33 protein-coding genes and 1 pseudogene are annotated in these 50,631 nt (G+C 52.6%); 17 read left to right on the top strand and 17 right to left on the bottom strand.

Annotated elements, in window-relative coordinates:
• Nucleotides 1-279: 279 nt before the first annotated feature.
• Both AD928_RS15205 and glgX read right to left on the bottom strand, forming a co-directional pair.
• Nucleotides 280-576: a hypothetical protein gene (locus AD928_RS15205; protein WP_062249314.1), complete on the bottom strand. Its 297-nt coding sequence runs from the start codon at nucleotides 574-576 to the stop codon at nucleotides 280-282.
• A 188-nt stretch (nucleotides 577-764) separates the two neighbouring features.
• Nucleotides 765-2,885: a glycogen debranching protein GlgX gene (gene glgX / locus AD928_RS06760; RefSeq protein ID WP_062249317.1), complete on the bottom strand. Its 2,121-nt coding sequence runs from the start codon at nucleotides 2,883-2,885 to the stop codon at nucleotides 765-767.
• Nucleotides 2,886-3,114: 229 nt separating this feature from the next.
• On the opposite strand from glgX, the gene glgA reads away from it, so the two are divergent.
• The 7 genes from glgA to AD928_RS14445 all read left to right on the top strand — a co-directional run bounded on the left by glgA (nucleotide 3,115) and on the right by AD928_RS14445 (nucleotide 14,115).
• Entirely contained in the window at nucleotides 3,115-4,752 is a 1,638-nt protein-coding gene (gene glgA / locus AD928_RS06755) for a glycogen synthase GlgA (protein ID WP_062249312.1), read from the top strand.
• A gap of 51 nt (nucleotides 4,753-4,803) precedes the next feature.
• Nucleotides 4,804-7,032 carry a 1,4-alpha-glucan branching protein GlgB gene (glgB, locus tag AD928_RS06750; RefSeq protein WP_062249310.1) on the top strand — a complete coding sequence of 743 codons (2,229 nt, stop codon included), beginning with the start codon at nucleotides 4,804-4,806 and terminating at the stop codon, nucleotides 7,030-7,032.
• A 33-nt stretch (nucleotides 7,033-7,065) separates the two neighbouring features.
• Nucleotides 7,066-8,823, top strand: coding sequence for a malto-oligosyltrehalose trehalohydrolase (treZ, locus tag AD928_RS06745; RefSeq protein WP_062249308.1), 1,758 nt, complete (start codon nucleotides 7,066-7,068; stop codon nucleotides 8,821-8,823).
• Nucleotides 8,820-11,396 (top strand): malto-oligosyltrehalose synthase, encoded by a 2,577-nt coding sequence (treY, locus tag AD928_RS06740; protein WP_062249306.1) that lies wholly within the window; start codon nucleotides 8,820-8,822, stop codon nucleotides 11,394-11,396. The genes treZ and treY overlap by 4 nt, the downstream gene beginning before the upstream one ends.
• 228 nt (nucleotides 11,397-11,624) lie before the next feature.
• Complete coding sequence (locus tag AD928_RS06735; RefSeq protein ID WP_062249304.1) at nucleotides 11,625-12,758, top strand: acyl-CoA dehydrogenase family protein; 1,134 nt, start codon at nucleotides 11,625-11,627, stop codon at nucleotides 12,756-12,758.
• Nucleotides 12,755-13,486 (top strand): PIG-L deacetylase family protein, encoded by a 732-nt coding sequence (locus tag AD928_RS14450; RefSeq protein ID WP_082779786.1) that lies wholly within the window; start codon nucleotides 12,755-12,757, stop codon nucleotides 13,484-13,486. Before AD928_RS06735 ends, AD928_RS14450 begins: the two co-directional genes overlap by 4 nt.
• A complete protein-coding gene (locus AD928_RS14445) occupies nucleotides 13,483-14,115 on the top strand; it encodes a class I SAM-dependent DNA methyltransferase (protein ID WP_082779785.1) in 633 nt (210 codons plus the stop codon). Before AD928_RS14450 ends, AD928_RS14445 begins: the two co-directional genes overlap by 4 nt.
• On the opposite strand, the gene AD928_RS06720 is transcribed toward AD928_RS14445, so the two are convergent.
• The gene (locus AD928_RS06720) at nucleotides 14,024-15,112 is read right to left on the bottom strand and encodes a glycosyltransferase family 2 protein (RefSeq protein WP_062249298.1); all 1,089 of its coding nucleotides are present in this window, start codon (nucleotides 15,110-15,112) and stop codon (nucleotides 14,024-14,026) included. The two genes, AD928_RS14445 and AD928_RS06720, sit on opposite strands and share 92 nt — an antisense overlap.
• A gap of 315 nt (nucleotides 15,113-15,427) precedes the next feature.
• On the opposite strand from AD928_RS06720, the gene AD928_RS06715 reads away from it, so the two are divergent.
• Nucleotides 15,428-16,288 carry a glucose 1-dehydrogenase gene (locus tag AD928_RS06715; protein ID WP_062249296.1) on the top strand — a complete coding sequence of 287 codons (861 nt, stop codon included), beginning with the start codon at nucleotides 15,428-15,430 and terminating at the stop codon, nucleotides 16,286-16,288.
• A complete protein-coding gene (locus AD928_RS06710) occupies nucleotides 16,281-17,546 on the top strand; it encodes an AGE family epimerase/isomerase (protein WP_062249294.1) in 1,266 nt (421 codons plus the stop codon). Before AD928_RS06715 ends, AD928_RS06710 begins: the two co-directional genes overlap by 8 nt.
• A 17-nt stretch (nucleotides 17,547-17,563) precedes the next feature.
• On the opposite strand, the gene AD928_RS06705 is transcribed toward AD928_RS06710, so the two are convergent.
• From AD928_RS06705 to bdcA, 4 genes are all read right to left on the bottom strand, one after another.
• A complete protein-coding gene (locus AD928_RS06705; protein ID WP_062249292.1) occupies nucleotides 17,564-18,004 on the bottom strand; it encodes an SRPBCC family protein in 441 nt (146 codons plus the stop codon).
• Between the two features lie 30 nt (nucleotides 18,005-18,034).
• Nucleotides 18,035-18,796: an SDR family NAD(P)-dependent oxidoreductase gene (locus AD928_RS06700; protein WP_062249290.1), complete on the bottom strand. Its 762-nt coding sequence runs from the start codon at nucleotides 18,794-18,796 to the stop codon at nucleotides 18,035-18,037.
• A gap of 172 nt (nucleotides 18,797-18,968) precedes the next feature.
• A complete protein-coding gene (locus AD928_RS06695; RefSeq protein WP_062249288.1) occupies nucleotides 18,969-19,580 on the bottom strand; it encodes a TetR/AcrR family transcriptional regulator in 612 nt (203 codons plus the stop codon).
• 63 nt (nucleotides 19,581-19,643) lie between these two features.
• Entirely contained in the window at nucleotides 19,644-20,357 is a 714-nt protein-coding gene (gene bdcA, locus AD928_RS06690) for an SDR family oxidoreductase (RefSeq protein WP_062249286.1), read from the bottom strand.
• A gap of 200 nt (nucleotides 20,358-20,557) precedes the next feature.
• Here bdcA and AD928_RS06685 point away from each other — a divergent pair, with 200 nt between their 5' ends.
• Complete coding sequence (locus tag AD928_RS06685; protein WP_062249283.1) at nucleotides 20,558-21,769, top strand: MFS transporter; 1,212 nt, start codon at nucleotides 20,558-20,560, stop codon at nucleotides 21,767-21,769.
• Nucleotides 21,770-21,783: 14 nt separating this feature from the next.
• Here the strand turns inward: AD928_RS06685 and AD928_RS06680 are convergent, their stop codons facing one another.
• The 7 genes from AD928_RS06680 to AD928_RS06650 form a co-directional block, all read right to left on the bottom strand.
• Complete coding sequence (locus AD928_RS06680) at nucleotides 21,784-22,635, bottom strand: alpha/beta hydrolase (RefSeq protein ID WP_233419990.1); 852 nt, start codon at nucleotides 22,633-22,635, stop codon at nucleotides 21,784-21,786.
• 259 nt (nucleotides 22,636-22,894) lie between these two features.
• Nucleotides 22,895-24,163 carry a c-type cytochrome gene (locus tag AD928_RS06675; protein WP_233419989.1) on the bottom strand — a complete coding sequence of 423 codons (1,269 nt, stop codon included), beginning with the start codon at nucleotides 24,161-24,163 and terminating at the stop codon, nucleotides 22,895-22,897.
• A gap of 2 nt (nucleotides 24,164-24,165) precedes the next feature.
• Complete coding sequence (locus tag AD928_RS06670; protein ID WP_062249279.1) at nucleotides 24,166-25,941, bottom strand: GMC family oxidoreductase; 1,776 nt, start codon at nucleotides 25,939-25,941, stop codon at nucleotides 24,166-24,168.
• A gap of 77 nt (nucleotides 25,942-26,018) precedes the next feature.
• Complete coding sequence (locus tag AD928_RS06665) at nucleotides 26,019-26,744, bottom strand: gluconate 2-dehydrogenase subunit 3 family protein (RefSeq protein ID WP_062249277.1); 726 nt, start codon at nucleotides 26,742-26,744, stop codon at nucleotides 26,019-26,021.
• A 75-nt stretch (nucleotides 26,745-26,819) separates the two neighbouring features.
• Complete coding sequence (locus AD928_RS06660; protein ID WP_062249275.1) at nucleotides 26,820-28,019, bottom strand: SMP-30/gluconolactonase/LRE family protein; 1,200 nt, start codon at nucleotides 28,017-28,019, stop codon at nucleotides 26,820-26,822.
• Nucleotides 28,020-28,069: 50 nt separating this feature from the next.
• Nucleotides 28,070-29,443 (bottom strand): MFS transporter, encoded by a 1,374-nt coding sequence (locus tag AD928_RS06655; protein WP_082779784.1) that lies wholly within the window; start codon nucleotides 29,441-29,443, stop codon nucleotides 28,070-28,072.
• A 158-nt stretch (nucleotides 29,444-29,601) separates the two neighbouring features.
• Nucleotides 29,602-30,519, bottom strand: a complete 918-nt coding sequence (locus AD928_RS06650; RefSeq protein WP_062249271.1) for a LysR family transcriptional regulator — start codon at nucleotides 30,517-30,519, stop codon at nucleotides 29,602-29,604.
• A 126-nt stretch (nucleotides 30,520-30,645) separates the two neighbouring features.
• Between AD928_RS06650 and araD the strand changes: the two genes are divergently transcribed.
• The 7 genes from araD (at nucleotide 30,646) to AD928_RS06615 (ending at nucleotide 38,651) form a co-directional block, all read left to right on the top strand.
• A complete protein-coding gene (gene araD / locus AD928_RS06645) occupies nucleotides 30,646-32,424 on the top strand; it encodes an L-arabinonate dehydratase (RefSeq protein WP_062249269.1) in 1,779 nt (592 codons plus the stop codon).
• 32 nt (nucleotides 32,425-32,456) lie between these two features.
• Nucleotides 32,457-33,299 (top strand): HpcH/HpaI aldolase family protein, encoded by an 843-nt coding sequence (locus AD928_RS06640; RefSeq protein ID WP_156470131.1) that lies wholly within the window; start codon nucleotides 32,457-32,459, stop codon nucleotides 33,297-33,299.
• Nucleotides 33,300-33,342: 43 nt separating this feature from the next.
• Nucleotides 33,343-34,836 carry a CoA-acylating methylmalonate-semialdehyde dehydrogenase gene (locus AD928_RS06635; protein ID WP_062249267.1) on the top strand — a complete coding sequence of 498 codons (1,494 nt, stop codon included), beginning with the start codon at nucleotides 33,343-33,345 and terminating at the stop codon, nucleotides 34,834-34,836.
• 174 nt (nucleotides 34,837-35,010) lie between these two features.
• Nucleotides 35,011-36,360, top strand: coding sequence for a carbohydrate porin (locus tag AD928_RS06630; RefSeq protein WP_167347352.1), 1,350 nt, complete (start codon nucleotides 35,011-35,013; stop codon nucleotides 36,358-36,360).
• 86 nt (nucleotides 36,361-36,446) lie between these two features.
• On the top strand, nucleotides 36,447-37,316 hold the full coding sequence (locus AD928_RS06625) for a DoxX family protein (protein ID WP_233419988.1): 870 nt from the start codon (nucleotides 36,447-36,449) through the stop codon (nucleotides 37,314-37,316).
• Nucleotides 37,317-37,440: 124 nt separating this feature from the next.
• A complete protein-coding gene (locus tag AD928_RS06620; protein WP_233419987.1) occupies nucleotides 37,441-38,094 on the top strand; it encodes a GlcG/HbpS family heme-binding protein in 654 nt (217 codons plus the stop codon).
• A 71-nt stretch (nucleotides 38,095-38,165) separates the two neighbouring features.
• The gene (locus AD928_RS06615) at nucleotides 38,166-38,651 is read left to right on the top strand and encodes a GlcG/HbpS family heme-binding protein (protein WP_062249261.1); all 486 of its coding nucleotides are present in this window, start codon (nucleotides 38,166-38,168) and stop codon (nucleotides 38,649-38,651) included.
• A gap of 106 nt (nucleotides 38,652-38,757) precedes the next feature.
• Here AD928_RS06615 and AD928_RS06610 read toward each other — a convergent pair whose 3' ends face one another.
• The 3 genes and pseudogenes from AD928_RS06610 to AD928_RS06600 form a co-directional block, all read right to left on the bottom strand.
• Nucleotides 38,758-47,316, bottom strand: a complete 8,559-nt coding sequence (locus AD928_RS06610; RefSeq protein WP_062249258.1) for a GH36-type glycosyl hydrolase domain-containing protein — start codon at nucleotides 47,314-47,316, stop codon at nucleotides 38,758-38,760.
• Nucleotides 47,317-47,837: 521 nt separating this feature from the next.
• Nucleotides 47,838-48,587: pseudogene (locus AD928_RS06605) on the bottom strand (TonB-dependent receptor domain-containing protein); the annotation flags it as partial.
• Between the two features lie 24 nt (nucleotides 48,588-48,611).
• Complete coding sequence (locus tag AD928_RS06600) at nucleotides 48,612-50,582, bottom strand: TonB-dependent receptor plug domain-containing protein (protein ID WP_062249254.1); 1,971 nt, start codon at nucleotides 50,580-50,582, stop codon at nucleotides 48,612-48,614.
• Between the last annotated feature and the right edge of the window lie 49 nt (nucleotides 50,583-50,631).

The following is a 50,631-nucleotide window of genomic DNA, read 5'->3' as shown; positions in this document are numbered from 1 at the left end:
TCATTCAGCGCAGAAAACGCTCTAAAGCCGTTTTTTCTGCTGGTTTAAGATGGGCACTGTAGCGACAGTCTGGTGAGACAAAGCCTGTGAGATAAGTAGTGGCGATATTGTTCTCTGCGGTATTCACTTCCTAAGCACAGAAATGGCTACGGTGGTTCTTTGAAAAGCATCTGAGAGCCCTTCACCAATCATCCGCGAAGACTATATCGCTACCCAAGCTACAAAAACAAAAAACCTTATGAGGTAAATTCTTTTAATAGTAATATAAGCGCGGAACCGTCACTTTCTTTTTCTGGTTTCAGCGCCTTTTTGTGCTGTGGCAGAACGTGCGTCTGCGGGCCGGTGAGCCGATGCCTCGCCACCTTTCTTTCCGCCTTTGCGGGACGGTTCATGCGTCACGTCATGGCCTCTCCCTGAACCGCTTTTCTTACCACCCCCTGTTTCTTTATTAACGGTGGCCCATGCCCGACGCTCAGCTTCTTTTTCGCTGACGCCACGCTGTTCATAACTTTCTTCGATATGCTCTGCCTGTCTTTTCTGCTTATCCGTGTAGGCTGATTTGTCACCGCGAGGCATGGCCGATACTCCTGCTTGCTGGCTATTACCTTATAAAAGATCAATCCCCAGAAAAGTTTCCTGACTTTGATGGACGCAGGGCGTTGTCATCCTGCAAGAGGGTAAATCTGGTAGCAGGGTATGCCCCGGAATGCGTCCAACTAAGAATCCGGAATAAAGATTGTATATTTCCAAGAAAAACTCGCTCTCTAAGTTCCGAGCAGCTCAAAAACTAAAAGAGAATGTCCCGTTACGGTAAACAGTGTTTTCTGCTGGAAAATATTTTTCTCTATCTCGGCTCCGTCATCCGGGCGATTAGTGTCGAGAAGCATTTTCCATGCGCCGCCTTCTGCTTCTGGAAGGGTGAATTCCACAACGTCATTCCAGCTATTGAGAATGAGGAGGAGTGTGGCATCTGCACCGCGTTGCATGATACCGCTCGGCTGGGCGCGACCATCCAGCATCAGGCCAAAACATTGCGCATGATCCCACTCTTCTTGCCTCATTTCCTGACCACTGGCGCTGACCCATGTCAGTTCTTTAACATCGAGATCCTTGTTGTAGGCTTCTGTGAGAAAGCGGCTGCGTCTTAAAATGGGGAAGCGTTTTCTGAGACTGATGATGCGCTGCGTAAAAGACTGGAGATTCTTTCCTTCTTTTTCAATAGTCCAGTTCAGCCATGAAATCGCATTGTCCTGGCAGTAGGCATTGTTATTGCCATTTTGCGTGCGACCAAATTCGTCGCCCGCCAGAAGCATGGGGGTGCCTTGGGAGAGCAGAAGGGTGGCCAGCATGTTGCGGCACTGTCGCCAGCGCAATGCATTAATGGCGTCATCATTAGTGGGACCTTCGGCTCCGTAGTTACAAGAGCGGTTGTCATTGGAGCCGTCTTCGCCATTTTCGCCGTTTGCCTGATTATGTTTGGTCTCATAGGAGACGCAATCTTTAAGTGTAAACCCGTCATGCGCAGCAATGAAATTGACACTGGACCACGCCTGACGACCGCTATGGTTAAACAGGTCCGGGCTGCCAAGAAGACGCGTAGCTAAAGCAGACGCGCGCGCCTCGTTGCGCCAGAAATCTCTGACTGTGTCACGAAATTTGTCATTCCATTCTGCCCAGCTTGGCGGGAATTTACCGACCTGATAACCCCCGGGCCCGATATCCCACGGTTCTGCGATCAACTTGAGATGCGCCAAAGTTGGGTCCTGTCGGCAGACGCGCAAAAAGCCCGCTTCGGAATCAAATCCTTCTTTTTCGCGTGCCAAAATGGTGCCCAGGTCAAAGCGGAAACCATCCACGCCCATATCCTCTGCCCAGTAACGCAGGCTGTCTGCTACAAACTGTATAGCCCGCAAATTACTCAGGTTGAATGTGTTCCCCGTCCCGGTATCATTAATATAATAGCGTAAATTATCAGGAACCAGACGGTAGTAAGACGCATTGTCTAACCCTTTAAAGGACAAGGTCGGGCCAAGCTCATTCCCTTCGGCTGTGTGATTATAGACAACATCCATAATGACTTCGAGGCCAGCAGCATGGCAACCGGCCACCATATGTCGGAACTCAGTCGCCGGGTCCGCATGGTTAGCAGCGTAGCGTGTATCAGGGGAGAAAAAACCGATCGTATTGTAGCCCCAGTAATTTGTGAGGCCTTTTTCTATAAGATACTGGTCATTGACAAAGCTTTGGATGGGGAGAAGTTCAATGGAGGTTATTCCCAGAGACTTAAGGTAATCGAGCACGGAGCGATGGCAGAGACCGGCATACGTGCCGCGCAGACGTTTAGGGACCAGAGGGTTAGTTTGTGTAAAGCCTTTGACATGGGTCTCATAAATAATGCTATCAGACCAACGTGTTTTTAGAGGTTTATTTCTGCGTCGCGATGGAGCGGAAATAATACATTTTGGGATAAATGCCGCGCTGTCCCGGTCATCGAAACTCAGATCAAGATCGGGGTGACCCAGTTGATAACCAAACAGGGCAGGGTTCCATTGCAGGCTGCCAAAATGCCCTCTGGCATAAGGGTCCAGCAGGAGTTTGTTCGGATTGAAGCGATGTCCGGCATCAGGCTCATAGGGGCCATGAACACGCAAGCCATAAAGCTGACTCGGATGCAGATCGGGGATCCAGCCATGAAAAACCTGATCCGTGTATTCAGGAAGGCGAATGCGGTCTGTTTCGGTTTTACCATCCGTGTCAAAGAGGCAGATGTCGACTGCTGTTGCGTTCGCGGAAAAAACTGCAAAATTGACACCTGATCCATCATACGTGGCGCCTCTCTCGACGGGGTTGCCTTCACGTAATCCTTGGCGAAGCGGAAAGCTCATCGGCAGCGGTCCATCCTGACTCAGAATGCTCTTCTGGTTTTTCGCCATATGGCGAAACCGTGGCATCCATGGGGTGGTAACGCATGTCCTGTGGAGAAAATTGATAACATAATCGTGTGTCGGGGACATTCCGGCATAGGCCGCGTTTTTTGTTTAACCGTCTTATACAGCCAGCATCATGTCCGTCGGTGTGCAGCGATACCACCAAAACTCTAAAGAGGCATGAGCCATGACGCAGATACCTGTTGCAATGCCCCCAGCCACTCTGAACGTCCTTTCCGTCGCTTCAGAGATGTATCCACTGATAAAAACCGGTGGGCTAGGGGATGTCGTTGGGTCTCTGCCGGGTGCTCTGATATCTTATGGAATAAGAACACATACCGTGTTGCCGGGCTATCCATCCGTCATGAAAGGTCTGAACGAGCGCCGGATTGTAAAGAATTTTGAAAACGTGCTCGGTCATGAAGTGACTTTGTGGGAAGGGGTTGCCAGAGGACGGTCACTTTTCGTGGTTGATGTCGCTGCTCTGTATGATCGTCCTGGGAGCCCTTACGGAAGCCCGACGGGGCAGGACTGGCAAGATAATGGCATACGGTATGCGGTTCTGGCGCGTGTTGGTGCATTTATCGCTCAGGGTTGCCTTGAGCATTGGCGTCCCGATGTTGTGCAGACCCATGACTGGCAGGGAGCACTGGTGGCGGCTTACCTGCATTATGATGGCGTGGAGGCTCCGCCTGTTTCTCACGTGATTCATAATCTCGCTTTTCAGGGAATTTTTCCACGGGAGAATCTTGAAGCATATGGTTTGCCGTCAACGGCTTTTGCACTTGAAGGCCTGGAGTTCCACGGACAGATTAGCTTTTTGAAAGCGGGGCTCTTGTTTGCCAATAGCCTGACCGCTGTCTCACCGACCTACGCGGAAGAAATTCAGACGCCCGAGTATGGGATGGGGCTTGATGGTTTGTTACGGACCCGCTCTGCGGCGCTGAAAGGTATTCTGAATGGCCTGGATCTCAAAGAATGGGACCCTCTGACAGATCCTGCGGTGACTTTTCCTTATGCTGTTGGTGATATTGTTGGGCGGCGTGCAAATAAAAGAGTTTTTCAGGCAGAATTTGGTTTACCACAAAAGGCAGATACCTTTCTCCTGGGGCTTGTCAGCCGCCTGACAACTCAAAAAGGCGTTGATATTCTGGCTGAAATTGTGCCTCGCTTGTTTGAGTGGGACGTGCAGCTTGCCATTGTCGGTGTGGGTGACCGGGAAATCATGCATTCTCTGGCGGAATTGCAAAGCCGATACCCGCATCAACTGGCATGCCATCTGAATTATAGTGAAATTCTCGGGCATAAACTTCATTCTGCTGTTGATGCATCTCTTATTCCCTCCCGGTTTGAGCCATGCGGTCTGACGCAGCTGCACGCGTTGCGCTATGGGTCTGTTCCTATTGCAGCACGTGTTGGGGGATTGTCTGACACGATTGTTGATGCAAACTCTGCTGCCATTTCTGAAGGTGTGGCAAATGGCATTTTGTTCGCTCCCACCAATTCTGAAACGCTGATGGGAGCAGTGCGCCGGGCGTATGTTTTGTTCCAGCAGAAGGCTGTTTGGGCCCGCTTGCAGCGTAACGGTGCTCTTCACGATGTTTCGTGGGAGGGGAAGGCTGCTGACTATGCCAAACTTTTCCGGGAACTGGCAGGGTGCTCGTCTTCTTACAAGACATCGCACGATGATATTGCGCCACGCCGCGGAGATGTTTTGAAACGTCAGGCGCGTACGCTGCGCAGAATTCAGCCAGCCCGTATGCCGCCCGGTGGTTTAAGAAGCACAGACCCGGAAAGCCAGAAGCGTACAGGCACCCACGCCTGATGGCACGATAAGCACTCCTCTTATTTGCAGGATAAAGCGGTATGTATTGCAATGCCTTCTAATTCTATACCGAAAAACCGAAAAGCAGCCGATATTGCGCTTCAGCAGCAGGTTGAAGATCTTGCGCATGGCATGAGTTCCAACCCCTTTGCCGTGCTGGGCCGTCATCCTGATGGACGAGGCGACATTATCCGTGTCTTTTTCCCTGATGCTCTTGAAGTCACAGTGGTCTCCACTCCGGCAAAAGGTCTGCCGCTTGAGCAGAAGATGTATCGTATTCATCCTCATGGGGTGTATAGCGCCACCATTCCCAAGCGGAGTAAGAGTTATTTTGTAAGAGTCAGGTGGGCGGATGGCTGGCAGGATGTTGTTGATCCTTACAGTTTTGGGAAACTACTGGGCGACCTGGATCTGCATTTATTTTCAGAAGGCCGGCACCATTCACCGGATGAAATGATGGGGGCGCATTGTCTGGAAATAAACGGTGTGAAAGGCGTTCGCTTTACAGTCTGGGCCCCTAACGCCCGCAGGGTTTCTGTTATTGGGGATTTCAACATATGGGATGGACGTCGTCACCCGATGCGCGTGCGGCATGGGGCAGGAGTGTGGGAGCTTTTTGTTCCGGGTCTTGCCTTTGGTGAGCGGTATAAATATGAAATTGTTTCTGCAGACGGTCAGGTTTTGCCAGCAAAGGCAGACCCCTATGCCCGTTTTGCGGAAAAGCCGCCAGCGACTGCATCGCGTGTTGCCGGGGCGCTAACTTATGAATGGCATGATGCGGACTGGATGCAGCAAAGAGGCAAACGGCAGGCCGTAAATGCTCCTATATCCATTTACGAAATTCATGCACCTTCCTGGAAGTTTCCTCGCAGTGGGGAGCGGTTTATCTCGTGGAGCAGTCTGGCGGATGCCCTTATTCCGTATATTCAGGAGCTGGGTTTTACGCACATCGAATTGCTTCCGATCACTGAATATCCTTTTGCGGGGTCCTGGGGGTATCAGCCTGTCAGTTTATACGCCCCCACAGCCCGGCATGGTTCTCCGGAGGAATTTGCGGCGTTTGTGGACAGATGCCATCAGGTGGGGATTGGGGTCATTATGGACTGGGTGCCAGCCCATTTTCCCTCTGACCCGCATGGACTGGCATGTTTTGATGGCACGCATCTGTATGAACATGCAGATCCACAGGAAGGGTTTCATCAAGATTGGCACACGCTGATTTTCAATTTTGGCCGAAACGAGGTGCGTGGTTTCCTGCTGGGGAGCGCGTTTTACTGGCTTCGGCGTTTTCATATTGATGGCCTGCGGGTCGATGCGGTTGCGTCCATGCTGTATCGCGATTACAGCCGCAAAGAAGGCGAGTGGAAGGCCAATATTTATGGCGGGCGTGAAAATCTTGAGGCTGTTTCTTTCTTTCATGAACTCTCGACACTGATCCGGGATCTGCGTGATGATGTGATGCTCATTGCTGAGGAATCGACTGCCTGGCCGGGCGTGACCGCGCCACCGGAAACTGGGGGGCTGGGATTTCGCTTCAAGTGGAATATGGGCTGGATGCACGACACGCTCCGCTACATGCAACTGGACCCGCTCTGGCGTGGGTATCATGCGCATGACCTGACTTTTGGCATGATCTACGCCTATTCAGAGCGGTTTATTCTTCCCCTTTCTCATGATGAGGTTGTGCACGGCAAAGGTTCTCTCCTGTCCCGCATGCCCGGAGATGACTGGCAGAAGCACGCTAATCTCAGGTGTCTGTATGCGCTCATGTGGGCCCATCCTGGCAAGCAATTGCTTTTTATGGGCGGAGAACTGGCGCAGAGGGAAGAATGGAATCATGACGGGCAGATTGCCTGGCAGCGGCTGGAAGATGCCACGGGCAAGGGAATGCACGAGACTGTTGCCACCTTAAACCGCCTCTATCGCGCCTATCCTGCCTTGTATGCAGATGATTATAGCGATCATGGCTTCCAGTGGCTTATTGCCGACGATACGCAAAACTGTGTTCTTGCCTGGATGCGGTATGCGCCGGATGCCGCCCCTGTTCTGATTGTGTGCAACATGACGCCCGTGCCACGTCACAATTACCGCATTGGCGTGCCGCATGCAGGATACTGGCACGAAATTCTCAATACTGACGCCTCATGTTTTGGCGGCTCCAATGTTGGAAATTCAGGAGGACTGCATGCCGAGGATGTGCCGGCTCATGGAGTGCCTGCTTCTGTCCTGGCAACGCTGCCCCCTCTTTCGGTTCTTTATTTCAGTCCAGCGTCGTCCTAGGCATTTTTCCCCTGCACAAAAAGGCTTCTGACCATGCAGACATTTCGGTTTAGAAAAACATTTGGTGCGGAACTGGAAGCAGAAGAGCGGACAGCTTTCACGCTCTGGGCCCCGTCCAGTGAGGAGGTGTTTTTAGAGATTGAAGGGAAACCTGCTCAGAGAATGAATTCTGATGGGCAGGGTCTCTTCAGTTTGAAGGCTACTTGCGGTGCAGGAACACGGTATCGTTTTCGTGTTTCCGGCGGCCAGTCTGTTCCTGATCCTGCAAGCTGCAGTCAGCCGGATGGAGTGCTGGGGGTGAGCGTCGTGACTGATCCTGAGGCTTATCAGTGGCAGTGTCCGGAATGGCAGGGTCGGCCATGGAATGAAGCTGTGATTTATGAACTCCACGCCGGTTTGCTGGGGGGATATAATGGCATAGAGCGGCAGCTTGATGAACTGGTAGCGCTTGGCATAACGGCCATTGAACTTATGCCCATCAATAGCTTCGGAGGAACCAGAAACTGGGGATATGACGGGGTGTTGCCTTACGCGCCTGCGGCTCCTTACGGTTCCCCAGATGAATTGAAAAGCCTGATCGATGCAGCTCATGTCCGCGGGCTCATGGTTTTTCTGGATGTGGTCTATAATCACTTTGGGCCAGAAGGAAATTTTCTGCCTGTCTATGCGGACGCATTTTTTGACCATGCAAAGAACTCGACCTGGGGCACAGGTATTGCCTTTGATAAACCGGAAGTTGCCAATTTCTTTATAGAAAATGTGCTGTACTGGTTGATGGAATATCGGTTTGATGGAGTGAGGATTGATGCCGCGTCAGCTATTTCTGATCATGCATGGTTTGGCGCTTTACGCGAGAGGGTAGAGAGGACCGTTGAGTCTGGACGGCATGTCCATTTAATTCTTGAAAACGAGAATAATGATGCAGGATTGCTTCGGGACGGCTTTACAGCCCAATGGAATGATGACGGGCATAATGCTCTACATGTTTTGCTAACCGGAGAACGCGACGGATATTACAAGATGTTTGCCAAAGATCCTACGCAGGATCTCGCACGGGTCCTGGCTGAAGGTTTTGTTTATCAAGGGCAGCTCAACCCGTATTCCGGTAAAAATCGCGGAATGGCAAGTGGAGATCTCTCAGCTACGAAATTTATCCTCTTTTTGCAAAACCATGATCAGACTGGCAATCGTGCCTTAGGAGAGCGGCTTCTGGCTTTGGCAAAACCAGAGGCAGTCAAAGCGGCTTATGCGTTGCTTTTTTTAAGCCCAATGATTCCTATGATTTTTATGGGAGAAGAATGGGGTAGCCTGACCCCCTTTTATTTTTTCTGTGATTTTCATGGTGAACTGGCAGAGCAAATAAGGGAAGGGCGGCGAAAAGAGTTTGCTCAGTTTCCGGCTTTTCAAGATGAGAAAAACCGGGAACGTATTCCTGATCCTAATGCGCTGGCGACTTTTGAAGCCTCCCGGCCAGAGAGAGTTGCGCGTGAGACTGAGAGGGGAAGGGCGTGGCTTGCCCTGACCCGGCAGCTTCTGGCTTTGCGCAGAGAGTGGATTATCCCATATTTGCATGACGTTCAGAGTGCTGGCGTGCAGGTATTAGGCACTGGCGCTTTACATGCTCGCTGGCGTTTAGATAACAAGAAAATCCTTATTCTTTTTATCAATTTTTCTGAAACAAAATATGAGATCTCAGAAACATATCATCTGATTTATGAATCTTCTGAGAATAGACGGGTTGGGCTCTTGCCTGCGTTCTCGCTGGTTGCCTGTGTGGAGGATGTAGCATGACACTATCACTTCGTGCGACCTACCGGATTCAGTTCCATAAAGACTATACTTTGTATGATGCAATCTCATTGGTTCCATACCTTAAAAAACTCGGTATTAGTCATATTTATGCGTCGCCCCTTTTAGCGTCAGCATCAGGCTCTCTTCATGGCTATGATACGATAAGCTGGGATTTTATTGACTCAGAAAGGGGCGGGGAGAAGGGGTTGCTGGCTCTGGTTGAAACGCTGCGTGCGCACGATATGGGCCTCATTCTTGATATTGTGCCTAATCATATGACGACAAACCCTCAGAACGCATGGTGGCAGGATGTTTTGCAATACGGAAGAGAGAGCCAGTATGCGTATTACTTTGATATCAACTGGAGTGTTTTCGCTGAGCAGGAGACGCATAAAATCATTCTTCCTTTTCTCGAAAAATCATTGGAAGAAATTTTAGAAGATCAAAAGATCCGCGTCTCTTATCAGGAAGACACACATTCTTTTGTCATCACTTACGAAGATAAAATTTTTCCTCTCGCACCAGAAAGCCTCTCAGATACTGAAAAAGAGCTTTTTGCGGATTTCTTTAATCCCGAGACTCTAGAGGGAAAATCCAATCTTCTGGCACTTTTGCAAAAGCAGCATTATCAGCTGGTCTGGTGGCAGACTGCTGGTGATCTGCTCAACTGGCGTCGGTTTTTTGACGTTACAGCGCTTATCGCTCTGCGGATGGAACGTCCTGAGGTTTTCGCGCGCACGCATGCCTATATGTTTGATCTCTATCGGCGTGGTCTGATTGATGGCGTGCGTGTTGATCATGTCGATGGATTGCTTCAGCCTGCGCGGTATTGTCAGGCGTTGCTGCAAACCCTGAACGCTCTGACGCCTGAAAGGCCAGAAAACCTACGTGATGCGCCCATCATTTTTGTAGAGAAAATCCTCTCATCCGGAGAACGTTTGCCCGAAAACTGGCCTGTAAGCGGGACCACCGGCTATGATTCTCTCGAACAGGTCTCTTTGCTTCTGCATCATCCGGCGGGAGAAGAAAGGCTGAATACCTTATGGGCGCAGTTGGGCCCGCATCCTTATCCCAAAGTCATGAGGACTGCACGTGATGAAAAACTGAACTCATCATTTTATAAGATGTTTCAGGATCTGGCGCAGTCTCTTAAGGAGTTTTTTCCACCAGAGCAGAATATTACCCAGCACGCTATTGCGTGTGTATTACAAGAAATTTTATTAGCTTTTCCGGTGTACCGTATTTATTTTTCTGAGACGAAGCTGAGTGAACAGAGCCGTTCGTATTTGTCTGAAGCCTGTGAGCATGCGAAGAAAAGGCTGCCAGCACACTCCATTCCTCTACTGATGTCCCTGAAAAAGCTTTTAAGCCAGATTTCTCCCCTGAGTTCTGACAGAAAAAGTTTTCAGGATATGTTTGTGCATCTGACAGCCCCGCTTGTTGCCAAGTCGGGCGAGGATACGGCTTTCTACCGCTATGATCGTCTGCTCTCTCGGAATGAAGTTGGAACAGATCCTGCTATTTTCTGCAAAGGCATTCACGCGTTTCACCAGACAAACCTGACACGTCTTGCGTCACACCCACAGGCTCTGCTCTGTACAGCCACACACGATCATAAGAGGGGAGAGGACGGCAGAGCGCGCCTTATGGTCCTTAGTGAGCCTGAAGCCAACTGGACGCAGATTGTAGCGCTCTGGTTTGAAAAAAATAAAGCCTTACACATGCAGGCGGGCGCAGACTTTTCCGTGAGTAGGGCTGATGAATTCTTTTTCTACCAGACACTTATCTCTGCATGGCCTGTTGATACAGAGGAACTTTCTGACCTTCCAAAAAGATTGGAGACGTATCTGACCAAAGCTCTGCGTGAGAGAGGTTTAAGAACAAGCTGGGCAGACCCTGATGCGAATTATGAAGAAAGCTGCCAGCATTTTGTAAGGCAGCTTTTGCAAACCTCATTTGTTGAAGAACTTTCTGCATTTGTAGATCACATTTCTCCGGCAGCCGCTCTGAATAGCCTTACGCAGGTCATACTGCGTTCTACAGTTCCCGGAGTGCCTGATTTGTATCAGGGAAGGGAAGGATGGGACTTTAGTCTTGTTGATCCGGATAACAGGCGGCCGGTTGATTACTCTCGCCTCGGGAAAGATCTTGAGGTTGACAATCGTCTGGCAACATTGGCGTCCAGTTGGCGAGATGGGCGGATCAAACAGCATCTTCTTTTTAAACTTCTGAAGCTCAGAGAAAATTATCCGCAGCTCTTTATAAATCCCCGCTATGAAGCTGTTTCGGTTCAAGGTGAACTCGCTGATCATGTTGTGGCATTTCAATGTTTTGCAGAAGACATGAAAATGCTGGTCATTGTAACGCGCTTCGGGTCGTCTCTTTCTATGGATGATTCGTTGCAAAGCCATGAGAAGGGCTGGAATACAACACACCTTTCCCTGACCGAAGAGGAAGAGGGTGAAGCGTGGGAAAGTATTTTATGGGGAAATTCTTTTAAAAATTCATCTGCTTTTGGTCTGGATTATTTTTATGGGTCTGTGCCTTTCGATGTGCTTATTGCGTCACGTTAGGTCATGGCGCGCGCAGGAAGAGAAGTAGGTTTTTTAGATAAATGGATGGGTGCTCGTCATGACGAGATGATATGCTCGGATGAGATGTGACGACTTTCACTTTCCTGCTCATCGGGAAAGAAGAGGAGTTTTCAACATAAAGTGACCGAGGATTTTCCTTCAGTGTAGCATCCTCTCTCAAGGCCCATACGTTGCAGGAAGGACGTTAGTGGGGATGGACGCTGAAGGATGTTAATTTCAGATGAGAAGACTTCCATAAAAAATCTTTCTGGTTTTCGAACCGACATAAAAAATCTCTTCGATGGATGGAAAGCTGCCCATTATGTTCAGGAAGAAAATGTTTTCCCTGCCGAATTTCTGAAGGCCTTACGTGAGATTGGTGCCTTAGACGCTCTGTTATCGCGTGAGGAAGGTGGTCTGGATCTATGCCGAACACCGGAAGGGGGACTGGTTCTTATGACCCTTCTGCGGCGAACAGGTTACGTGAGCCTGTCTTTAGGGCGCTGCCTGGAAGGGCACGTCAATGTTGTGCGCCTTGTGGAGCTTTACGGGACATATGAGCAGCGCCGCGCGTTTGCACGCCTTCTGCAAAGCGGAATACTGGCCGGTATATGGGTTACGGACGGCGTGCCGCCTGTGACGATCAGGCAAGAGAAGGGGCAGTACAGGCTGGCCGGAATTAAAGGGTTTGCCAGCGGCGTCAGGCACGTCAGTGTGGCTCTGATAACAGCCGCCACCCAGCACGGGTATTCCATCATGCTTCTGGCGCCCACAACGGAGGCCAATCGCAGGCGGGCAGGGCCGGGGACATTAACCGGGATGCAGGCCAGTGGGACGGGCGCTTATGATTTTGCAGATGTTATTATCTCTTCAGATCATATTCTCGGCTCAGTAGGAGATTATTTGCGGCAGCCCGAATTCTCCGCAGGTGCCTGGCGGGGGTCGGCCGTTGCCTTAGGCGCAATGGATCGGTTGATTGACCTTCTCAGGCAAGAATTGCTGGAGCGAGGCCGGGCAGATAATCCGCATCAACTCAGCCGGATCGGGGAGGCGCTTATTTTGCAGAAAACGGCTGCCATGTGGGTCGAGCAAGCCGCTAAAGCCGCCTATGCGCCCCGGATGACGCCAGAAGACGTGGTGGCAATCGTTAATCTTGCCCGTCTTGCCGTTGAACGGGCGGCGTTGGAGTTGATTACGCTCGTTCAAAGAAGTTTGGGGTTGTCTGCTTTTGTGAAAGGTAAAGCGGTGGAGCAGGTCATGAGAGATTTGATGACTTATCTGCGGCAGCCAGCGCCCGATGAGGCGCTGACAGATGCCGCTGCGTGGTTTGTCGACCATGACTGGCCGGAAGAAAGTCTATGAAGGTCAGGGAAGTCCTTGAGAATTTTTCCAGATTTCCGGTTGCCTCTTTTGATAAAATTGCGCCGGGAACGTCTCTTATACTGTCACCTCATCCTGATGATGAAAGTCTGGGGTGTGCAGGATTTATAGCAACAGCCATCAAACATGGGTGTCCACCCGTTGTGTTGATCGTGTCAGATGGGGCTGCGTCCCATCCCGGTTCTTCGCTCTGGCCACCCGAACGACTTGCTTTGTGTCGGCAGGAAGAAAGTCGAAATGCGGCCAGTGCTCTTGGTCTTTCTTCTGATCGTCTTTTTTTTCTCGACCTTCCGGATACAGCAGTTCCCACTGAAGGGGCTGTTTTTGAGCAGACTGTTCGCCATTTGCAGAATCTGGTGGAACAATATCATTGCCAGAATATTCTCGTAACCTGGCGTCACGATCCCCATTGTGATCATGAAGCGGTCTGGATCATGGGGCAGCGATTAAAAGCTTTGCAACCAGAACTCAGAATACTGGCTTATCCTGTATGGGGGCTGACACTGCCCCCTGAAAAGGACCTTCAAGAGACGCAGACCGCTGGATGGCGTCTCAATGTTGAAGCTTTCCTGCATTCCAAACGACGCGCCATTGAGGCTCATAGGAGTCAGCGGGGGCTCGTCGTAAAGGATGATCCCAGTGGCTTTGTTTTGCCCGAACACTTACTGGAAAAAATGCTTCAACCGTATGAAATTTTTATTGCCTCATGAGTAAGGAAACCTGGAAACCAGACGTTTTTGAAAATCTCTTTCAAAAGAGCGATGATCCGTGGGATTTTGAAAGTAGTCTTTATGAACAAAAGAAACTGGCAAAGGTTCTGGAATGCCTCCCAATTCGTCCTGTGTCTTTCGCTGTAGAGTTGGGGTGTGCAATAGGGGTTAGCACATTGGCGCTTGCACAATATTGCAAACGTATACTGAGCGTGGATGCTTCAGAAACAGCTCTTGAGAGAGCAAAGAAGCGCTGTGAGGGAGTGGGGTACGTTACGTTCATCAAAGCATTTCTGCCGGCAGACTACCCCGTCTTGGCAGCGTCAGGGTGCGATCTCGTTCTCATTTCTGAAATTCTTTATTTTTTGAGTGTCGGTGATATTCAGCGCCTTGCAGGCATGGTGACACAGAGCCTGACTGCAGCAGGGAGTATTCTGATTGTAAACTGGACAGGCCCGACGGATACACCCTGCACCGGTGATGAAGCTTCTGACTGTTTTATTGAAGCGTGTCGGGCGCTGCACTGGGAACCTGATCTTAGCGTGCGGGGGAGTAGCTATCGCATTGATCGGCTGGCGTATGGCTTAAATTCTCAGAAAGGCAGGGGCGCGTCTGGCGAAGAAAGTTGAGCACGCGCCGTGCGCGCTTGGCGTGTTTTTCAAGATCGTCTCGCCGGATACGTGTGGGAGGACAGTCCGCGAGAGCAGGTCCGGGCTGATTTTTACCCCGGCAGGCCAGTTCTTTACGAATACGGCGCAATCGGCTTGAGACCATCTCAAAAACCTCATCAATATATTCATCCTGCGCGCGTAGCCTGCGCGCAAGGGTTTCCGCCATGCCGCCTTGCGCACGGCCAGAAAGGCGGGCTGAAACGTAAACGATAACGTCTGGTGCATGACGCACGGGGATGCCGTTCTGTCTTAATATTTTATAAAACTGACGATCTTCCCCCGTCGGAACATCTGGTATTCCATCCACCTGCGCCCAGGCCTGCCGTGTTACGGCGATACTGGCGCCTGAATGTTCGATATGCCGTGGCCATGGGTCATGAGGTTCCGGGCACAATTCCAGAGTAATCTGATCCAGCAGTGCGCCATAAGCCTGCTCTGCTTGTTCATCCTGATGCAAATGCAGGGGAATTTTTGCGGATTCAGACGGCAGGAGAAGAGCTCGCCCAAAGACGGCTTCTACCGGGTAATGAGCAAACGCTTCAAGCGTGCGGTATATCCAGTCTTTCGAGACTTCTGCGTCCGCATCGGTTGTAAAAAGCAGAGCATCAAGGGGCGCATGTCTGGCGGCATGCGCCAGGGCTTCTCTGCGGGCTGTTCCTGCACTCGCTAAGTGCGGTTGATAGACAACCTGAACAATCTCCAGGGTAAAGGGGAGCTTGTCTTGTAGGGAGCGTGCCCGGTCACAGGTTTTGTCTGTGGTGTTGTTAAGCCACAGAACAACCTTATCTGGCAGAGCGTAGGATTGCGTTGCCAGAGCGATCAGGCAGGGAATAATGTGCTCTTCTTCATTACAGGCTGGAATGGCAATAATTCTTTGTTTTTTCCAGAAAAAGCTTTCTCGAACTGTTACTGAAGGCGTGCCAGTAATCCCATTATCAAGGTATTGAAAAGACATAATAAGCGGCCTCGTCGCAAGAAGATATGTTTTCTTCCTGAGACGTATTAGTCCCTGAAAAAGTTCATTCTTTGTTTCTGAATGAGCATTAAGATTATTTTATAATAATGCCAAAGGGTGCTGCTGGTTGGCTATAAAGCATTGTGATGCATGGAAATAGCCTGAATATAAAAAGAGTAGTAAATTTTTCTTGTTTTAGAAAAAGTAAAAATTCCCATTTGTTGATATCGTGATGATTTTTTATGAAACTTTCAAACGAACCTCTCGCTAACACTAAATGTTTTGCGCACATCAAAGTGTTATAGGAGCAGATTCATGACATTCGCCATTCCACCGCAGAGCCAGGACCATCAACCCGGCGTTGAAAAGCTCATGAAGCCTTTGGCTGTTCATATCCGTCCTGATTACAAAGGAAGCGGAAAGCTTGAAGGGAAAAAGGCCCTTATTACTGGGGGTGACAGCGGTATTGGCCGCGCAGCAGCCCTTCATTTTGCGCGGGAAGGGGCCGATGTTTCCATTCTTTATTTCGATGAGCATGAAGATGCGCAGGAAACAGTGCGGCTGATTGAAGCAGAAGGGCGCAAAGCGCTGGCGATTGCGGGCGATGTTGCAAGCAGTTCTTTTTGTAATGATGCTGTTGCGGAAACGGTGAAGATACTGGGCGAGCTTGATATCATCGTGAACAATGCCGGCGTACAATACGTCAGTGAAGATCTGACTGATATTACGGATGAGGTCTGGCAACATCATATGAATGTGAATATCAACGGCTATTTTTATATAACCCGGGCCGCTTTGCCGCATTTAAAAAAAGGCGCTGCGATTATCTCGACATCCTCCATTAACGCTTTTGCAGGCAATAAATCTCTGGTTGCCTATACGACGACTAAAGCTGCTGAGATGGGCTTTACGCGCGCCCTTGCGCTGCAGCTTGCCGACAAAGGCATACGTGTTAATGCCGTAGCACCGGGACCAGTATGGACGCCCCTCCAGCCTGCCAGTTGGGGGCCGCTTGATCCAGAAGCCGTGGCTGATCTGGGAGCCGATACGCCATTGGGTCGCTGCGGGCAGCCTGCAGAGCTTGGGCCTGCTTATGTTTATCTTGCGTCGGAGGACTCAAGTTTTGTGACAGGGCAGACCTTGCATGTGAATGGCGGAAGAATCGTCAATGGTTGAAATGCTGCCATCTCTGATGGTTCCGGCATCAAGCTGGTTGCGCTCTACGCCGCATCACTACTGGCTGGAGCATCAGGGGTTAAGGTTGCTTGATTTTTCCAAAGCCTCCCGATTGAGCGTTGGCTTTGGTCCTTTGGATAACAAAGGCTTATTTGCCCCCCATGCGCAGCCAGATACGACGCTGACGGCCCGAATGACGCATTCTTACGCTATCGGTGGTCTGCGTGGTGTGCCGGGGTGTCTGGCTGTGGCCGAGCATGGCGTGCAGTCGCTTCTCGGACCGTTGCGTGATGCAGAGCACGGAGGGTGGTTCGGAGGCCTGACAAACGGTAGCCCGACACAGGAACAAACCCGGAAGCAGAACTATTTGCACGCCTTTGTATGCCTCGTGGGCTCGACAGCTGTCGTGGCAGGGCTTCCGGGCGCTGCGCAGCTTTTGGAACTGGCAACAACGGTGTGGGAAAAGCGTTTCTGGAGTGAAGAAGAAGGAGTTTTTCGCGAAAGCTTTTCTGCCAGCTGGTCTGATGAAGAAAATTACCGGGGTGCTAATTCTAACATGCACTCAGTAGAGGCTTGCATGGCCCTTGCGGATGTGACCGGTGATCCTATCTGGCGGCATCGTGCCTTGCGCATCGTTAAACGCTTTATTCACGATCTGGCACGGGAAGCGGATTACGTCGTGCGTGAGCACTATGACCGCCAGTGGCACTATTTGCCAAACTACCATCAGGATAAGCCCGCTGATGATTTACGTCCTTATGGGTTAACGCCGGGCCATTTTGTGGAATGGGCCCATTTGCTCCTTAAGCTTGAGGCTGCGTTCCTGCGTGAAGAAGGGGATGCTCCGGCATGGCTGCTTACGGACAGCATTGCGCTGTTTGAAAAAGGTATGTCGGTAGGGTGGAGCACGAACGGGAAGGGAGGCCTTCTTTACACCGTGGATAATGATCTGGTTCCCGTGATCGAAAACCGACCCCATTGGGTGCAGGCTGAAGCGTTGACCGCCGCAGCAGCCCTTTTAAAACGCACTGGCCATGCCCGATATGAAACATGGTATCGGACAATCTGGGATTATATTGATCTTTGCATGATTGATCGCAAAGAGGGGGGCTGGATTCAGGAAGTTGATGCCGATAACCAGCCCTCTGAAGTTGTTTATACCGGCAAGGCTGATCTCTATCACGCCTGGCAGTCTACCCTGGCACCCCTTTTGCCGTTATCTCCCAGCTTTGCGACCGCAGCGCGTGATCTGTTTTGAGGGAAAACTCTCGCAGATTATTTGCCAGATAATTTGCTTGCCAGGCGATCAAATGCAGGCTGGTAAATCTGGACTGGCATGCGCGTCTGCATTGCAGAAGCATGGTCGGGATCAGCTTCAAACTGTCCTTTCCAGCGGATAAAGGTGCGGTCACCATCTGTTACGGGCAACAGCGTGATTGTCGAGCGATAGTTCCAGATCGGCAGTGCTGATTCAATGATTGAAAATGTCACCGCATGATCGGTGTCGGAGAGGGCGAGAAGCTGTTCGCGGATAAATCCGACATCGCCCATCTCAAGGGACCGTATGGCACCGACGCGATCACCCGGATCGTTCCCTTCGATCTTGCAGCTTTTTACACCCGGCAACCATGTCCCAATGGCGCCGAAATCCCGGATAAGGGGCCAGACGGAGGCAATGGGGGTATTGAGAACACTGCTGGCCATGACATCTATCATCGTATTTTTCCTCATCATCACTGGATGGTCTTAAAGTGACTGTCCGCCGGTGACTTCGATCCGTTGACCGTTCACCCAGCGCATGTTGTCGGACAGTAATGCCGCAACGGCAGAACCAATGTCATCCGGTTGCCCGACACGCCCGAGGGGGGTGATCTCTGCCAGACTGTTGTTAACCTCAGCATTGTCTCGCACCAGCCCACCACCAAAGTCAGATGCAATGGCGCCGGGGGCTACGGCATTGACGGTAATGCGGCGTTCGCCCAGTTCTTTTGCCATGTAAAGCGAGATCACTTCGGTTGCGCCTTTCATGGCTGAATAGGGGCCATGATCCGGAAGATAGAAACGCGTGGCTGCCGAGGTGATATTGAGAATATGGCCGCCATCACAGAGCAGCGGCAGAAGGGCTGCGGTCAGCAGATATGGCCCCTTGAAGTGAATATTGTACTGGTTGTCGAGTTGTTCGGGTGTCGCCGCATCAAAGCGGGTGTGAATGATATTCCCGGCGTTTTGCACAATGTATTTCAATGTGCTCTGAGAAAAGTCTTCATCAAGGAGTTTTCTGACCTGCGCCGTAAAGGTCGCAAAAGTGGTGTGGTCTAAAATATCCAGTTTCAGCATGCGCAGTTTAGAATTTTCGGTGCTGAGTGCAGCCTCGGCAGATTTCGCCTCGGCTTCATTGGTAAGATAGGTGCCAAGCACATCAATGCCTGCTGCAATGAGATGTTTTGCGATACTATAACCGATCCCGCGATTGGCACCTGTAACAAGGGCTGCATATTTCTGGTTCATGACCGGTTTCCTTTGAGGGAGTTTGTAGGGCACAGACTGCCGGAATGAGTCGGCTACACTTAAAGACTAATCGATACATAAATAGGGTGGAGTGGTTCGTCAACAAATTACGTATCGACTGATACAGATATTACCTCAACAGGATGAGTGCCAACGGGTCTGTTAGGATGCCTTACGGGCTCACGGTGAGGCTGTTCCACACCTGCATGAGTGTCGTGATGGCCTCGTCAAGCTTCTTGGCTCTGTTACCATCCCTGGCTTCACAGGCCATGCCGTGCAGAAAAGTAACAAACAAGGTGGGGAGAGTTTTGGTGACGGGCGTGTCAGTGAGTTCACCATCTGCCACAGCCCGCGCAACACAGTCCTGGAAGCCTTTTCGACTGCGCTCTCTCTGCGCAGCCAGAAGGGTTTGCACCGGCTCGTTTTCAGGCGAGCAGTTAGAAGCCCCCAGCACAATCAGACAGCCGGTGGGGTGGGAGCGCGTCGTCTGCATGCGGGCGGAGCGGCGGAGTGTCTGTTCGATGGCGTCACGCGGTTCAAGTGTTTCATCCCACAAGGGCGCCATCACCTGCCCATAAGTTTCCACATAGCGCTGCACGACTTCCCGGAACAGAGCTTCCTTCGACCCAAATGCAGCATAGAAACTTGCCGGCGAAATATTGCCCATGCAGGCCTTGAGCTGGTTGAGCGACGTTGGTTCATAACCCTGCGTCCAGAACAGTGTTAGCGCCGCATCCAGCGCCTTGTCCCGGTCAAACTCGCGGGGCCGTCCTGTCCGGGCCATGTGTTGTCTCCGTCCGTGTGAAGAAGTTTCTATACTAAGCGGTCCGGAAGTGGATTGCCAGCCTTACGCGCTGAAGCCACCATCAATGGTCTGCATCGCTCCGGTAATGCCACGTGCTGTATGTCCTGCAAGAAATGACACATAAGCCGCAACATCCTCGGCAGTGCCATGTTCCTTGATCGCCATAACGCTGTGCATGAGATCGGCTTCCGGACCATTGGCGGGATTCATGTCTGTATCTGTTGGTCCCGGCTGAATGACGTTGACTGTGATGTGACGTTCGCCAAAATCTCGTGCCAGACCACGAACCATGCTTTGCAGCGCGGATTTTGTCATGCTGTAGGCTGCTAGTCCCTTGAAGGGGACACGGTTAGCGTTTGTGGAGCCAATCAGGATGATCCGGCCACCGTTCGGCATGGACCGGGCGGCTTCAACCGAGCAGTGATAGGCTGCGCGAATGTTGATATCGATCATGCGATCAACGTCATCAGGATCAAGCGTGAGCGGATTTCCGGCAATACAGATCCCGGCGTTGAAGACGAAAATGTCGATGGGGCCAGCATTGCGCGTGGCTTCAAGAATGGCTGAACGGTTTGTTGCATCCGCCTTAATGGCTTCCGCCCCGGTCTGACGGGCAAGGTCTGCTGCTTTTGTGCGCGAACCGGCCCATGTGAAGCGCACTGATGCGCCTTCGTTTGCCAGACGTCTGACGATAGCGGCCCCAATCTCCCTGCTTCCGCCAATGACGAAGGCCTTCTTGCCTGAAAAGTTTTCCATGTCGTATTTTCCTATTTCTGTATCGGTCAATACAAAATAAGAAAGGGGATTATGCAAGTTAATTCTATATCGAATGGTATGGAAATTAGTCTTTTTGCCTCTCGATAAACGCTCGTCCAGACCAGGCGGTAGAGAAAATCATTGCCGCCCATTTCCTATCGCTATATCTGTATCAATCGTTCCATTTATGTGAGTTGCAGATGACCGAAAGTCTTCCCCCCTCTTCAAACGACCGCCTGCCGGTTGCTGGTCTTCTGGCTCTCGCGATGACCGGGTTCCTGTGCATCATGACGGAGACGCTGCCTGCTGGCCTCTTGCCAGAGATTAGTACAGGCCTGCATGTATCCGCCGCTTATGCAGGGCAGATGGTTACGGCTTATGCCGTGGGTTCCCTGAGTGCGGCTATCCCGCTGACGCTTGCTACACAAAGATGGCGACGGCGCGCCGTGTTGCTTCTGGCGATCATCGGTTTTCTGATGTTTAATTCCATCACGGCGCTCTCATCAAATTATTGGCTGACCCTTGTGGCCCGTTACTGTGCGGGCGCCGCAGCCGGTCTGGCGTGGGCACTGCTGGCGGGGTATGCGCGACGGATGGTAACGCGGGCCCAGCAGGGGCGGGCGCTGGCCATTGCCATGGTGGGAACGCCCATTGCGTTGTCTCTGGGTGTGCCGGCAGGCACATGGTTGGGGGCCGCGCTGGGCTGGCGGCTGGCATTTGGGGTGATGTCGGCCTTCACTCTGCTGCTGGTTGGCTGGGTGCTGGCAACGGTGCCGGATTTTCCGGGGACGCCCCATACGGAACGTCTTCCTTTCCGGCATGTCCTGATGACGCCCGGGGTTAGATCGGTGCTGGGCGTCGTGATGACGTGGATGTTCGCGCACAATATTCTCTACACCTATATCGTACCGTTTCTTGTGCCCTCAGGGCTGGCAGGGAAGGCTGATCTTGTGTTGCTGGTTTTTGGTATGGCGGCCCTTGGCGGGATCGGTCTGATCGGACGACTGGTGGACCATGCGTTACGTGCAGCGGTTTTGGTCAGTCTGGCAGTGTTTGCACTAGTCTGCGTTGCTTTTTCCATTGGAGCGAATTCACCCGCGGTGATCTGGGCGGGTGTCACCGTATGGGGACTGACTTTCGGCGGGGCGGCGACATTGCTCCAGACGGCTCTGGCCGATGCGGCAGGAGAAGGCACCGACGTGGCTCTTTCAATGAATGTCGTAGCCTGGAACAGCGCGATTGCCGGAGGGGGCCTTCTGGGCGGCGCTCTGCTTGATCTATGGGGGGCAGCCTCTTTCCCGTGGGCGATGCTGGGTCTTCTGGTTTGTGGCTTTGGGATTGCGTGGAAAGCGTGCTCGCATGGGTTTCCAGCAGGTCACCGCCTTGCGCCCCGATACTCGGAAAATCCGTAATTCTCTTAATAGGCTTATTTCAATTTTGTCTCCATCCATGCACTGATTTTATCAATGACGTCATCTTCAATACCAAAGTAACCATGAGGGGTAAGAGAACCACACGTCTTTTTCGATTTGGTGAGACCTCCTGTCACTCTTAATATCTGCACATCGGGACTGCCGGTCATGGAAGCCGCAATACGGTCTGCGTTATGCGGTGGGGCCACGTTGCAGCGGTCAGTCTGGTTTGCAACGATGAGAACTGGTGCATGGATGTCCTGAAGGGGAGCGTTAAAAACAGTTTCCTTACTGCCGCCCATGACGGAGACAGCTTCACTCACCACAACGCCAGCAAGAGTGCCCGGTGGTGTATGAGCCGCGCCATTGACTGCCGCGATTGCGCCCTGACTCGTGCCGAAAAGAAAAACAGGGGCTGTTCTCTCTTTATGAACAAAAGTGAGGATATCATCGATAACACGCGCATAGGATGCGGAGCTGCGGTGCCCCCTGAGATTTAGATGGTTGATCGTATCTGGAATGAGAACTGCGTAGTGGTGCTGGTTCCATAACCCTCGCGTTCGCACCACAAAATTATTCCCATGACGGATGCTGCCATTCTGTTCCAGGCCAATATCGCCAGAGCCACCGGGAAACATGATAAGTGTCGCGCGTGGGTGTGCTGGGGTGCACAACAGAGCTGTTACAGAATCACCATCACGGAGGGAGATGTTAACACCCCTTTCATTCATGCCAGAATTTATAGAGCTAATGGGCATGCCCGGTGCAGGATGGCTTTGGGCATGTGCTGCTATTGGCGAAAGCGCCGAAAAGAAGAGTATGGTGGCCGCATTGTATAAATATTTCCACATGAGCTTTACTGGCATGGGTTTTCGTCAGGAGGATTGAAGCATGCTTCAGATCTTCCTCAAAACGCAACAGGCCTCAGTGGGAGGCAGCAGAGCCAGGCGGTCGATGGAGTATAGTCTGCACGTCTTATGGCAGCGCTGACTGCATGGACTATGATAAAATGCTCCAGAGGGTGTTGTGCGCCGGGTATTCATGAATTTGCAGAGCACTTTCAGCCACGAATAAGGTGTTCGGACTGAAAGTGCTCTGCACTCTAAGGCGCGTTGACAGAAATTGTCAGCGTGGAACGGCTGGCTGAGCGCTGATAGCGGTGCGCGCTTTGCTGACATCCGCAGCGGAAAGAGCCGGAGCGGCATTCCCCCAGCTATTGCGGATGTAAGTCAGAATGTTCGCAATTTGCTCATCCTGCAATTTCCAGCCAAAGCCAGGCATAGCAGCCCCTGTAGGGTTTGCGTGCGTTGCCGGGCCTTCCGTGCCTTTGAGCACAATATTCAGCAGGCTGTCGGGGTTGGATGCATTGACAGCCGGGTTGTTCCGGAGGTCCGGGATCATGTTGGAGATACCCGCGCCACTACTCCGATGGCAGGCACTACATTCCACCATAAAGTCCCGCTGGCCTGCGGTGACTTGTATATTCGAGGCAGCCAGAGGCTGGGGAGGGGAGACAGTTCGGGGCGGCAAGGCTTTGAAATAGGCTGCAATGGCTTTCAGGTCTGCCTCCGTCAGATGCTGGGTGGAATTTACGATGGCTTCCGTCATCGGGCCTGATGCTGCCGTATAGCGATTGGTGCCGCTACGCAGATACGTCACGATATCGTCCGCAGTCCATTGGCCCAGACCTGTGTGGGCATTGTTGGTCAGGTCAGGCGCAAACCATCCCTGAAGAGATGCGCCCTGAAAAGTGTCTTTCGTATCGCCGCCAAGGGCATTCTTGGGTGTGTGGCATGTGCCACAATGTCCGAGACTCTGGGCCAGATAGGCACCCCGGTTGATTTCGTCACTTTTTGAACTATCGGGCACAAAAGTGGCATCCTTAAAGAACAGGAAGTTCCAGAACACGAGCAGGGTGCGGATATTGTAAGGGAAGGGGAGCTTATTACTCTCTACCTTATGGCTTACAGGGGGAAGGGTGCGGATATACTCCCACAGATCCGTAATATCGGCATCAGTGATCTGGCTGTAAGCCGTGTAAGGCATAGCGGGATAAAGATGCCCGTTCGGGCCTTTGCCATGACGCACGGCGTTATCAAACTGTTCGAATGTCCAGTTGCCAATACCGGTTTCTTTGTCAGAGGTAATATTGCTGGTGGTGATGATCCCGAAAGGTGTTTTCAGATCGAGGCCACCGGCAAAAGGCTTGCCATCTGTGGCGGTGTGACAGGCAAGACAGTCCCCCGCAACTGCGAGGTAGCGGCCATGTTCCATGCGCGCATTCACAGGCGCATTTTGAGCATGGACCGTGCAGACCGGAAGCGCCGCGAGAGACAAAACAACGCCACTGCGAAAACTGATGCGCAGAGCACGCTGAAGCAGGTTTCGTGTCATGATTATAATCTCACCAGTGGGCCAGGGTTTTTGAGATACAGTTCTTTTATGGCCTTGGCCGTCCATAGGGTCGTTGCGCCCACAGCAACCGTAGGATTGTATCCGGCATTGTTAGGGAAAGAGGATGCGCCGATAACGAACAGGTTGGGCACGTCCCAGTTCTGCTGATAGCGGTTTTGCACACTGGTTCTCGGGTCTTCTCCCATAACGACACCGCCCTGCACGTGAGAGGAATCCCACGGCGTGTAGCCTGAATAGGGATCGTCAGCCAACGAAACGCCTTTGACTTCCCGCGCTCCCATTTCCTTGGCAATTTCCACGCATTTATCACGAATGAACCGGCCTGACCGGCGATCATTTTCATTATAATCGTAGGTAATGCGCAGGAGCGGCTGCCCAAACCGATCCTTGTAGGTTGGGTCAAGATCCATGAACTGTTCACGGTGTGCGAAATTGGTGCCCTGGCCCTGAATTTGTGCGTAATTCTGGTAGCTTTTCTGGAAAGCTTTTTTCCAGCCTTTGCCCCATCGTGGACTGCCTTCCGGCACAAGGCCGGACATGCCAATGGGGAGCCCCTGATTGCACAGGGACTGAATACCGGCCCCGCCGATAAATCCCAGTCCGGTATGGTCAAAGTTATCGCCGTTGAAATCGTCAATCTGGGTTGCGAGAGCACCCGTGTTCATGAAGGGGTTGAGATATTCGTTTTCAAAAAACATGAAGGCCCAGGACAAGGTCTGGAATGTAAAGGCGCGCCCTACGACACCTTGTCCGGTGTTGACATCATACGGCGTGCTGATCCCGGACAGGAGCAGCAGTCGCGTGTTATCGAGCGTGAACGTGGCGGTGATAACAATATCGGCTGGCTGCTCCCCAATATTGCCGTCTGAATCAACAAAAGTGATGCCCGTGGCCATTTTTTTATCAGGCGTTGTATTGATGCGGACGACTTCTGATTCTGTAACAACAGTAAAATTCGGACGCTGCATGAGGACCGGCAGAATGCAGATGTTCGGGCTGGATTTGGACCAGTTGCCACACCCGTAAAGCTGGCAGTAGCCACAGTAGGTGCAGGGGGCCAGATTAATGCCAAGTGCGTTGGTGTAGGGGCCGCCGATCATGGCGGACGGAACCGGGAAGGGGGAATAGCCCATCCGTGTTGTGGCTTCTGAAAACAGAATGTTGGCGCGTGTGCGCTCTAAGGCCGGGGTTGGGTAAGGGCTGGTCCGGGAATCTTCAAAAGGGTTGCCGCCGGGGTGCTTCACACCATTGATGACGCCTGCCGTGCCGGATGTGCCGGCAATTTTCTCAAAGCGGTCATAGAACGGTTCCAGATCATTGTATGTCACACCCCAATCCTGCAGGATCAGGCCATCCACCAGTTGTTTGGCGCCATAGCGCTCCATAACGCGGCTATAAGGCTGGTGGTCAAAGGACTGCCAGCGCCAGCTCGCACCCGCCCAATGGGTTCCGGCCCCGCCCACGTTATTGCCCAGTGTAAGGTTATGGTATTTGCGGAGGGGGAGTGCTGTCTCTCCCGGTCGGTTTCGCACCGTATAGGTTTCGGTGACGGGCGCCTGAAGGATGTCCTTGCGGATAGACCCGCTTAATTCGTCCGGATTGCGCGTTGTCGGAAAGCTTGTTGAGGTATCGCGCCACGCACCGCGCTCAATAGCCACAACATTCAGGCCTGCGCGAGTCAGTTCTTCGGCCATTGTGGAGCCAGCCCATCCCAGCCCGACAATAACAACATCGGCTTTTGGTCTTTTATAATGCATTAATCTGCACCTTATTTTTTACTGTGTCGTAGAGCGCCAAATCATCTTTTTCAGAGATCAGACGGACGCGGCCTCTTTCAGGTCGTTCTCAGAAGGCTGACGGGTTGCACATCAATTTTTTGCCCGCGTTTGGAAACAATCCAGTCACGGTAATCATAAACCGCGCCCGGGAACCCAACCAGTTTCCAGCCCACCATATCGCGGTTGCCCCCATACATTGGGTCCGCCAGATATCCTTCACGCACGTTCTGGAGAAGGAGGGTGAAAAAATCCTTGGCTTTCACGGTTTCGAACTGGATCGTTCCGGCTTCCATGCCTTCAAGGAAGGCGACTTTCTGGTCTTCGGTGAGATCCGGAAAGGCTTTGTCAAATTTTTTCCGGGTGACCGTGTTCAGTTCAGCCAGCCCTTTGCGGTAAATTTCCGCAGGGGTCGCAATGCTTTGCGGTCCCTGTTGCGGCGTGCCTTCTACGACCGGCCCCATCTTGTAATCTTTTGCTGCGGAGCCAAAGGGGCCGGCAAGCTGATGATCAAGGAAGGTCACGCATCCGGCTTCGGTCGCACCCATGCCAAGTTCATCTGGGGGAATGAGAACGTCAAACACTGTCCCAACCAGCTTTGCTTCATCCTGCGTCAAATACACCAGCCGGCTGGAATCAACGACTGACAACGGCGGCGGAGGTTGCGCTTTCCACGCGCCACTCCCACCAACAAGCGTTTTTGAATAAGCAGGCTTATAAATGGAGGCCAGCGTGCTTGTTGCTAACAGCACCAGCCCCACTTTTAAGGCGTCACGGCGTCTCATAACTGTCGTCCTCTCGGATTTCTGTGGAAAAATAGACAGAAAGGCCAAGTGTTTTGATGGTTTTGAAAAGTGTCTTCAGAGACTGCTTGCTGCATTGCCCAAACGGTGGCCGTGCAGGCTTTCCGGCAGCGGGAAGGAAAGACTGATGAAAGGCGGCTTTAAGGCATTTACCCCTACGTTGTTGGGCGGCAGGCGTTCTGTCTGCGGGATTGGCACCAACATGTGACGATCAGCGGTAATAAACAGCGCGTCGCCATCAATCAGCCGCGGGTCTTCAAACAGAACGAGTTTCTTTTTCTCGGGCGTCAGGACCATAATCCGGCCGCGTTCAGCGTCGGCAAAGTAGAAATTATCCAGTGTATCAATAGCCGTTCCCATCATGGTGGGCATATCTGTCACTGTTTCAATTTTCTCTGCGCGTTGCGCATCCGTCAGGCTGTTGTCCAGCAGAGCCGAGGTGGGGAGGCGACGCAGCGGGCCGATAGGGGTGGAGAAGTAAAACCATTTCCGGTCCGTCGTGATTTCCAGCATGTCCGAGTGAACGAGCGGGCGTTTGCCATCCTTATCCCGGAAGATGTGTCCGTCTCGCCCGATCATGGGTTTGGCGTATGTCGCCCGGAGCAGAGGGTGCTCGGAGAGACGTCGCACCGTGTTTCCGGTGCGCATATTATGAACGATAATCCCGCCTAATCCGGAATCGGTGACGAACATGAGATCACCGGCGATGCGCAGATCATTCATTGTGGCTCCCGGAGGCAGAATATCTTTTCCCCAGCGCAGAATTTGCAGCACTTTGCCGCTTTGCGGATCAAGCTGAACCAGCTTCTGGCCGCCGGGCACGGTGGCGTTTGTCGTGGGGTCTATGCCCTGATCCACAACCCACAAGGTATCATCACTGAAAATATGCAGGCCGTTGACCATCAGAAACGCCGTGGCCGGGTCTGCGCTGGGTGTCCACTGGTTCCATGTGCCGCCGGGGAACGGCTGAAGCGTTCCGTCTGCCGAAACGCGGAAAACACCGGGTGTATCATCCATAGTTTCCCAGCGGGGCGCGCCAAGAAAGAGCGTGCCATTCCGTGTCGCGGCAATGGCGTTACACAGGAAACGGGGAGACGATGCCACAACCGTTGCGGGCAGATGCGGTGGCTGCTCTGCGGCTAGCGCGTGTGAGGTGCCGGTTGCGCCAAGGGCACCCAGCGCAACACCACCAGCAAGGCCCTTGAGGGCGGAACGCCTTGACAGGGCGTGACTTAACAGAGGGCGATTATTGAACATGGTCGTCTCTTCTTTTTATTATTTTTGGAATTTTATGAGAGAGCAGCACTTTAGGTGGGAAGGGAGAGCCTCCGGATTTTGCCGACAACAAAGAGGTAGAGGATAATCGCCACAATGCAGTGTGCCGCGACGAAAATAAGTGCGCCATCATAGGATTTTGTCAATGCGACAATGTATCCAATGACGATTGGTGTGACGATGCCGGCAATGTTACCAACCCCGTTAAAGATACCCGCAGCAAGGCCGGGTGTTTCTTTGGGGGCAATATCGGAAATGACAGCCCAGCCAATGGCCGCAATCCCTTTTCCGAAAAAGGCAAAGGACATGACAGCAACAATCAGCCACCCGGACTGGATGAAGTTGCACAGACAAATGGAGGAGGCGGCTGCCATGCCCAGCACGTAAGGCGTCTTACGGGCGATGTTTTCAGAACGACCGGCACGGAGAAGCTTGTCGGACAGTGCACCGCCGAAGATTGCTCCGGCAAGGCCACACAAGGCCGGAACGCTGGCGGCAAACCCTGTTGCCGTGAGTGAGAAGCCGCGAGACTGGTGCAGATAAAGAGGAAACCACGTCAGGAAAAAATATAGCAGAGCGGTAATACAATACTGCCCGCCATACACGCCAAGCAGCGTTCTGTTGGTCAGCATGAAGCGGATCTGTTTGCGGGTGAGTGTTTGTTTGACCTGCAAGGCCCGGTCATCAATATCCACCAGCGCCCCGCCATCACGCATATAGGCCAGTTCTGCGGCATTCACGCCGGGATGCCGGGCAGGAGAATACATTCTCGCCAGCCAGATAATGGCCAGCACCATGCCCAGTGCGCCCATCAGGCTGAAAATGTATTTCCAGCCGAAGGTCTGCGTGACCCAGCCCATTAACGGGGCAAAGAAGGCGACCGCCACATACTGCGCAGAATTGAAAATGGACGTGGCCAGACCGCGTTCTGAGGTTGGGAACCAGCTTGACACAATACGGCTGTTGGCGGGGAACGTAGGGGCTTCCACAAGCCCGAGAGCGGCCCACAGCAGGAACAGGGTCGGGAACATCAGGGCATGCGGAACATGGGAAATACCCGCGATGGCCAATGTGCAGACAGACCAGGCAAAGAGGCTGACGCCGTAGACGCGGATAGAGCCGTACCGGTCCAGCAGCCAGCCGCCTGGCACCTGGTTCAGCACATAGGCCCACCCAAAGGCGGAGAAGATGTAACCCATCGAAATAGGGGTAAGGCCCAGATCCTGCGAGATGCTGGTGCCTGCAATCCCCAGTGTGGCGCGGTCCCCGTAGTTGATGGCGGTGATTGTGAACAGGAACGCAAGAACACTATAGCGTACGGCGGTCCGCTGCCCCACGCGCGCTGTTTCGGGCGTTCCTGTAGCATGTGTGACGGTGGAGCTTGTCGGCCCTCTTGTTCTGGTCACCCTGTTTTCTCCTTTGTGCGTGTTGTGCCGGGACTTCACGCGATCTTTCAGAAAACAGGGAACGCATTCGATTTGATTAGGTCAAAATTAAACTTCGTATGGATCGATGCAGGATCAGTATTGCTGACGGAGAAAAGGGGAAGCGGACGTCAGGGATGTTATAACGTGAGCGCAAGAACCGGCGTGGTCTCTTTCGTAATTTGGCTGACAACAGCCATCACGCTGCGCAGGAGGGGGCTGGTGTCCTGCGCGCGATGGGCCATGTAAAGCTCGGCCAGAACGTCATCCCCAAATGCCAGCGGACGGCAGATAACATTTCCGATATCAAGCCGTGATGCGGATTCGGGAATCAGCGCCATTCCCACACCGCTTCTGACGAGAGAGAGAAGGGCGTGGATCTGTGTGAGGTGATGGATCAGTCGTGGCTGGATGTTTGCACTCACGAGGAGCCGCTGCACAAGATCGTGAAAATAGCCACCGCCCAGCACGGAATACATAATGAGATCCTGCCCATCCAGATCCATGGGGGTCAGTGCCTCACGGCTTGCCAGAGGATGATGGGCCGGTAAGGCCGCCACGATACGCTCGGACCGGACGGGCTGAAAGGTAACGTCGGTCGCGCCAAAGGGCGGTCGCACAAAGGCCAGATCCAGCCGGTTTGATGTCAGTGCGGTGATCTGATCCCGCGTGATCATCTCTTCCAGAATGAGTTCAATGTCCGGATACTCGGCCTGAAGGGCAGAAATCAGCCGCGGCAGGAAGTCATAGCTGCTGGAGGGGGTGAACCCGATGGCAATCTGCCCCAGTGCCCCTCGCCCGGCGCGGCGGGCCGCCAGGACGGCATCCTCAGCCCCCCGCAGCAGGCGTCTTGCTTCCGGCAGGAAGACGATCCCGGCCTGTGTAAGGCGCACATGGCGGCTGGTGCGTTCAAGCAGTGCGACACCAAGCGCATGCTCAAGCAGCTGGATCTGCCGGCTGAGGGGCGGTTGCGTCATATTCAGTCGGGCTGCAGCGCGCCCAAAATGAAGCTCTTCTGCAACGGCGACAAAACAACGCACCTGGGTGAGCTGAAGCATCGATATCAATCCTATCTCGATCAATGCTGTATCTAAGTTGGACACTCTTCCTCTGTCACGTCCTAACTTGCCGCACAAACACCCGCACCCTGTTTTGGAGAAGGCGGGGGCAAGGAGAGTGAGAGCATGACGAAAGATGCCGGAGCTCAGCCAGATGCGGCTGCGAATGCTCCCGAAAAGCGCAAGCTTCGGAGTGAGAGATGGTTTGGCCCGGCCGATTTACGTAGTTTCGGGCATCGTTCCCGCGCAATGCAGATGGGGTATGACCCGGAAGACTGGACGGGAAAACCCGTTATTGCCATCCTCAATACCTGGTCGGATATTAACCCCTGCCACATGCATTTCCGGCAGCGGGCAGAAGACGTCAAACGTGGAATTCTGGAGGCAGGCGGGTTTCCGCTGGAACTTCCCGCCATTTCGCTTTCCGAAAACTTCATGAAACCCACAACCATGTTGTACCGCAACATGCTGGCAATGGAAGCCGAGGAACTGCTGCGGGCTTATCCTGTAGATGGGGCGGTACTGATGGGCGGGTGCGATAAAACCACACCCGGCCTTCTGCTTGGTGCAACCAGCATGGATATCCCGGCAATTTACGTGCCTGCCGGACCGATGCTGCGGGGAAACTGGCATGGGAAAACCCTTGGTTCCGGAGCGGATTCCTGGAAATACTGGGATGAACTGCGGGCCGGAAAAATCACACAGGAAGACTGGCAGGGTGTGGAAGCCGGGATTGCCCGGAGTGCTGGCACCTGCATGACAATGGGTACGGCCAGCACCATGACGGCGATTGCGGAAGCGATTGGCCTCTCGTTACCCGGCGCCAGCTCGATCCCTGCGGTTGACTCCAATCACATCCGGATGGCCAAAAGTTCTGGCCGGCGTATTGTCGAGATGGTTTGGGAAGACCTGAAGCCATCAAAAATTCAGACAAAACCAGCATTTTTTAACGCTATTGCTGTGGCAATGGCCATGGGGTGTTCAACAAACGCCATTATCCATGTGATTGCTATGGCTCGACGTGCAGGGGTGGATATCGGTCTTGATGATTTCGATCGTGCCAGCCGCACTGTGCCAGTTATCGCAAATGTGCGGCCCACAGGTCAGACCTATCTGATGGAGGATTTCTATTACGCCGGGGGCATTGCGGCCTTGATGAACCGGATTTCGGATTTCCTGACACTGACCTGCCTGACGGTAACGGGCAAAACTGTTGGCGAAAATATCGGGAAAGCTGAGGTTTATAACGATGATGTGATCCGGCCGCTCGATAAACCGATGTTTACCGGGAAAGACGGGGGAGCACTGACGGTTCTGCGCGGAAATCTCGCCCCCGATGGCTGTGTGATGAAGCCTGCCTGCTGTGATCCGAAGTTTCATAAACACAGTGGACCGGCTTTGGTCTTTGATGACTATCCCAGCCTGAAAAAAGCTGTTGAGGACGAAACGCTGGATGTTACGCCCGATCACGTTCTCGTGCTGCGTAATGCGGGCCCGTTGGGTGGGCCCGGCATGCCGGAGTGGGGCATGCTGCCAATCCCTAAAAAGCTTATCAAACAGGGGGTACGGGACATGCTGCGCCTTTCAGACGCCCGCATGAGCGGGACCAGCTATGGGGCCTGCGTGCTGCATGTGGCACCGGAGAGTTATGTCGGCGGTCCATTAGCGCTTTTGAAAACGGGAGACATCATTTCCGTGGATGTCGAACAGCGTTCAATTTCCATGGATGTTCCAGAGGATGAACTGGAGCGACGCCGTGCTGCGTGGGTGCCCCCCAAGCCCCGTTATGAGCGCGGCTATGGCTGGATGGCGGCGCATCACATGCGACAGGCTAATGAGGGGTGTGATTTCGATTTTCTCCAGACAGATTTTGGCACGCCCGTGCCGGAACCGGTCATTTATTAAGCCTCTCCGGTCGAACAGGCAGGTACAGGGTGATGAACATGCAGAGAAATCCGATACGCAAAATCTGGACAGAGGGAAGAGGGGCCATCAACGGCTGGCTTTCTATCGCAAGCCCTTTTTCAGCCGAGATCATGGCGTCCTGCGGATATGATTCCGTGACGATTGACACGCAGCATGGGGCCGTTGGCTATGAAACCATGCTGCTCATGCTTCAGGCTCTGAGGGCATCAGGCGTAGCGCCTATGGTGCGTGCTCCCTGGCTTGAACCGGGGGCTATCATGAAGGCGCTTGATGCCGGGGCGTGGGGCGTCATCTGCCCGATGGTCAATACTCGCGCAGATGCAGAGCGACTGGTTTCCTATGTGCGGTATCCGCCGCATGGCTGCCGAAGTTTTGGTCCTACACGGGCAAATTTTGCATTTGGAAGCGATTATGCGGCTATCGCGGATGATGAAGTGCTGTGCTTTGCGATGATCGAAACAGCCGAGGCGGTGAGCAATCTGGAGGAGATTGTCCGCACACCCGGTCTGGATGGCGTTTATGTCGGTCCGGCAGACCTCACGCTCGGGCTGACAGGCAGACGCTACCGCACTGGTTTTGATCGTGAAGAGCCGGAGATGCTGGAGGCCATCCATCATATCAGGAAGACGGCGCACGCTGCTGGTCTCCGCATGGGGTTGCATAACGGTTCTGCTGCCTATGCCGCCAAAGCGCTCTCATGGGGGTGTGATCTGGTCACGGTTTCTAATGATGTACGCCTGCTTGCGCAAGCCGCACAGGACAGCGTTGCAGAGGTGCGACGCCTGATCGCTTCAGACCAGTGTACGCCGGAAAAAGAGGGGCTCCCCCGGCACGAAGTCCCGGCCTCTTATTAACCTTTCTTTTCTATTCAATATCTCTGAACAGCAGGAGCAAAAAATGGTGACAATTCCTCACGTTATTGGTGGACAGCATACGGAGGGGCATGGCACGCGTCGGTCTGATGTTTTTAACCCGGCGACGGGTGAGGTTGCGCATCAGGTGGCATTGGGTGATGCGGATGACCTGGAAGCGGCGATTGCTGCTGCACAGAAGGCTTTTCCAGACTGGGCCGAAACGCCCCCGCTGACGCGTGCACGTATCCTGTTTAAAGCGCGTGATCTGATCGAGGCGCATCGTGACGAACTGGCGGCTATTATTACCGCTGAACACGGTAAGGTGCTCTCAGATGCAAAAGGTGAAGTGACACGCGGTCTGGAAGTGGTGGAGTTCGCCACGGGTGCGCCTGAACTTCTCAAAGGCGAATATACCGAGCAGGTCAGCCGCGGCATTGATGCGTGGACCATGCGCCAGCCTCTGGGTATTACCGCAGGCATCACACCGTTTAACTTCCCGGTCATGGTGCCTTTGTGGATGGCGCCCATGGCTATTGCGACGGGGAACTGTTTCATCCTGAAGCCTTCTGAGCGGGATCCGTCAGCGTCAGTTCTTCTGGCGGATCTTTTCAGGGAAGCCGGGCTGCCGGACGGTGTGTTCCAGGTAGTGCATGGTGATAAGGATATGGTTAATGCAATCCTTGAGCATCCTGCCATCTCAGCGGTCAGCTTTGTTGGCTCAACTCCCATTGCAAAACATGTGTACGCAACCGGCACGGCAGCCGGCAAGCGGGTTCAGGCCCTTGGTGGGGCGAAGAACCATGCCATCGTCATGCCTGATTGCGATCTTGAAAAGACCGTTGATGCCCTGATTGGCGCAGCCTATGGATCAGCCGGAGAGCGCTGTATGGCCATTTCCGTTGCTGTGGCCGTTGGGCCGGTAGCGGACCCGCTTGTCGAAATGATTGCAGACCGCGCTAAGGCGCTACGGATTGGCGTCGGCACGGATGAAAGCAGTGAGATGGGGCCGGTTGTCACTGCGCAGCACCGGGCAAAAATTCGGCAGCTGATTGATACAGGTGTTGAACAGGGCGCGACTTTGGTTGTTGACGGGCGTGAGCTTGTGGTGAAAGGGCATGAAAACGGATTTTTCCTCGGCGGCACGCTTTTCGATAATGTGACAGCGGAAATGGAGATCTACCGCGAGGAAATTTTTGGCCCGGTCCTGTGCGTGATGCGTGCGCCAGATTTTGAAACGGCCCTTGAGCTGGTTAATGGCAGCCCCTACGGGAATGGTACTGCCATCTTTACACGGGATGGGGATAGCGCACGCACTTTCACGCATCGTGTAACCGCTGGAATGGTCGGGATTAACGTGCCGATCCCGGTGCCAATGGCGTTTCATTCCTTTGGGGGATGGAAGGATTCCCTGTTTGGTGACCATCATATGCATGGCCCGGAGGGGGTGCGTTTCTTCACACGTATGAAGGCTGTCACCCAGCGTTGGCCGACAGGTATTCGGGCCGGGGCAGAATTTTCTATGCCGACGCACGGCTAAATCGGTAGCAGACTAAAAAGGAGCGCGTAAGCCATCAGAAAGATGGCAGCGTTCCGGCCTTACAAAAACAACAACAAAGAAATCCATAATAAGAAAAATAAAAGAGGTTTCAGAATGTTTTACTTTCGTTCAACTCTGTAGTGGCCGCGTGTCATGCGGTGTTTTCCACTCATCGTGGCTTTGGTAGTTGCGATGCTGGTTCCTGCGGCCGAAACCTGGGCACAGTCCACAGTGACTGGCCCGGGCGCTCGGCCAGAAATTCTTAACGCGATACCGCCTGATTCCGATTATCCTCCTGCTCCGCCCGTCACACATCTTCTGGAGGGCGAAGTGGGGCGCTGGCGGTCATCGCTTTCAAAAAAAGGCGTCGATATTCTGCTGGATGACTGGTCGGAATTTGCAGGCAATCTTACGGGAGGCACACGCAAGGCACAGGATTTCGCTGGGCAGGTTGCCATGGAGGTTGATCTGGATTGGGGAAAAATCTTCAATATTCCGGATTTCACGACCACAATCACTGTCGTTCAGCGTCATGGCAGAAGGCTTTCAACAGATGCCCTGCAGGATGGGGTGGTTAACCCACAACAGATTTATGGTGGGGGCGGGAACGTGCTCATACATCTGGTGTATTTCTATGCACAAAAAAAATGGTTGCATGGCAGGATTATTTTGACGGCAGGACGGTATGCACCGGGCCCGGATTTTGATTCCAGCCCGTTGCAATGTCTGGTCATGGGCGGGGCCACCTGTAGTCAGCCTCGTGCAACGTCATTGACCGACGGGTATTCTTCCTGGCCGGGAACAGCATGGTCCGCAGTCCTGCGCGTGCGGCCGACCAAGCCAACGTATGTTACGTTTGGAGCGTATGAGACCAGCCCCCTCAAAGGCGGTACAGCGGGGACGGACTGGGGTGGTGATCATATAACAGGTGTAACACTGGCTCTAGGGGGAGGGTATGAGCCTGCGTTTGGGCCTCATAGGCTGAATGGTCATTATAAAGCAGGTATGTTGTGGGATTCTTCCCCGCATGCGTACAATGATGCAACGACAGACACCCCTACACGGTGGCGGCACGGCCAGATGATCAGCTACGTTGCCTTTGATCAGATGCTGGTGCGGAACGGGAAATATTCAGATAGCGGCATCATCATTCTGGGTGGTTATACGCATGTGACGTCCGGGATCTCTGTTATCTCGGATCAGGCGTATGTGGGGATTGAAGATGTCGGGCAGTTTGCAGGACGTCCGCGTGATGCACTGGGTCTGACATGGTCTGCGTTGCGTTATGGTCCAAATGTCAAATCGGTCTGGCAGCCGGGGCAGGGGACTATTCTGCTGGACCCTCTCTCACCAAACAAACCTCTTCTGGCAAGCCGTGAGTCCATATTTGATGCGACTTACAATGTACACGTCTGCAATGGCATCGATATTGCGCCGGATTTTCAGTATTTCTGGCGGCCAGGAGGCTCCGGACGTGTCAGGAATGCTGCGGTGCTGGGGGTGAATGCCCATGTAACGTTATGACGGTGCTGAAGGAAGAGTTTAGGATAAGGTCATGCGTTTTGTATGGCTAAAAATTGACATCTTTTACAAGAAGAAAAACAATGTTCATGAAGCCAAATGTGTTGGTTCCGTCTTTTGCGGCGTTAAGCCCGCGTTATGTGCCTTACTGGCTCTTATGGGTGGCTCTGGCTGTGTCTGTCGGCACAATGGTCTATTCGTCCTTTATCGTGCCCGTTATTCCAGATTTTGCACGTTGGTCCACAATAGGGCTGGATATCCTTGCCCTGAGCATTGCAGTTTTTGTGATGCCAAAAAGCTTTGTGATTGGCTTCCTGGGGGCGCTCCTGCCTTTTGTCATCAGTTGGCGGGTTGCGGCTATTCATGACTCTTTTCCTGGCATGGCGAGCTCCAGCATCACGTTCCTGATTTATCTGGCCCTCTATGCGGATTGCATGATCCATGACTGGACGCGATTTCGGGCATCTGGATGGAATGGGCACCTGCAATGGCAGCTGGCGGTAATCCGCATCTATTTTGGTTTTGATATGGTCGGGCATTTTGCTGAAAAGCTCTTTGCTGGCGCGGACTCCTTCCACCATATGGCGCAGGTGTTTGTTGGGTTTGGACTCTCATCTGGGGGTAATGCGGTTATTGTGGCAGGCCTGTGTGAGCTTGCAATCGCGATTGGTGTCGGGATGGGGTTTCTGACCCGGATGGCTGGGGTTGGCGCGGCGCTTTATTATCTGATTGCCAACCAATATGGCCGCCATTTTGAGGATGGCTTTACGTGGAATAATGCACCGGTCGGCGGCTGGGAATATCCGATGCTCATGATCGTATTTTTTGCCAGTTTTGCCATTGCAGGTGCAGGAAAATTCTCCCTTGACGGCTGGCTGATTGCGCATGGACGGATGCCACGATTCCTGATGCCATTCTGCGTTTCAACGCGCCCCGATTATGTGATGACCAGGGACTGAATGGGTTATGCTTTTGAGGGAGATCTCAGGATAGACAGATACCGGGATGGATCGTTTTGTCGGTATAGATTAAAATAAAAAATATTAACCTGTAGTAATTGGTGGAATTAATCATCAAATAAGCGTGATAAATAAAATATTTATTGATTTATACTGTATTGATTGTAGGTTCTTTTTTGATCCGATGGTTTCGGTATCGAGTTTTCTACTGTGTGACGTTTATGATTTTGCAATCTTGGCGGAGGGAAAGAGTAAACGTCACGACTGGGTCAATAATAACATCTCCAATAAGGTACCCTTTGCAATGAAAAAAATACTTGCAGCTTTTGCGTCCACTCTTTTGTGTGCCTCACCCGCTTTGGCGCAGGCGGCCTCAACGGCGCCGCAGCTCAACATTACGACAGATGCTGCGATGGATATGGCGCATTATGCGGTTGGTCTGGCTGAAAGCCGTCACCTTAAGCTGTGCATTGCTGTTGAAGACACCGATGGAAATCTTGTCGCATTCATCCGGATGCAGGGCGCCTATGCAGGATGTGTAGAGGCTTCAATTGCCAAAGCAAAATCTGCAGCACGATTTGCCCGCAATACGATTGAGTTTTTTGATGCTGCACGTGCGCAAAATCTTCCAATCGGTTTTGTTCCTGGCATTCTGCCTTCAGCGGGTGGTGCGGTCTTCAAGCAGGGTGAAACTGTGGTCGGCAGTATTGGCACCAGTGGTGATACGAACGAAGCCGAGCAGGCGCTTGTGGTCGATACGGCAAAGCATTTTCACTGAAGCGTCATGCGACAGGGAATGCTTTTTACAAAAACAAAAGTTGGTAAAACTTCTTCAGGTCAGGACGTCACATGAAACTTAAATTTCTCGGGCCTTTGGCCATTCTTGCTGGCTTCTCCACAATGGCTGCGGCGCAGGCTGATGACAGCAAGGTGTTAACGCGCACTGTGCTCAGCAGTGCTGGCGCAAAAGGTTTGCTAAATGCAGCAGAAGCCGCGGCAAAGCAGCGGAGCATGAAAGTGAGCATTGCCATTGTGGATGCATCAGGCAGGTTGCTGGCATTTACGCGGATGGATGATTCTCAGACAGGCACTGATGAAACAGCCATCAAGAAAGCCCGAACGGCGGCTCTCTACAGTTCCCGTGGGAAAGTTCTGGCAGAACGGGTTAGCCAGAACCAGGCATTTCTCACAACTCTGCCGGGCATTACGGCCGTGCCGGGTTCTGCCCCTGTTATGAACGGCCAGTATCTTATTGGTGCCGTGGGGGTGAGTGGTGCTACGGATGATCTGGATGATGCAGTTGCGACGGATACCGCTGGCGGTTTTCACCCATAAATTTTAAGGGGCAGGACGATATCGGGTAATAATTTTTCCTGCCTACAACGCGATATTAAGAGAATATGTTCTTCTCTTAATATCGCAGTTATGTAGATACTTTTAACTAAATCGTATAAATAACTGTATGACTTGCTCCATCATCCTGGAGTTGAAGTCTGTCTGTTTTCCCCAAAGAGATATTATCGACGGTCAGGCCTGGTGATGCGCTGTGACTAACCCGGTTAGGGTTCTTGATGATGCAATGATACTGACTGCTGCGCCAGTGGAGCGTGACTTCAAATTCAGGCCATTCCCGTGGAATGCAGGGGGTTATCAAAAGCATGTCTCCCTGAATGCGAATGCCAAGAAGGGATTCAATGCCTGTGCGCTGCATCCATCCGGCCGACCCGGTATACCAGGACCAGCCACCTCGCCCGATGTGCGGAGCTACTGAATAAATATCCGCAGCAACCACGTAAGGTTCCAGTTTGTAACGGTTTGCCTGCTCCTGTGTGCGGGCGTGCTGGATGGGGTTAAGCATGCTGAACAAAGCATGAGCCTGATTACCGTCTCCCTGTGCTGCAATGGCCATTACTGTCCAGAGTGCCGCATGGGTATATTGCCCTCCATTTTCCCGCACTCCGGGCGGGTAGCCTCTGATATAACCGGGATCAGGCAGCGCTTTGTCAAAAGGCGGTGTGAGAACAAGGATCAGTCCATCCTGCGGGCGGACAAGATGCTCAACAGCCGAGTACATGGCGTGATGCGTGCGTTCGGGAGACGCCGCATTAGACAGAACGGCCCAGGACTGGGAAATGGCATCAATCTGGCATTCAGTGTTTTTATGAGAGCCAAGGGGCGTGCTGTCATCAAAATAGGCACGCAGATACCAGTCTCCATCCCATGCGCGTTCCAGAGCATTGGCCAGCTTTTCAGTGTGGTTCTGCCAGGCTGAGGCTCGAGCCGTGTCATGTCGCTCAAGGGCAAGAGGAATGAATATCTTCAGCGTGGTGTAGAGGAACCAGCCCAGCCACACGCTTTCTCCTCGGCCCTGTTCTCCCACCCTGTTCATCCCGTCATTCCAGTCTCCTGTTCCCATAAGTGGCAGGCCGTGGTCTCCCACAGGTAGACTATGGTCCAGTGCCCGCGCACAATGCTCAAACAGACTGGCTTTTTCAGAAGAGAGTGCGGGAACCGTAAAATGGTCGTGTTCTGTAATCGGCAGAGGGGGAGCCTCAAGGAAGCCTATACTTTCGTCCAGAACGGCCTTGTCTCCGGTTGTCGTGACATAGTGGGCTACTGTGTAGGCCAGCCAGGTGCAATCATCAGAAATATGGGTGCGAACACCAGAGCCAGTTTGCGGAAGCCACCAGTGTTGCACATCGCCTTCAGGAAACTGGCGAGATGCTGCCCGTAAAATATGCTCCCGAACCCGCTCGGGGGAGGATGTTGCGAGCGCCATGCCATCCTGCAACTGATCCCGGAAGCCAAAGGCGCCACTGGCCTGATAAAAGCCCGCTCTGGCCAGAACACGACTGGAGAGAGTCTGATACAAAAGCCAGCCATTGAGCATGATATCCATGCTTCTATCAGGGGTTTGGACCTGAATGGCATGGCAGACTGTATCCCATTTTGCGGTAACGGCTTGCAGAACGTCATCAAGGTCTGCCGTGCGATACTGGAGAATAAGCCGCCTTGCTTCAGCTTCGTCCGACGCCTCACCAAGCAGGAAGACAATTTCCACACGGCCATTGGCCGGCAGCGTAATAAGGGTCTGGAGGATGCCACAGGGGTCCAGCCCGGCTCCTGTTGCGCTGTGCACGCCTTCAGAATGGGTAAAGGCACCCGGGTTATCCAGAGACCCGTTGCGGCCAACAAAACTCTTGCGATCCCCGGAAATGGTCGTGACGTAGCTGCCCAGATCCGCAAAGGCTACACGGGAGCCATAGGTCCCATCCCATTGGTTTCTGGCAAAAAGGGCGCCGGTTTTTGAGTCTGTTTCGGTGGTGATGAAAGGGGCTGTTTTCGTGCGGGAGGTTCCCAGAACCCATTCCACATAGCTGGTGAGGGACAGGGTGCGGGACTGTCCCGAAAGATTATGCAGTTGAATGCGTGAGAGTTTTATCGGGTCTGTTGGCGGCACATATTGCAACAGGCTGCTGGCAATGCCGTGGGCTATCCGCTCGTAGCGCGTATAGCCCCGCCCATGATGGGTGACGTAAGTTGCGCCGGCGTCTCGTCGGACTGCGGCGGTAAGGCTCCAGACAGTATGAGTTTCTTCATCTCGCAGATAGAAAATCTCACCCGGAGGATTGCTGATCGGGTCATTGGACCAGGGTGTGATCTGATGTTCCCGGCTGTTAAGAGCCCATGTGTGCCCGCTGCCTTCTGCTGAGGCCAGAAAGCCGAATGTCTCGTTGGCTATGACGTTGATCCACGGAGCTGGTGTGGACGTGCCCGGAGACAGCACAACAACATAAGTTTCGCCATTATTTGCAAACCCACCGTAACCATTGAAGAACTCCAGTTCTGGCACGGGGGGCGTATCAAATGCGGCAGGCTCGGAAATGGGAAGAGGCTGAAAGGCAGGCGGCGTCTGTGCAGGCTGGGATTCTGCCAGATCAAGCTGTTCCTCAAGGCTGTCTTTTGCGCCCAGAACAACGCGCGCAACGGACAGGAGAAGAGCCAGAGTGCCGGGGGAGAGCAGATCAGTCCGTAAAATACGAACTGACCCGGCCCCTGTTGCGGCTTTAGGAATGGAACGCACCAGATTTTCCAAAGAGATCTGGAGATCCTGCAGGTAGGAAGAGGGGTGGTCGTTCAGGATAACCAGATCAATCGGGAGTTGTTTGAGGCGGAAATATTCATGAGCCAGCAGAACCTGACGTACGATGTCTGTCCCTGAATTTTCCTTGACTGTCAGAACAACGAGAGAGAGGTCGCCTGAAATGCCGAGCTCCCACAATCCCGTCTGGGGGCCCGCGCCAAGCCTGATGGCAGGGGATGATGCGCGCAGAGAAGAGCCTGCAAACAGGATATGGCTTGCCAGACGCTGGAACAGGTCTGCTTCCGTCGGATTGATATCAAGGTGACGCAACTGGATTTGTGCTTGTGTCCAGGCCAGAGTGCGCACGCGGTCCAGAGCGGCAGCATCCTTATGCGTATCAATCAGGTCCAGAAGTTTTTCCCGGGATGATGCCGCCATGGTCCAGAAAGAAATGCGCGTTGTGGTGCCCGGTTTGAGCGTTGCCCTGCAACGAAGAGAGAAAGAGGCGTCAAGAACAGTTCCTGTTTGTCCTGATAACGCGGTTTTTCTCGTCAAGGCGACCGGAGATCGCACGGTGTGGTTGCGACCGATGAAGTCTGCCCGGTCTGTTCCCATGCGGATGGGAAGCGGAGAAACAGCAAGATGGACAACCCAGATTTCTGCCTCATCCGGGGTTCTGCGCCTGCGCGTGGCAATAAGCGCTTTGGCTTCAGGAAGATATTCGGTCTGAACAAACAGCTTGGTGAACGCTGGATGCGCCAGGTCTGCGTCTTGGGCCAGAAGTGCGAGTTCAGCATAGGAGGTGATATCGATTTCCTGCGTCTCATGACCTGCATTGGAGAGCGTGAGGTGCCGAACCTCAGCATCATCTTCTGCGGAAACCATGATGTCCAGAGTGGTGGTGAGTGCTCCATCCCGGCGGGAAATTTCTGCACGATCTTCGTGAAAACCAACCAGATAGTCATCGGGTATAGTGCCACAGGGCTGGATGCCCGCAGACCAGACAAAACCTGTTTTAACGTTTTTCAGATAGACATAAGAACCATGCTGGTCGAGCGTAGGGTCTTCTCGCCACCGTGTAAGCATCTGTCCCTGCCAACTGCTGTAACCAGAACCAGCAGATGTGAGCATGACAGTATAACGGCCGTTTGAAAGCAGATGCGTTACCGGCTCCTGCGTGTAGGCTGTGCTATAGTAACGGCCTGCGCGTATCGTTGCTTCGGGGGCCGGGGCGGGAATAGCCTGTTCGGCAGGGAGAGGGCGGGCCACAGCGCTTTTGTCTGGTGCGCGCTCTTGCAGGAGCAGCTCTGCAGAGGCCATGGTTGGGTCATTATGAAAACGGGTTCTCATGACCCCGTTCAGAACAGTATCAGCAACTGCGAGAATGGACATGCCCTGATGGTGTGCCATGTAAGCGCGGACAATCGCCACAGTCTGGTTCTCAGGAATACGTTCGGGCGTGTAATCCAGTGCTTCAAAAAAGCCGTATCGTCCTTGTGCACCGGTTTTTTCCAGAACGGAGAGGTTGGCGACAGCTTTTTGTGGATCAATCATCGCGGCCAGCAAGGTCGCATACGGAGCCACAACCATATCCTGCGCAAGGCCACGTTTGAGACCTAGTCCGGGCACGCCAAAATTTGAATACTGATAAGTATAGTCAAGATCCCGGACGTTATAAGCGGCCTCGGAAATGCCCCAGGGAATGTTTCGGCTTTGTCCATAGGCGATCTGGCGTTGGACAATCCGGGCATTCGTTTCCTGCAGCAGGCTGCCGACGGGCGCACGCATGACCAGAGAGGGCATCAGATATTCGAACATTGACCCGGACCATGAGACAAGTGCTGCCCCATTGCCAGAAGGCGTTATAGCCCTGCCCAGGCGGAACCAGTCCCGTGCGGGAATGTCCCCTTTGGCAATGGCAAAATACACAGCCAGCCGTGCTTCCGATGCGAGAAGGTCGTAACAGTTGGCATCCGCCGTGTCGTCTTGCACCAGAAAGCCAATGGACAGCAGTTTCCGGGATGTATCGCGCAGAAAACTGAAATCCATCTCGTTAGCAAGCTGTTGGGCCTGATACTCCAGCGTTTGAATACGTTCCAGAAGGCCGGATTTTCGGGACTGGTCGAAGTCGCGAAGGTGACTTTCCAGCGTGCGGAGCGGAGCTGAGGCCCAGAAGGCCGGGTCTCTGGATGAAGGTATGGATGACTCTTCCGGGAACGGAAACAGATGGGCTGCATGCTCCGCAATAATTTTCGCCTGCTGGAGGAAATGCGTGAGAGTCAGGCTCGTTTTGTCTTCTGGTGCTGACAGGACTGCATTTTTCAGTTTTCCAAGAGATCTGAGAAGAACGCGCTGCTGTTTGGTGAGCTGAAGGCGTATTCCGTCTCTAAAAGTAATTTCCATAATGGCGATTGTGATGGCGTCGGAAAGGCCGGCTCGCCAGTCATGAGGCTCAGTTTCCTGCGTGAGCCATTCACGGCAGGTGCTGGCAACGGTAATGAGATGCCCGGCGAAGTTGCCGCTATCCACTGTAGAAACATAAAGAGGGCTCAGAGGCTCGAGGGTTTCTGTACTATACCAGTTGTATAAATGGCCCCGGTATTTCTTCATTTTGCGGACTGTTTTCAGGGTGGAGTCCAGCCGTTCCACCGTGTCCTGAAGGCCAGACCATCCAAAGTCGCGCGCATTAATGGCGCAAAGCAGATAGAGGCCAATATTGGTGGGCGAGGTGCGTCGGGCCAGAACGAGGCTGGGGTCTTCCTGAAAGTTGTCTGGCGGCAGCATATTATCAGCCGGAGTGACGAAGGTTTCAAAAAAACGCCATGTTCTGCGCGCGGTGAGGCGGAGTGTTCTGATATCAGTTCTGGAAGGGCGTGACTGAGAAGGGATGATGGGAGAGCGGCTGGTCCACAAAGCAAGAGCGGGGGACAGAACCCACAGGCAGGCAAGAGGTGCACATAAGAGGAGGGTCTCAGGGTCTGTCCACATGACGTAAAGGGTGAGCACGCCAGCAAAAATGGGAGCTGCCAGCATTTTCTGATAATATTGCGCCATGCCCGACTGGAGCAGGTGGGCCGTATGGGCCGCCGGAACCCACTGTAACAGCAGGCGACGCGTTATGAAGACCCGCACGAAGGTGCGACAGATTGCATCCATCATAAGAAAGGCCTGATGGGCCAGAAACGTGAGATTGAGCGCCGTCATGATGGCTGCGGTCATGAGGTGTGACGTAATGACGGTGAAGTAGCTCCGGAAGGTGATCCATTCTCGCCGTGGGAAAAGATCCGGCAGAACAGGCAGGAAGGCGGGAAGAGCGACTATCAAAAGGATAAAGAGCGTCCAGATGGCCGCGTTGTCTGGCGTAAGAAGCCAGCATGCCAGTAAGGTGATGAGTGTGAACGGAGCGCACAGTGTCCGGCGCAGGTTATCAAGCATTTTCCAGCGGGCAATTCCGGACAGGCGGTCATGCGGTAGCGGTGTTTTTGTTGTGCCGGAAATGATCCACGGCAGGAGTTGCCAGTCGCCGCGCGTCCAGCGATGCAGCCGTTGAGCTGAGACCATGTAATCGGTCGGAAATTCCTCAACGACTTCAATATCAGAGGCAAGGGCTGCGCGTGCAAAAATGCCTTCAAACAGATCATGGCTCAGAAGGGTGCCTTCCGGTACACGGCCGGCCAGAGCGGATTCAAAAGCATCAATGTCATAAATGCCTTTCCCCGCGTAGGACCCTTCTCCAAACATGTCCTGATAAAGGTCCGAGATGGCGGCGGAATAGGCATTGATCCCGCTGGATGTGGAATAGATTTTTTGAAAGACCGTACTGTGATGCCCGACGGGGAGAGAAGGCGTCACCCGGGGTTGCAGGATGGCATAGCCTTTCTCAATTCTTCGGGTTTCAGGATTGAATTGCGGGCTATTAAGAGGGTGAGCAAGCTTGCCAACCAACCGCCGCACTGTTTCCAGAGGGAGGCGTGTATCCGCATCCAGCGTGACAACATAGCGAACGTTTTGCGGCAGAAGACGGCTCTGGTCGTCAAGAAACGTCGTGTCGGTGGCGCCGCGTAGCAGCCGGTTTAGCTCATGGAGCTTTCCGCGCTTGCGCTCCCATCCCATCCATGCGCCCTCACTCTCGCTCCAGATGCGGCGGCGATGCAAAAGCAGAAACCTGTCTCCATTAGGAGATGCGCCAAAGCGCTGATTCAGGAGAGCAATACCGGTAACGGCCTGATGCAAAAGCACGCCATCATCCGGACTGACTTCGGTGTCACAATCTTTCCAGTCGGTCAGGAGGGCAAAATGGACGCTCCTGTCGTGCGTGGCCAGATAGTGGATTTCAAGCCGCGTCAGAAGCTCTTTGACAGTTTTTGCATCTGTTAGAAGGGCGGGAATGACAACAAGAGTGCGCATATGGTCCGGGATGCCCTGCAACAGCTCAAGACCCGGCAGCATGGTGACTTTAACCGCACGGAGGGCGAGCCTGTTGATGCAGGCGACAGCAGCCTCCGATGTTGGGATTGCGGCACAGATTACGACAAGGGCCAGCCAGAATGTGGGGGTGTATTCTTTTTCTGAAATCCAGATGGGAATGCTAAGGAAAAAGAGTGACATGATGAAAATAGCCAGACTATATCCGGTAATTCCATGATGGCAGAAATCTCGTATAACTTTTCTGGAAAGGGGAGGGGTGAACCCCACTTCGGCTTCGAGCGCCAGGCGACCGTCCAGAAGAAGGTAATAGCCAGGGTCGCTTTTGCGCGGGTCTGAGGCGTGCGTTTCCTGCGCCTGTTGTGCAAAGGCAATGGCGCGATGGGCGATATCGAGCTCAGAGACTTTGCTGCCAAGCGCCAGATCTTCAATGGCCTTACGGTACAGGTCTCGGCTTGCAAAATCGGCCAGAGTAAAGCTTGGATAGTTTGTGAAGGCTTTATCAATCAGACAGATCTGCTCAAAGATTTCTGTCCAGTCCAGACCGGTAATCAAGCGTAGGCTCGTGATGATATTGCGAACAGTAGCGTTGAACGCCTCTTGATTTTGAAAATCGTCCTGAATGGTTTTTTCAATACTGCTTTTCTTGTCTGCCAGACGTTGCTCTAGCCAGACCAGAGCAGGATCTTTTTCCAGATCCAGCCCTCTTGACCGATGAACGAGACGGGCAACAAAAGCCGGGGTCAGGCTTTCTGGCTCAACGAGAGAGAGAACCTTCTGGATGGAGAGGCCTTCGTCTTTACGAGTTTTTTCAAGTTTATCGGCAAAAAGATCAGCCGCGCGGCGACTGTTACTATTGTCGATGATGGCGTGCGCGGTCCGGCGCAGATTTTCAATGAGCACAATCCGCAGGGTCATGGGAACAGCCCACAGTTCCCCAATGGTGAGAGGCGTCACACTTTGATAGGCCAGAAGATAGCGGCAAAGGACATCCTGATGCAGGTGGCTGTCAGTATGGGCGACAAGCGCCCACATCACGCCAAAAATCCGGGGTAATCCTTCAAATGGTCCGTTTGCCAGCTTGGGCAGGCGGGCATAGTAACCGGGAGACAGGTCAAGGCTTGTTTCCCTGATCTGCATATCAATAAGCGCATAATTGTCGGCAAGCCACTGGGCTGCAGGTGTTAACTGTTTCCCGGCCTGCAGCGCTTCTGTAATAGCGGCATCTGTTTTGCGAAGGAAAATACCATTTTCTGCGAGGCGATGTTTTAATGGATAACTGCTCGTCTTGCTTTTGTGAGTAATTGTCTGAGCAACGGCCAGACTACGGGCATGTGCCTCAAGGCGCTCAATGCCGAAAATTTCGCTTTTTACCGGCGCTCCATCGTTCTGCCAGTAAAGGGATGTATCGGGCTTGAAGAGACGCAGCCAGAAAGACGGGCGGTCGGCCCGACGCGCTGCATGTTGAGGAAAATCCGTAGAGCCGTCCATGCTGTTGCTCCGTCTTAGCGCTTGGAAGAGAAAAGGGTTTTTGTCTTTGTTTTCGGAAAAGGCTTCTGCGCGAGCGGATTGCTGACTTTATGCAAGTTTTTCTTGTAAGCCAGTTGGGTTTAGAAAATCGTTTTCAGTCGTTCTGCCGTATCGCTCCTGGCAGTAAGGGAAGCAGCCCGACGTAGATGAGACTGCATCTTCATGGTTTTCTCCTTGATCACCAGGTGTCACAGAAGAATTGAAACGCTTTGATTTATATAGAAAAGTGTTCACCTATCTCCAGCTTTTGCGATGGAGGGGATGAGTCACTACGAATAACAACGTGGAGCGTAGGGAATAGTTCCCCGCCCTCAGGGCGCGAATATTGCTGCCAGTGCACTCGGCCCGATAGAGCCGGCCTGCTCTTGGTTTAGGCAGGTCACTCTTATAGGCCGAAATACCGTGACCCCGTAAAGGGCCACGGAGTAAAAGGAGGGCAAGTGGTTTTAAGGGAGTGATCTGTTGTTGGCGTGGAGAGTCCGTTAGTTGTAAACGACCTCAAAATAGATGCTGCGGCCGTAGTTTTCTTTTGCTTCAAGGCGATTGAGGTTTTTACCGTAATACATCCGTGTATGTGACCCAGCCAGATTATAAACTTCATATTTAAAGCGAAGAGTGTCCGTAATGTCGTGCCATGCGCCAATGTCTAAACTTGGCTGCGAGCCATAACCATAAATTTGCGTCGGATCATCATTCAGTCCTTCGAGGTATTTTGCTGAGTAAGAAAAGGATGCTTTCAGTGCGCCGCGTATTTGCGGAATGTGCCAGGTTACGCTTCCGTTAAAAATATACTTTGGCTGCTCAGGGAGTTGATTGAGTTTGTAGGAAACATTTGCACCTTCATAAGTCATCCGGCCACGCATCCATGTGCCGCTGGCATTGATGTCAAAAGACTGATTCCATGGGCCTTTAATGCTGCGGTTCACAACAGAAACTTCAACACCCATAAGTGTTGAGGTGTTGGCATTGCGCGGTTGTTTAACGTATGTGAGTTCATCATTAATAAGCTCTGTAGATCTCGTTGTGTAAATGTCGTGTTTTATTATTTTGTTAAAATAAGCGACGCTAAAAACACCACGACCATGGTTAAAGAACTTATCTATTGAGACATCAAAGTTTTGCGCCTGACGTGGGCGCAGATTGGGATTGCCGCGCGTCAGTGAGCAATTCACACTCCCCGCCTGCGTATCGTCACTGTTACCACAGCTATATTGTTCGGCCTGAGCGAGATCTGTTGGTTGTGGGCGCCCAACAGATTAGCTGTAAACTGCATGAAGTATTAAATCACGAGGAAATTCATGCACAAAGGTTAAAGAAGGCAAGGGGTTGATGTAACCACCGTTCTTCTTATTGATTTTTCCTGTTGCATTTGCCCCGTCTGTTTCAGGAATAAACGCATTAAAATTTACAGCGTCTGCCCGAACACCCGCAATGAGTTGCGAATGCCGCCATTTGTAGTGAAGGGAGACGTAGCCGTCAAAAAGTTGTTCTTTATAGCGGAAATAAGCTAGTTGCGTGTAACTACGTGACTTGTCTGCATCAAGCGTTTGCTTATCCCACGCAAAATGGGTCAGATCAAAAAAAGGTCCATTAGGGTTTTTCATGTCTGGAATAAACATACTGGAAGTCGCATCTCCTCCAGAGTTATACCAAAGCTGGTTAGAGGAATTGGTCGCATCCAGGCTGCGCCATTCAAACCCACTTGCAAACCCAAATCCGTGAGAGTCAGGATTAAGATTTCGTGTGTAATCCAGACGCACGTTTGCCACGCCTTCATGGTCGCGGTCGTACTCTTGTTGTACTGTCTGAAATGTATAACCGCTATTAAGCAGTTTATTCATATCGCTAATATCTGTAAGGGTTGCTACTCTTTCTTTGTCGATGGTGTAGTCCGCAAAAACGGCCTTATTCCCTTTTTCACTTGGGTAAACTCTGGCGGTGACATAGGGCTCATGATTGAAGTAATCTTCCCAAGTGTAACCAGCGCGTAATTTAAGGGTTGAAATATTGTCGTGCCAGTTCAAATTGCCCAAAACACCATTGGTATTCATTTTCCAGTTATCTTTACGACCAATAGTGCGAGCTCTGTAAATATATTCTCGCCCACTCGTGGGCGTTTGGTTCCATATCCCCGTATCGTCAAGAAGATATTCGTTATGCTCCATAAAGGAGTCTTCCCACCTCTGGTAGGCGTAGCCCATGACTGACGCGCTTAATCCGGTATTTTTCGGACGCCATTCCAAACGGGCTGCTCCCCCTAAAGTATTGAGGTCATTGGAATAGCTGCCACCATCAACGTAGCGGGGGGCCGTCATGCCGTTCCAGCCGGGTGTGGTGGAGGCGTTGGGTTTAAGGATTTTACCTTTGGTGTCGTAATAGTTGTAGCTATCTTCCTGCCATGTTTTGCTCGTATTGCGCGTCCGTTTTTGGTACCGGAATGAGGTCATAATCCCAAATTCATTGTTTTTCCCAAATCTATCGGAAAAAACGGCTTTAGCGCCTTGCCCCAGGTGAGGGGACATACCGGGGATCTTGTTAGCGCCAGCAGACCCTTTTTCGGTCGAGTAGATGCCATAAGCGTTAATGTATTTGTAGAGGCCTTTGTGGTCAAAAGCGCTCCGGGGATTCATATCAATAACCGCACCAATGGCCCCGCCATCCTGCTCGGCGGTAAAAGTTTTATAAATACTGTCTTCACCCGTCATTTCTGCTGGTATATTCTGTAAGTTTACACGGCGCCTGATGCTGCCACCATCACTAATGCTGGCAAGTGTTATGCCATCTAATGTTGTCTGGTTCAGGTCAGAAGAAACGCCACGCACACTGATGTAGCGGGGTTCATCCCCATTACGAATGCCAGTAACACCCGGTAGCTGCGTGAGCATCTGGGCAATAGAGGTGGCACCCCCAAGGTTGGAGAGATCGTCATAGGTGGCGGTGTCTACCACACCGGCAAAATTGCGTTTAGTACGAAGTTCTCTTCTATGCCCTTGTACGGTCAGGTTATCTTCTCTGGCCTGTTCCGATGTTTTAGTTTTTTGGGCTGTTTTTGCTCGGAGTGTTATGAAATTTTGGTTAGAAGCATCAATTTTGAAGGTGTTTGTTCCGAGAAGTTTATGCAGTGCTGAGAAGTTATCCATCTTTCCGTAAAGGGGGGCAGAGCGCAGGTTATCTGCTACCTTGCCGTCAAACGCAATATGGAGCCCTGTCTGCCGGCTGAAAGCCATGACGCGGAAATCTCACAGAAGGGTTGTACATCGGGTTAGATTATGAAAA

Origin of the sequence: Acetobacter cerevisiae (genome assembly GCF_001580535.1) — a bacterium.
Classification (GTDB): domain Bacteria; phylum Pseudomonadota; class Alphaproteobacteria; order Acetobacterales; family Acetobacteraceae; genus Acetobacter; species Acetobacter cerevisiae.
The sequence above is the reverse complement of the archived record's forward strand: the minus strand, read 5'-3'. Positions and strand labels throughout refer to the sequence as shown.

Bases quoted from the DNA above. Each gene is read 5' to 3' on its own strand.
- AD928_RS15205 (WP_062249314.1), bottom strand. From the start codon at position 576: ATGCCTCGCGGTGACAAATCAGCCTACACGGATAAGCAGAAAAGACAG.
- glgX (WP_062249317.1), bottom strand. From the start codon at position 2,885: ATGAGCTTTCCGCTTCGCCAAGGATTACGTGAAGGCAACCCCGTCGAG.
- glgA (WP_062249312.1), top strand. From the start codon at position 3,115: ATGACGCAGATACCTGTTGCAATGCCCCCAGCCACTCTGAACGTCCTT.
- glgB (WP_062249310.1), top strand. From the start codon at position 4,804: ATGCCTTCTAATTCTATACCGAAAAACCGAAAAGCAGCCGATATTGCG.
- treZ (WP_062249308.1), top strand. From the start codon at position 7,066: ATGCAGACATTTCGGTTTAGAAAAACATTTGGTGCGGAACTGGAAGCA.
- treY (WP_062249306.1), top strand. From the start codon at position 8,820: ATGACACTATCACTTCGTGCGACCTACCGGATTCAGTTCCATAAAGAC.
- AD928_RS06735 (WP_062249304.1), top strand. From the start codon at position 11,625: ATGTTAATTTCAGATGAGAAGACTTCCATAAAAAATCTTTCTGGTTTT.
- AD928_RS14450 (WP_082779786.1), top strand. From the start codon at position 12,755: ATGAAGGTCAGGGAAGTCCTTGAGAATTTTTCCAGATTTCCGGTTGCC.
- AD928_RS14445 (WP_082779785.1), top strand. From the start codon at position 13,483: ATGAGTAAGGAAACCTGGAAACCAGACGTTTTTGAAAATCTCTTTCAA.
- AD928_RS06720 (WP_062249298.1), bottom strand. From the start codon at position 15,112: ATGTCTTTTCAATACCTTGATAATGGGATTACTGGCACGCCTTCAGTA.
- AD928_RS06715 (WP_062249296.1), top strand. From the start codon at position 15,428: ATGACATTCGCCATTCCACCGCAGAGCCAGGACCATCAACCCGGCGTT.
- AD928_RS06710 (WP_062249294.1), top strand. From the start codon at position 16,281: ATGGTTGAAATGCTGCCATCTCTGATGGTTCCGGCATCAAGCTGGTTG.
- AD928_RS06705 (WP_062249292.1), bottom strand. From the start codon at position 18,004: ATGATAGATGTCATGGCCAGCAGTGTTCTCAATACCCCCATTGCCTCC.
- AD928_RS06700 (WP_062249290.1), bottom strand. From the start codon at position 18,796: ATGAACCAGAAATATGCAGCCCTTGTTACAGGTGCCAATCGCGGGATC.
- AD928_RS06695 (WP_062249288.1), bottom strand. From the start codon at position 19,580: ATGGCCCGGACAGGACGGCCCCGCGAGTTTGACCGGGACAAGGCGCTG.
- bdcA (WP_062249286.1), bottom strand. From the start codon at position 20,357: ATGGAAAACTTTTCAGGCAAGAAGGCCTTCGTCATTGGCGGAAGCAGG.
- AD928_RS06685 (WP_062249283.1), top strand. From the start codon at position 20,558: ATGACCGAAAGTCTTCCCCCCTCTTCAAACGACCGCCTGCCGGTTGCT.
- AD928_RS06680 (WP_233419990.1), bottom strand. From the start codon at position 22,635: ATGCCAGTAAAGCTCATGTGGAAATATTTATACAATGCGGCCACCATA.
- AD928_RS06675 (WP_233419989.1), bottom strand. From the start codon at position 24,163: ATGACACGAAACCTGCTTCAGCGTGCTCTGCGCATCAGTTTTCGCAGT.
- AD928_RS06670 (WP_062249279.1), bottom strand. From the start codon at position 25,941: ATGCATTATAAAAGACCAAAAGCCGATGTTGTTATTGTCGGGCTGGGA.
- AD928_RS06665 (WP_062249277.1), bottom strand. From the start codon at position 26,744: ATGAGACGCCGTGACGCCTTAAAAGTGGGGCTGGTGCTGTTAGCAACA.
- AD928_RS06660 (WP_062249275.1), bottom strand. From the start codon at position 28,019: ATGTTCAATAATCGCCCTCTGTTAAGTCACGCCCTGTCAAGGCGTTCC.
- AD928_RS06650 (WP_062249271.1), bottom strand. From the start codon at position 30,519: ATGCTTCAGCTCACCCAGGTGCGTTGTTTTGTCGCCGTTGCAGAAGAG.
- araD (WP_062249269.1), top strand. From the start codon at position 30,646: ATGACGAAAGATGCCGGAGCTCAGCCAGATGCGGCTGCGAATGCTCCC.
- AD928_RS06640 (WP_156470131.1), top strand. From the start codon at position 32,457: ATGAACATGCAGAGAAATCCGATACGCAAAATCTGGACAGAGGGAAGA.
- AD928_RS06635 (WP_062249267.1), top strand. From the start codon at position 33,343: ATGGTGACAATTCCTCACGTTATTGGTGGACAGCATACGGAGGGGCAT.
- AD928_RS06625 (WP_233419988.1), top strand. From the start codon at position 36,447: ATGAAGCCAAATGTGTTGGTTCCGTCTTTTGCGGCGTTAAGCCCGCGT.
- AD928_RS06615 (WP_062249261.1), top strand. From the start codon at position 38,166: ATGAAACTTAAATTTCTCGGGCCTTTGGCCATTCTTGCTGGCTTCTCC.
- AD928_RS06610 (WP_062249258.1), bottom strand. From the start codon at position 47,316: ATGGACGGCTCTACGGATTTTCCTCAACATGCAGCGCGTCGGGCCGAC.
- AD928_RS06600 (WP_062249254.1), bottom strand. From the start codon at position 50,582: ATGGCTTTCAGCCGGCAGACAGGGCTCCATATTGCGTTTGACGGCAAG.